This window comes from Bradyrhizobium sp. AUGA SZCCT0283, from assembly GCF_018130385.1.
In the GTDB taxonomy this organism is placed as follows: domain Bacteria; phylum Pseudomonadota; class Alphaproteobacteria; order Rhizobiales; family Xanthobacteraceae; genus Bradyrhizobium.
In genome coordinates this window covers 57,672-112,655 of record NZ_JAFCLU010000017.1, presented here as the reverse complement: position 1 = coordinate 112,655, position 54,984 = coordinate 57,672, and the positions used below count along the sequence as shown (strand labels likewise).

Here is a 54,984-nt window from a genome sequence, read left to right as displayed (position 1 = left end):
GGGATGGCTTCGTCACCTCCAGGGACGTCGTGCTGTGCCTGCGCGATGCCGGGCTCGACATCGCCGAGACCGTCACCTCCAAGCGCGATCTCGCCAAGGTGCAGGCGCAGTTCAACGCATGGGCCGAGGAGACCGGGCTTTCCTACGTGCAGCTCTCGCGGATTTGCGCGTTGTCGATCGGCGAGAATTATGCGGCGGAGAAGCTCGAGAGCATGATGGGCGGTGATTGATGGGTATCGCTGCGCTCCACCCGTCCTACGCATCGTCACCGGCCAATCAGATCACGAAGAATCCATGCGTGGCGTCGCGGCGGAGTTGCTCGACGAGGCCGTACTCCCAGTCGAGATAGGCCTGCATCGCGCTTTCCTTGATATCGGTGCCCTCATAGGGACGACGGTAGCGATGTGACGGATCGGGCTTTGGGATCACAAGCGGCGGGCCGATCTCGAGCGTGCCGTCATAGCCGCCTTCGAGCACATAGGTTTCCCATCCCATCTGCGCGAGCCAGGACGCGGTCATGTCGGCGCGGACTTTCAAATTGTCCGTCAGCACGATGCGCGCGCCGCGCACCGGGGCGGCCATGTCGATCTCCTGCACCAGTTGCCCGCCGGGGTAATGGCGGAAGCCCGCGAGATGGCCGGCGGCATATTCCTCCTCCGAGCGCACATCGAAGCGATACAGCGTGCGGTCGGCCTGCGCCTGCAGTGCCGCGATTTCCTTAAACCCGATACGCCGGACGCCGGCGCGATAGGCGACGTCGCGCGCGTTGGCCTCGCCGCCTGCGATGGCGCCGATCTCGCCGCGCCTGCCCGCACCATGTTCGAGGTTCTGTTTGGCCAACGTCCAGCCGATCGTGCCGTTGCGCAGCGCCCGCACCTTGTTGGTGACGCCGGCATTGATCAGCGATTGCGTCCCGATGATCGAGCGGGTACGGCCGGCGCAATTGACGATAATGGTGGTTTCGGGGTCCGGCGCGGCGCGGCCCGCGCGCAGCACCAGCTCCGCGCCGGGCACGCTGATCGAGCCCGGGATATTCATGGTCGCGTACTCGTCGAACCGGCGGACATCGAGGATTTGAATGTTGGCGCCATTCGCCATCAGGGCGCTGACTTCCTCGGCAGCCAGTGAAGGCGTGTGGCGGCGATGCTCCACCAGTTCGCCGAAGGCCTTGGCATAGGAATTGACGTCCTGGAACAGCTCAAAGCCCGCCTGCTTCCAGCCCTGCAGCCCGCCATCGAGCTGGTGGATGTTGCTGTAGCCCAGGGCTTTCAGGCGATCCGCCGCTACGCCGACGAGGTCTTCGCCGTCATCATAGAGGACGACCGGAACGTCCTTGCGCGGCAACCGCGCTTCGGCTTCCAGCGCGATCCGGTCGGCCGCCATGTTGGCGGCGAACAGGGGATGGCCGGTGGCGAAGACGGCCTCGTGCCTGACATCGAGCAGTGCGATTTCATCGCGCAGCAGCAGCGCGGTGCGGACTTGCTGGGGAGTGACGGAGGCACCCGTCATGGACGGGGATTTTGAAAACGGCATATGATGGCTTCCAGAATGGGCACCTTGGGAAGGCTATGGATCTCAAACAATTGCGGACTTTCCGGGCCGTAGCCGAACTCGGAAGCCTCAGCAAGGCCGCCGACCGGCTGCGCGCCGCCCAGCCCGCGCTCAGCCGGCACATCAAGCTGCTCGAGCATGAATTGCGCGTCGAGCTGTTCGTCCGCAACGGGCGCGGCATGCTCTTGACCAGCGCAGGCCGGATGCTGCTCGACCGCACCACCGGGCTGATCCGCCAGATCGAACAGGTCAGCGACGACCTCAAATCGGCCAACGGCAATCCGTCGGGCCGCGTCATCCTCGGGCTGGTGCCGACGGTGAGCGCGGTGCTGTCCGGACGGTTCGCCCGCCGCGTCATCAACGAATTTCCCGACGTCTCGCTGCGCATCGTGGAGAGCTATGGCGGGCATCTGGTCGAGTGGCTGCACCGCGGTGAAATGGATCTCGCGATCATCTACGGCCCCGCGGTGGATCTGCATCTTCAGGTCCAGTCGATCGGCCGCGAGGATATCGTCGCCGTCGGACCGCCGGGGTCGGGGCTGAACAAGCGAAAGCAGGTCGACCTCAAATGGCTGGTGAAGCAGAAGCTGATCCTGCCGAGTATCTCGCATGGCTTGCGGGCGCTCTTGGAGAAGGCGCTGGCGCGCGAGAAATTGAAGCTCGACGCGATGATCGAGGTCGATTCTTATCGGGCGCAGATCAGCCTGATGGAGGAAGGGCTCGGCTACACGCTGCTGCCGCCGTCGGCCATCCGCACCGAGGTCGCGGCGAAACGGCTGGAGATGGCGGCCGTCAGCCCCTCGGTGTCGCGCGAACTGATCCTGGCCTCGCCGATCGCCCATCCGCCGTCGATCGCGACGACGACGATTGCGACGCTGATTGTGTCGGAGATTCAGCATCTCTCCAGGGAAGGGCTGTGGAAGATCAACATGACGGCGTAGCGCCACTCCTCAATTAAACAGCGCCTCGTCTCCCAGCACCGATTGCCGGAAACGCGTCGTCAGAATCACGCCATCCGCCGGCGGCATCACGAAGACCAGCGCCTCGGGATTGATCTTGATCTGCGCGAAGGCCGTTCCCCTTCTCTCATGGGCGAGGTCGCGCAGTTCGGTGACTTCGGCCATCGTGCGGACGATACGCGAGGTGCGGATGCCGCAGGCGGTGGCGATGGCGGCGAGGTCGACACCGGAAGCAGTGGGCGTTTTCTGCATGCCGGTTTCGCCAAAACGCTCATTGTCGAGGACGGCGATCGTCAGATTCTTCGGCGCTTCCACCGCGATTGACGCGAGCGAGCCGACATTCATCAGCATCTCGCCGTCGCCGGTGACGACGAGCACCTTGCGCTTCGGCTGCGCCAGCGCCAGCCCGAGCCCGATCATGGAGGCGCCGCCCATCGCGCCCCAGAGCGGGAAATTGTTGGGATGATCGCCGGCGGCGGAGACATCCCAGTTCGGCGCGCCGAGGCCGGCGATGACGAGGAGATCGGCGCGATCGCGCAACAATTCGTTGACGACGTCCCGGCGGTGCAGAAGCGCGTTGGGATTGGTCATTTGCGGGCAAGCTCCTTGAAATTCTTGGCGCCGAGCACGCGCTGTCCGATCAGGACCGCCACCGGCTTCCAGGTATTGAAAGCGAGGTGCGCCGCGCCCTGCACGGTGGAGGCGACGAGATCAGGCTCGTCCACCTTTTTCACGATCACGCCCATCGCCTCCAGCGAGGGCCGCGTCCCCTGCCCCATCGGGATCTGCCACGGATTGAACTCGCCCCAATCGCCCCGCATGGTGACGATCATCAACAGCGGCATGTGGCAAATGACGGGCAGCGACAGCATGTTGATGCAGTTGCCGACACCGCTCGATTGCAGCAGCAGAACGCCGCGCTCGCCGCCGAGCCACGCGCCCGCCAGCATCGCCACGCCTTCCTCTTCCGTCGTCAGCGTTACGACGCGTGTTTCGGGATCGGCCTCGAAGGAGCGGATCAGGCGGCTGTGGCCGGCATCCGGCACCATCGCGACCTGACGAATGCCGGCGTCCTTAAGCACACGATAGATCTCGTCCGGCCACGTCGGCAGCGCCGGCACCGCCTCGCTCCGTGATTTTGCTGCTTCCGCCATCGGGCTCAATTTCCTCTGCGCTTCCGGGGGTAATTGGCATGGACAATAGGTCGCGGCACAGGGACAAGGAATTTGAATGTGAGCATGGCTTCTATCGCGAAATTGAAAGGCTGGGGTGAGCGGCCGGCGACGTGGGTGAAAGCTAAAGCACGCCGTGTGCGGTGGGACGATGGCGCGGTCCGAAACTCAGGGATCACTTCCCGTCATTGCCAGCGGAGCGAAGCAACCCATGGCGCGGCAAGCGGAGAGGTGGATTGCTTGGCTGCTCTCGCAATCACGGCTGGATATGACTTCGCCGTACGCTTCATGTGCGGTCGTCTTGCGCACATTTCGTGTCCATCGCTCCCCCGCACCCACGTCCGTACATTGAAATCGTTTGAGAAAATAGCGTGGAAGCGCGGGCCTTTGACGGCATCAAAGCCGTGCGGATCACCGCAACCTTGGCGGGCAGTCCGACAACTTTGTTCTTGATTTGTTCGATTGCATCCGGCAGCTTTGCTTCAGTTCATTTTCGGGAGTTTTCCATGAACGGCGTTGAAGCTGGTTACGTTCGGCTCGTTATTCATGACGACAAAGATACCCCGCAGGAATTTGTCATCGGCCTTCTACGCTCGGTCTTCAACCAATCGGTGAGCGACGCCATCGAACTGATGGCGACGATCGAGATCAGGGGCAAGGCCGTCTGTGGAACGTATCCGCGTGCCGTCGCACAGGCGCTGCTGCAGGCCTCACAAGAACGCATCCTGGCGTCGGGCCATCGGCTGGTGATGACAGCCGAAGCCGGCGAGAATGTCGAAGCGGATCGTTGCAAGCTATGCGGCAATTTCGCCGGTGATAAAATCCGTTTGGTGCGCATGACGACGCTGATCTGCGACGACTGCACCTTGGCTGTCACGGATAATTTGATCGACGTCACGCGAACAAAGCAGTTCCACTTTGCCAGCGCGGCCATCGAGTGGCATTTCGCCGGAATTCCCCAAGATCAATTGATCGCGACGTCGCGACAGTTTCCCGGGCATATGCGGCCTGACGTTCAGGCTGCAGTGGACAAGCTGTTTTCGGCCTCGCCGCTCCGTTTTTTCGGCATTCACGAGCGTCACCGCTACGAAACGCTCACATTCGCTTCGCTGAGCCGGTTTGGGGACGTCGCGCATGCCATTGCGCCGGCGCAATATCAGGAAGTCGAGATCGGCGAGGCCGAGCCGGTGAAATGCCTCGACAATGGATTGTGGCTGTGCGTCGCCGATGACCTGCGCTATGCGGTGTTACTCTCGGCTCACCGCGAGCATGGCGAAGAAGCGGGCGTTCGCATCGAAATCCTGGCTCCTGCCGGTTCGGCAAGTGCGGAGTTTGTGAGGCGCTCATTTTCCGATATCGAGAAAGCGGTCGACGCCGCCCATTGTTACCGCGGTAAGGTTCTCTCCTTTGACGCGGGCGCAAATTATCGGGGAAGCTCGCGAGGACTTATGGTCCACAGGCTCCCTCCCGTTGAACGCGCGAACGTGATTCTGCCCGAGGCGACGTTGAAGTTGCTTGACCGCAATGTCCTGAACTTTGTGGAAGACCGCACACAACTGCGCCGACTCGGACAGTCTACCCGCAAGGGCATCCTGCTGTATGGACCGCCCGGCACCGGAAAGACGCATACCATCCGTTATCTCGCCAGCAACCTCCCCGGCCACACAACATTGATCATCACGGCGGGCCAGATCGCGTTGCTCGGGGCCTACATGAACCTTGCCCGCCTGCTGCAGCCGACCATGGTCGTGATCGAGGACGTCGATCTCATCGCGCGCAATCGCGAGACGATGGGACCTTGCGAGGAGACACTGCTGAACAGGCTTCTCAATGAAATGGACGGTTTGAAAGAGGATGCCGACATTCTTTTTATCCTCACCACCAATCGACCCGAACAACTCGAGGGTGCGCTGGCCAATCGACCGGGCCGGATCGATCAGGCGATCGAAATCCCGCTACCTGACGACGCCAGCCGCAAGAAGCTGATCCAGCTCTACGGCAAGGGGTTGGCGCTCGATGAGGCCCTCGTCAGCGAGGCCGCCGGGCGCACCAAGGGCGTCAGCGCCGCCTTCATCAAGGAATTGATGCGGCGCACCGCGCAGGCCAGCATCGGCCGGGATGTCGGGACAACGATCCGATTGGCCGACATCGGCGAAGCACTCGATGACATGCTGTTCGCGAGTGGCAAGCTTAACGTCAAGCTGCTCGGAGGGGCGCAGGAAGCGCACCAGGAGATGATCAATGGATGAATGGACTGAGACACCGATGTAGATCGAAGCGACGCCAAGTCGCTGGCGCTACTTCGGCTTCGAGTCCGGCGGGCAATCCGGGCTGACCTTCATCGGCTTGCCACCGCTCTGCACCGTCGGTGCAGCGGAATTCGCGCCGCCGGCATCGGGCAGCACCGCGCTCTTTTCGACGGCCATCGAATTCGCGGTCTTCTCCTCGCCGCTTCCCGTCGTTGCCGACGGCGACGTCGTACAGGCCGTCTCCGGCTTTGCGCCTGATGTCCCGGTGGACTGGGCGGCTGCGGCGCTCACGCTCAACAACCCAGCGACGATCGCTGCCGCGACGCGCGTCATTGTGGTCTCCAATCGTTGAAATGGCTTGCGAGAGGCAAACGTCCTGCCGCAATGATGGTTCCGGAGGAAGCGACGGGGGGCTCTTGCACATCAGCTCCTTTTGGCATATGTCTACGGCATATGCCGTCTTTCCAGTGAGATGCAGCAATGACCGACCAGCGGCACGTCAGGCTCTTTCGCAATGGCCGTAACCAAGCGGTTCGTATTCCCGTCGAATTCGAACTTCCGGGTAACGAGGCGATCATGCATCGCGACGGCGAGCGTCTGGTGATCGAGCCCGTGCGCAAGCGCGGACTTGTCGCCCTGCTCAAGACAATGAAGCCGATCGAGTCTGGCATCCCCGACATCGACGATCCGTTGCCTAAGCCGGAGAACGTGTTTTGACCCGCTACATGCTGGATACAAATATAATCTCCGACCTGATCAGGAACCCTCAAGGCAAGGCAGCAAAGCGGATCGCCAAGGTGGGAGAAAACAACGTATTTACGAGCATCATTGTCGCAGCGGAGTTGCGCTATGGATGCGCGAGGAGCGGTTCGGAGCGGTTGCTCAAAGCGGTTGAAGATCTGCTCGGCGAAATCGACGTGCTCCCGCTGGACATACCTGCCGACACCGAATACGGCAGACTCCGCGCGGAGCTCGAAGCGGCCGGCAAACCGATTGGAGGAAACGATCTGCTGATCGCTGCACATGCTTACGCGACCGGCACCACGATCGTGACCGCCAATACAGATGAGTTCAAACGCATTCGCGGCTTGAAGGTAGAGAATTGGCTCGCCTGAGAGCATCGCGGGCGGATAAGAGAGAAACCAACATGGCCATCGACCTCACCCGCCGTACACTGCTGCATCTTGCGGGCGCTTCTTCGCTGAACGCGGCAGCCGTTGCCGCAGCCCAGGCGGAGGGCACGGCGGGCGGCGGCGGCCCGACCTTCGCCAACCGGACGCCGATGCGGATCGGCATGGTGACGTTGCGCGTGCGCGATCTCGACAAGGTCGCCGACTATTATCGTGACGCGATCGGCCTGACGGTGATGCAGCGCACGCCCACGAGCGCGCGTCTCGGCTCCGGCGGCGTGGCGCTACTCGACCTCGAACGGCGCGAAGGCGCCGCACGCGAGGCGCGGAATGCGGCGGGGCTCTATCACACCGCGTTCCTGATGCCGACGCGCAAGGATCTCGCGCGCTGGCTGGTGCACGCGGCGAAAAACAGGATCCCGCTGTCCGGCTTCGCCGATCACCTCGTCAGCGAATCCGTCTATCTCGACGACCCCGAAGGCAACGGCATCGAGGTCTATGCCGATCGCGCGCCCGAAACCTGGAAATGGGACGCCGGCTCGGTGGCGATGGCAACCGACCAGCTCGACATTGACGACCTGCTGGCGCTGACGGATACGCACACGACCAACTATGCCAAGGCCCCCGATAACTTACGCATCGGCCACATGCACCTGCGCGTCGGCGACCTCGAACGGGCCGACCGCTTCTATGGCGGCGCCATCGGCTTCGACCCGACCCGCAAGCGAAGCGGCGCCGCGTTTCTTTCCTCGGGGCGCTATCACCACCACCTCGGGATCAACGTCTGGCAGAGCGCCGGCGCCGGCCCGCGCGACGACACAGCCACCGGGCTCGCGTGGTTTTCGCTGGAGGTCGCGACGCAGGAAATCCTGCAGGCCCAAACGCTGCGCCTGCGGCAGGCGGGCGCGCCGGCTACGACGATCGCTGATGGCATCGAGACCGCCGATCCCTGGGGCACGAAGCTGCGGCTAATCAAAGTCTGACGCGGTTCGCCCCGGCCAAGGGCATCCGTCCTTATTTCTTCTTGCCGGAACCGAAGGTCGGCTGCCAGCCAGCGGTCTTCTGGCTTGGCGCTGCGGCAATTACCTTGATCTTCTCTTTCTTGGGTTTCTTGGCCTCCCGATTGCCTTTTTGCTCGCCTTTGGCCATGTCGATCTCCCTGGGTTGGTGGTGACGTCGGAACTAAATGCAGATCTGGCTGGATATCGTCGTCGACTAGATATGAGGCGCGTCCAGATCATAACTGACCTTCAACGTCCTGATCAGATCGAGCGTCCGGGCGCGATAGAAATCGTCGGCCTCCGATATTGGCCGGCTGATGCTGGCGCTCCATCCGTAAGCATCGTCAAAAACAAACATCGTCATCCCAGAAGGCCAAGGCCCATGGAGAATCCTTATCTGCTCGACAATCATACCCTGGAGTTCGTCGGCGGTCTTGAAGGCCTTGACGCTCATGGCTTGCCTCCCGGACCTTTTGTCGGCTCTCCGCTATCCTTCAAGCTGATCGAACTCATCTGGCAGCAGGATCCGGCCGCGGGGCGTGGATATCCTCACGTCCAAATAACCTTCCCGCAAAAGCTCCTTTGCCTTCTTGACGGCCGCCCCCGCCGCCAGACGGCTAAGATTGATCCGGCCGAATTGATTGTTGCCGCTGATCAGGTAGTGCAGTTCGCTCGTCCTATCCATGCAGGAATGCCACGGCCACCACCGACAAGGGAAGAAACTGCGGAACGATTAGCGGCGGGACGATCCAGCCGGCCGAGCAAAACTGGGACAACAGAAGCTCCGTCCGTCGCGGCGGCGAGCGTTCCTACACCCTCAGTCACCGATAGGTGCCGTGGGAAACGCGGTGACGGTCAACCCTAGGCTCGCGTCGCGGGAATAGCGAGCGCTAAAACGCCGCGGAGACTGTCGCGAGCGCCATTCCGGCGGCAATGCTCACTTGACCTATCCCAACCTCAATCGCGACTACGGAAGGGTCGCTGACGCAATCCCGCCGCTTCCAACCGAAGCAAATCGAAACGTTCGGTTCCGAAGCCAGACCCGATCCGCGGAAAGTTGCCGGGCCTATCTCAATCGAAGGCCGATGGCAGCTCTCCCTTGCGGAAGATGACCGTCGGCTCGTCATCATAGTCGCCCATCTCCGCGTCGCCGGTGGAGGAGAAGGCAACGACCCCGAGCTTGCTCAAGGCCAGCCGCTCCGCAGTGCGAAGCGCGCCCGTTTCCGTCTTGCAGGCAATCGGGGCATCGGCTTTCAGGTTCCCTCCCCGGCCGGCATTGAATGCCTGAACGAAGTAACTTGTTTCGCGAGCCATGGCGCTCTCCTTTGAGGATGCAAGCCGCACCGCGCGATTTCGGATTCAGGACATCGACCGCAGCAGCGCAGAAATCCCGATCGTTGCAAAGTTGGAGTACGTATCTGATACGGCGTAGGGCAAAATGAGCTGATCGTTGTGCGTCATCGCCCCGCAGGTATAGACCACATTGGGAACGTAGCCCTCGCGTTCGGATGGTTCGGGCCGCAACAACGGCTCACGCGAACGCGCCAGTACCCTGGACGGATCGCGCTTGTCGAGCAACGCCGCTCCGATCGAATATTTCCGGACCGGGCCGACGCCGTGCGTCAGCAGCAGCCAGCCCTCCTCCAGTTCGACCGGCGATCCGCAGTTGCCGATCTGCACGAACTCCCACGGGAATTGCGGCTTCAGGATCGCCTGGCCGCCTTCCCATCGGTAGAGGTCGTCGGAATAAATCAGGTAAAGATTCTCGTTGTCCTGTCGCGCGATCATGGCGTACTTGCCGTCGATTTTGCGCGGGAACAGCGCCATGCCCTTGTTGCGCGCGGCTGCGCCGTGCAGCGGCGTCATCCGAAACGAGAGGAAGTCGCTCGTTTCGATCAATTCCGACCGGATCGCCGTGCCCTTGTAGGCGGTATAGGTGGCGTAATAGGTCATCCGGCCGCCATCGCTGAACTGGACGAAGCGCGCGTCCTCGATGCCGTTCGACTGCGAGTCCGTGACCGGAAAGATCACGCGTTCGCTGATATCCTGCTCCGGCTGGAAGACGACTTCGACTTCGTCGCCGATCGGTCCGGCTGTCTGATGCCTGATCCGGGGGCTCGTCGCGAGCCGGGCGGTCGGATCGACTGCAATACTGCCGTCCGCCGTGATAATGCCGGCGCGAAACGTCAGCGACGACACGTGCCCTTCGCCGACGGCACGGAGGCTCAGAATGAAGCGCAGGCTGCCCTTTGCGATTCCTGATTGGTCCGGGTGCGGCACGATGCTGGGATTGAACAGCGCCGACGCTTCAAACGAATATTCGTGCATGAAGTAGGCGCCAATCAGCTGGCGCTGCACTTCGGAAAACGTGCAGTGCGCCAGCAGTGCTTCCTCCATTTCGTCGGCCCGGCGCTCGAACGTCTCCAACAGGTTGCGGTGCCGGCCCTGGAAATTCTCCAGAACATCGGCCAGTTGGCCCGCCGCGGTCTGTGGATCGAGATTGAGAACGCGCTCGACGATATGGTTGGCGCGCGTCTTGTCGGTCGGGTTGAGATCGCGCGGCTCGGTCGCCGGCTTGAACGGACGCACGATCACGCGCGCGGGATCAGGCCGCAGATAGAGCGCCCGCCGATTGATAAAAGTGGTTTGTAACATGTTGCCCTCGTTTCGCGTTTGCGGGAGTGAACGCTTAACTCAAGCGCCGATGGCGCGAAGCGCCACGGGGTTCGTCGGATTGATATTGGCGCGCGCAAGTTGGCGCATCTCGGCCAGCGCCAGCAGATAGGACACGACCGACTCGCCGCCGCGATTTTCATTGGCACGGTCGGGATGCAGCCCATCGCGACAACTGCCGGTCTCGGAATCGACGAGCGCAACCGACAGGTCGTTGCCGCCGAAGAACCAGAAGAAGACCCCGGCCGCGATGACCTTCCATTCGGCATCGCCGTCCGCGCGCCACGCGGTCAGGCACGCCGCAATGGTTGCGGTGGCTTCCACCGGCTGCTGATCGAATACCTCGGGAGGCTTTCGAAGTTCGCCGAAGCTCGTCGTCCCCACAGGACGGAAATGGCCGGTCGACGTCGTTTGCAGCGTCATCAACCAGCGCAGGGTTCTCAAACCGGCATCGACATAGGCCGGCGTTTGCGTTGCGAGGCCTGTCGCAATCAGGGCCTGCGGCAGGCGCGCATTGTCATATGCCAAAACTTCCTCGAACCACACCCAGTCCGGCGTCTCGACCAAAGCCAGCGCGGATACCAGCGTGTCGGCAAGCGAATGCCTGATCTCGCGGGCGCGCTGATCCTCCGGAGCTGCGGCGCAATAGGCGTCCAGACCGAGCAGCGTGAAGGCCATGGCGCGAGGCGAACGAAAGGCCGCGGCGGTCGACAGGGCTTCGGCAAACAAGGCCACCGCCCACCGGCGCCGTGACCGGCTGGCATCCTTCCGCGCGCATTCGCCGAGCGCCCACAGGGTTCGCCCGTGACTGTCCTCGGAGCCTTCATCTTCGAGCCAGGTCCGGTTGAAACCCATGAAGTTGCGGAAGCGCCTGGTATCGGGATTCCAGGCATGCTGCACAAAGGCGGCAAAGCGGCCGGTCTGGCTTTCCGAAAGCGGGCGCTCGCCCGGCTCATTGAGCGCGCAAGCCAGCAGCAACGCGCGGGCGTTGTCGTCCACGCAGTAACCGTGCGCGCGATCAGGCACCGAATGCACGGCGTGCTGGAACAGTCCGGTATCGTCGCACATCGACAGGAAATGGCCCAATTGCATGTCGGGCACCGCGGGGCCGTGCGGCGCGATCGCGTCCGGCGCGGCACGCGCGATCACCTTCAGCCGGTGGCCCTGCCGTGCATTTTCGAAGGCGGTCATGTAACGCTCGGCCGTGCGCGCCCATGTCATCGACCGGCTGGCGGCGTAGGCGCGCTCGCGCATTGCCTGCCGGCGAGGACCGTCGGTCAGCAGTCCTGCAATTTCGTTGCCGGTCTCTGTCGGGTCGCCAAAGGCAACGAGAACGCCGCGGCCGTCGGCCAGCAGTTCGCGCGCATGCCAGTAAGGCGTCGAGACCACCGGCTTGCCGAGGCCGAAGCTGTAGGCCAGCGTGCCGGACGTCATCTGCGCCTCGTTGAGATAGGGCGTGACATACACGTCGCACATTGAAATGAATTCGAGCAGCGTGGCCTGATCCACGAACTGGTCGAGGAATACGACATGATCCTCGACGCCAAGTTTGCGCACCCGTGCCATCAGGCTGCCGCGATAGGCTTCGCCCTGGTCGCGAACCAGATTGGGATGCGTCGCACCGAGCACCACATAGACCGCGTCCGGCCGCCTTTGCAGGATCGAGGGCATGGCGTCGATCATGACCTCGATGCCCTTGCTGGGGGACAGCAGGCCGAACGTCAGAATCACCGACCGGTTGCTGAATCCGAGCTTCGCCTTTGCCGCATCCGGCGCAACAAACGGAAAGTCGGGGATGCCATGGGCGATGACCTCGATCTTGTCGTCCGGTACGCGATAGACGTTGCGCAGCAGTTCACGGCCCTTGCTGGCCATCACGACGACTTTCGAGGACATCTCGACGATGCGCTCCATCACCGCGCGCTGAGCCGCCGTCGGCGCGGCCAGCACCGTGTGCAGCGTCGTGACGACCGGCATGGTCAAGCGCGACAGCAGCTCCAGGATATGGGCCCCGGCCTCGCCGCCGAAAATTCCGAATTCGTGCTGCAGGCAGACGATGTCGAACCGGCCGGCGTTGAGAAACGCAGCGGCGCCGACATACTCCTCGATGCTGCCGTCCTTGATCTGAAAGGCTACCGAGGCAGGATAGTCATAGGTCTGATCGTGGTCGGTCATTGCCACGATGCAGGTTTGCAGGCTTGGCCGTGAATGCGAGATCGCGCGTTGCAGGTCGGTCGAAAATGTTGCGATGCCGCAGCGGCGCGGCAACGAATTGCCGATCACTGCGATCCTGCGGAGCGGCGTCATGTGCGCGCCTCGGCCAGGCCGGAGAGTCTCGCCAGGTCGGCCGCAACGGGCTGAACAGGTCTGGCCGATTGGCCGGAAAGCCCGTGCAAAAGGGAGTCGATCGGACCGCTTGCGGGATACGCGACCAGGGCGGTCAGCCCGTCGGCACCGACGTCGATGCTGGCGCGACCGCCGCCGACGAAGATCGCCTGCCCGATGGATAGCGCGGCCGATCCGATCGCCGCATGGCCATCGAGCGCGAGAACCCAGGTCTCCGGGTCGGCGAGCAGCGCCCAGCTTGAATCCGCGGGCAGCTCAAGCCGCTCGAGCACAAAATGCCGGCTCGCGACCAGAACCGTCCGCTCGGGAGTCATGCGGGTGGGAAGACCCGGCGGCCGAAGCGGGAAGACGTTCGCAACGGCTACGCCATTGTCGATGTGCAGTTCACGCTCCCTGCCGTAGTCGAACAGGCGAAATGTCGCATCGCTGCGCTGCTGAATCTCGGCGAGCACGATGCCCGCGCCGAGCGCGTGGATGGTGCCGGCCGGAATGAAGATGACATCGCCTTTCGCAGCCGGACGCCATTGAACCAGATCAACGATCGAGCCATTCGTGATCGCCGCATACAATTCCTGTGGCGTGATCCGTCGGTTCAAACCGACGCCGATCTGCGCGCCCGGTTCCGCCGAGATGATGTACCACGCTTCGCTCTTGCCATTCGGCATCCCCATCGCGCGCGCAAACGTATCGTCCGGATGAACCTGGATCGACAGCGGCGCGCTGGTGAACAGCAACTTGAGCAGCAAGGCAGGAGTCGGCGCATGGCTGTCGGCGCGCTCGAACCAGAGCTCTCCCACCGCATCTCCGGTACCGTCCACGCTGCTCCATGGCTGGAGATCGCTGACGCCCCAGGGCTTGTGCACGGCCTGCACGGAGGCGTGTTCGATGGACATAGCGTCTCCTGACCCGTGACGCGCATGCCGAAGCGGCATGCCGTTGGTCGATATCATCTGCAGGATTGTGTGGCTAAGCGTCGCGTCTGCCGGACACGCCTTGTTGCGAAACCGAGTACGCTGTTGCTCATATGGATACTGCCGTACCCAATAGCAACCATCACGTTGCTATCGCGATCGGATCAGATGCGGCATGAACGCTGACCCTTGTCCTCGCTTTTGGGATTTCCCTCGACATCGGGACCAAAAGAGCGTCTGTTGTTCGCGTCATCGCGCTTCATAGGCTGCTATCGCTGACTGAGAGTCTGGCACTGCCGTCGCACGACGGGCGGCCGATAGGTCTACCCAGCCAAGCGTTCCATTTGTGAGAGCGGCTGGCACCGGCAATGCTGGCGCCAATTGTTCCTGGTCTCCTGATCGCTGCAGCAATTGTCGTCCGGCGGTAACACCGCAGTGACGGAGGACGCGCATCACGATGCGTCAGTCGCGGCTTTTGAAGCCAGCTTCCACGCAGATCGAACAATCGCGGTGAACGCGAAAGGAATGACGATGAAGAAACCCCTGTTTTCCATTGAAGAGCCGGAGCCGAAGAAGGCGGTGCGGGCCGACAGGCCTCCGACCGAAGGGTTCGCGACGATCGTCGACGGCCATTTCAAGTCGGAGTTTGACACGGCCGAGGCTGCCGAAGTCTCCGGCCGAAAACTGAAGACCGCTTATCCGATGCTTCAGGTCCAGGTCTACGATGCCGCCATGAAGGTGCGCACCTTGTTGAGCTAGCTGGCAAGGCTGGTTGTCGACCGGGCGTAGAAACGCCCCTGCCAGCCGGGCGCCTCCATCTCAGCAACCGCGGCAGATATTCTTCAGCTTGGCGCTGGTCCTGGCGTCTTCTGCGCTGAAAGGATCCTTGTAGGCGTCTCGCGACGGGTCCTTTTCGGAGACTGCGGACTTTTCCATTTTTGGAGGGTACACGGCGTCGTAGCACGACAGCCGCGCATTGGCGTTTTCGATCACGCGGCACTCAGGCCCTGCGGCGAGAGCGCCCGTCGCACACACGCACAGTGCCAGCACGGCGAGAGTCGTCTTCATCCGAGTTCCTTCCCGATGGGCCGCAGTTTCAAATCAAGCAGGTGACGCGAGACGATTACGCCGTCACGCAATCTCGTCGGTCCAGACCTTGAAGCCGGCCAATGTGTTTGGCCCGAAGGTCTGGGTGATCGGCACATCGGAAGCGTCGCGCCCCTGCGCGATCAGGATGCGGCCGATCCTCGGCACGTTGTTGCGCGGATCGAAGGTGCGCCAGTGCCCGCCGATATAGGCTTCGAACCAGCCGGCGAAATCGCCTGCGGCCCAGGGTTTCGGCGTGCCGATGTCGCTGAGATAGCCCGTGCAATAGCGCGCGGGAATGTTCATGCAGCGGCAGAACGCGACGGCGAGATGGGCGTAATCGCGGCAGACGCCCTTGCCTTCCTCATAAGCCTCCCACGCCGTCCGCGTGGCGCGGGCGTGCTCGTATCCGAAGGCGATGTGACGGTGGACGAAATCGCAGATCGCCTGGACCCGCGCCCAGCCCGGCGGCGTTTTCTCGAACAATTGCCAGGCGATTTCCGAAAGCCGGTCGGTCTCGCAATAGCGGCTGCCGAGCAGATAGACCAGAGTGTCCGCAGGCAGATCCTCGACCGCGTGCTGGACGGCGGAAGCAAACACCGGATCGGGCAGGCCGCTGTCGCGAACGACGCCATCGGCCGCAAGACGCACGCGGCCGGCGGGCGCAACCATGCGGCTGCACCAATTGCCGAACATGTCGCGATAGGGGGAGATCTCGACGACCGGGTCGGTGGTGAGGAAGTCCGGCACGATGACATCGGACGCACGGCTGAAGTGTGTGCCCAGCACCATGATCATCGGCGTCGGCTGCGGGAAATCGTAGAGCATTTCGAATCCGACGCGAATCTTCACTCGAAAGCCCTTCTCCATCCACTGACTGTTCGAAGTGGCTACGAAACCGGCGAATACAAGGCGCTGGCCGCCTCATTCGACCAAATGCGGCGGGTGCCAAAGAAAACGATAGCTAATTGCCGCGAAAGCGCGCACGTTGCCACGATGTCCGCAAAACATGATGACTTCGTGCGCAGCTTCGCCGAGCTGCCGGCATGACCACGCGTACGCGACGGGAAACGGTTCATTTCAGGCATCCGTTCCGCATCAGGGGTATCGACCGGCAGCTCGCACCGGGGGCTTACGAAATCGTCACCGACGAGGAGATGATCGAGGGCCTTTCGTTTCCGTGCTTTCGGCGGGTCGCCACCATGATCATGGTGCCCGGCGCGCCGCCGCAGCGTTCCGCGATGGAGATGATCTCGATCAGTTCGGTCGATCTGTCCGACGCGCAACGCATCGATGCGAGCGCACCGCGTGACTGATACCCCGATCGAGCTCGACAAACATCGCGGCATGGCGGCGCAGAAGGCCACCGATATCCGTCGCGTGATCGCCGACGTCGAGGCCAACGCGAAGCTGTTGCGTGACAAGCAGGGCGTCGTCGAAATCGAGATCCTCACCGCGCCAGCCACCTCGTGGTCCGAGGCGGTGGCCAAGGCGCGTTATGTGCTCAATCTGTATTCCGCCGGCCTGCCGGCGACCGACACCCACCACCGCGACCTCGTGTCCGCGGTGCTTGCGGATCTCACCCGGCTCGCGGGTGAAGCGACCTGAACAAGACGATGTTCGGCCTAAAAGAACTGTACACTTCCTCCAGCCGTCCCGACCAGGATCGAACGGCGCAAACCGAAAGCACCTGATGCAAAATCTCTCGCCACGTCACGTCATGACGGAAGAATCGCTTCGCCTCGGGGTGGAGTCCGGCTGGTATTCGACCAAGGTCAGTGGAACCTTCGTCTCCGGCCCGCATTCTTCCGAAGCGGACTGCCTGCGCAGGATCCTGGAAATCAACCCGCCGCCGGTAACAAAAAAGAGGGTAGCCGGATGAGAGGATCGTTTCGCTCCGGGAGAAATGCCTGATGACGTTCGCGCGCGGCAACATCCGAGGCTATGACGACGACCGGATGGTCCTGCTGTTCTCCATGATGGACGGCGCCAGGGAAGTGCCCTGCGCCGTCAGCGCTTCGGCCATGGACGATCTGGATCACGTGCCGCGGACGCCGGCAGACCGGCGCGAGGAACAGTTCGAGCGGTGGCGGGACCGGATCGAGGCATGCGCGTCCCGCAAATTCCAGGCGCGAGAGTTCGAAGGCACTCCCCCCGGTATCATCGTGCGCAGCATCGATTTCCGGTCCTGAAGACACGGCCGCTCAGCGGCCGTCGCTGATGTCACGATGAACCGGTCTGCGGACCGGTGAAAAAAGTTCCGCCTTTTCCCCGATCATGTTTTAAGGTCCCGAGCTATGTTTCGAAGGGGCCGCTTGCATGAACTTGCCGATGAGCTGGGACGAATGGGCTGACCACGACGGCGTTGCGCTGGCCGCGCGCGTCGCCAAGGGTGAACTGACGGCCGCGGAACTGGCCGCGCAGGCAGCCGCCGGCATCGCCAAGGTCGATCCCGCGCTTTCAGCCGTCGTCGAAATCTTCGAGGATGCGGTCACCGACCCCGGCACCGACGGCACCAATCTCGACGGTCCGTTTGCCGGACTTCCGTTCCTGATGAAGGACCTTGGTCCGACGATGCGGGGCCGGCTGCAGGAAATGGGCTCGCTCTACATGCGCGGCAACCGCGCCTCGGCCGACACCTTCATGACGACGAAGATGCGCGGGGCCGGGCTCAATCTGATCGGCCGCACCACCACGCCGGAATTCGGCGTCTGCAGCTCGGCGGACAATCCCGCCGTCTACGTCACGCGCAATCCCTGGAATACCGACTACACCACCTGCGGCTCGTCGGCCGGCAGCGCCGCGATGGTCGCCGCCGGCTGTGTGCCGATCGCGCATGCCACCGATGGCGGCGGCTCGATCCGGATTCCCGCCGGCGTCAACGGCAATATCGGGCTAAAAGTCTCGCGCGGCGTGTTCTCGCTGTCGCCGCTTTTGTCCGACCTCAGCGGGCTGGTCTCGATTCAAGGCTGCCAGTCGCGCACGGTGCGCGACACCGCGGCTTTCGTCGATGCCTGCCGCGGTCCGGCGCCGGGCGAATTCATGCCGTTCTGGAGTCCGCCCGAGCCCTATACGCGGATGATCGCGCGCGATCCGGCGCCGCTGAAAATCGCGCTGTCGTACCAGTGGGGCGAATACCGCGCGACGCCGCATATCGCGGCCGAGCTGCAGAAAGTCGGGCGCTTCCTCGAAGGCCTCGGCCATCACGTCGACTACGCCTTGCCGGAGCTGGACTATCGCGAAGCCTTTGCGGCGCAGACCACCTGCTACATCAGCAATTTTGCCGTCGTCATCTCCAACATGCTGGCGGCGCGCGGCCTGGAGAAACCGCCGGAAGATCTGATCGAGCCCATCAACATCCGGATCTGGGAGCATGGCCGGAACACGAGCTATGCCGACCGGGCACGAATGCAGGCGGTGTTCAACACGACGTCGCGCGGCTTCGGCGCGTTCTTCGAGGACTGGGACATCATCCTGACGCCGATCACGGCGCTGCCGACGCCGAAGGTTGGCACCACGGAGTATCTGACCATCAGCGACAATCCTGACGTGCTGGACTGGTTCGGCAATCTCTGGCGCAATTTTGCCTTTACGCCGCTCGCCAATCTCTGCGGCATCCCCGCGATCTCGCTGCCGCTCGCCACCCACGAGCACGGCCTGCCGCTCGGCATCCAGGCGATCGCCAAGCAGGCCAATGACGGGCTGCTGTTGCAACTGGCGGCGCAGATCGAGCGCGCCATCGGCGGCAAGTGGAATGCGGGGCAGAGGCCCGGCGTGCATGTGACGAGCGGTTGAACTCAACCGTCATTGCGAGCGCAGCGAAGCAATTCACCTTCCCCACGCCGCGGCATGGATTGCTTCGCTGCGCTCGCAATGACGGCGGGGGATGCGGCACCGAATCCGCGCCTCACGGTGGCGGGCTCGCCAAATTTTTAGGGCACCGTGTACCAATAGTCCGGCCGTCGTCCACGGGCGTGGTATTTCGGAGGCCCTAGGATCTTCGTGAGGTTGAGACCCCCGCGACTTCGCCTCCCCTGCCAAGCAGAGCGTCACGGGCTTCCTTCAGGCGTTTCAAACTCGCCACATTGGTTTCGCGTCTTTCGTCCAGACGATTCAGATAGGACAGTTCGGCCTTGACCTGGGCAAGGTTCAGGGCGTCGTCCATGCTGTTCGATCCTTGCTCTGCGGGCTGATCGGCTACTTCCAAGGCCTGGTCGTGGGTGGGCTGAATTGATTTTAGCATGAGGATGCCGATCCGATTGTGAAATTTACCACACATAGCGCACGAACTCCGCCCTCAGTACGCCTGCACCACGCCGAGGCGCGAGACGTAGGTCGTGGTCTGGTTCGGGGAAATGGCGAGCATGGTCAGCGCCACGGTCGCAAACACCACGGCGCGCGTTCGCCGGACGCCGTACCACCCCGGCCCGCAGGATGCTGCACAGACACCTTTGATCTCACTCGGAATTCCCCCGTCCCCGGCCTCAGCGGCATCGGCAACATCGCCTTGGGCGGCGGCGGTGTCCTGAAACCGCTGTTGAGACATTCTGAAATTTTTCTGATATTCGGCGCACCTGTACGCTTGGGCACATTTTTGCGGTCGATCCGGGGACTAAATGGGCACAGTTGCCGGTGGGAGGGGAACGGTGCTGCGCTTTTCTGGCTTTGAGCTCGATTCTGAGCGCGCCGAACTGCGCGCACCCGATGGCGGGACGATCAGGCTCCGGCCCAAGACCCTGGAGATACTGCGGCTGCTCGCCGGGAATGCCGGCCGCGTCTTAAGCAAGCAGCAGTTGATGGAAGCGGTCTGGCCGAACGTCCATGTCGGCGAGGACAGCCTGTTCCAATGCATCCGTGAAATCTGCGCAGCACTCGGCGACGACAAGCGCGAGGTGGTCCGGGTCATTTCAGGACGCGGCTATCTGTTCCAGGCCGAGGTGACCGAGGTCCCCGCGCCAGCTGCGCCGGAAGCAGCCTCAACGGTCCAGCCGCCCGCCGCATCAGACACGACGCCGACAGTCGAAACGAACAATGAACCCGCGAAACGGTTTTTCGACTTCAGCCGGCGTCGCAACGCAGCCTTCGCTGCCGTCGCGGGGCTCGCCATTCTGGGCGCCGCCATCGCCGTGTGGATGCTGCGCCCCGGCCTGATCTTTGCGCGTGGGCCCGCGACCGTCGCCGTGATGCCGATCGCGGACGCGAGCAACGATCCCCTCGTCGCCCAGATGGCTGCCAATGTAAGCGGACGCCTCACCGACGGGCTGGCGAAGATCGAAAACATCCGCGTCCTGATTCCCGAGTCGACCACAACGAGGGCCGACTTCGTGGTGAAAGGCGAACTGCAGAAGAGCGAGCAAGCCTGGACGATACGGACGCGCATGACAGAGGCGGCAACCGGCGAGGTCACGTGGACCGCGTCATATCAGGTCAACCCGGCGGACACGGACCTGCAGATGCAGCAGTCCCGGCTCGCAGCGGGCGTCGGTCACGCCCTGGCGCTGCGCATCAACGAATTGCTGGATGCCGACACGCGATCCGCAGCGAAGAACAAGGTCGTGATCGAGCAGGCGACCGCCCATATCAACCAGACCTCGCCGGAACGTTTTCAGGCGGCGCAGGCCATGCTGGAGAAGGCGCTGGCCGAAGATCCCGACAATGTCGAGGTACAGGTGGCGCTCGCCGCGCTCCTGATGCGCGGCGTGCAGATGGTCTGGCTGAGCGCGGCCGAGCGCGAGACGGCGGAGACCAAGGCCGAAGCGCTGCTGCAGCAGACGCTGCGCGCAAAACCCAATCATGTCCCGGCGCACGAGGCCTATTGCCGTTTCCTCAGCGCCACCAACCAGTTCCGCTCGAGTCTCGTGGCCTGCGCGCGAGCCCTCAGCTTCGATCCGTGGAACGGGATCGCGCTGTATCATGTCGGTCTTGCACAGATCCGGACGGGTCGCTTCGAGGATGCGCTGGCGACGTTCAAGCAGGCCGACCGCTTCGACACGCCGCAGGTCTCGCGCTGGACCTGGATGATCGGCGCAGGCTGGGCCAACATGCTGATGGGCCGTGCCGAAGAAGCCGTGCCGTGGCTGCTGAAGTCGATCGCGATCACGTCAGCCAGCGGACGCACGCATATGCTTCTGGCGGCCGCCTATCAGCAACTCGGCAAGACCGAGGAAGCCAGAGAGGCAATGGAAAAGGCGCGCGAATTGCGCCCCGGCTCGACCTATAGCAACGTCCCGCCGCCGCGGAAGAATTCCAGCCAGGCTTATCTCGAGGCTTCCGAGCGGATCATGCAGCTGATGGTCGCGGCGGGGCTGCCAGAAAGCTGACGTACCGCGCGCCCCGTGATTATTCTGTCAGCTGGGCCGGCAAGGTGCCGGCCTGACTGCGGCCGGCTTCAGTCGCATCCCACCAGCTGCCGAGAGCGTCAAGCAACGGCACGAGCTTGAGACCAGCCGGCGTCAGATCGTATTCCACGCGCAACGGATATCCCGCGAATTCAGTGCGCGCGACAATGCCGGCGTCCTCCAGCTTGCGAAGCTCCAAGGTGAGCATCCTGTGCGAGATGGTGGGGTTGTCCCTGCGCAGGTCGCTGAAGCGTTTGGTGCCCTGCTTCAGATAGTAGATCAGCAGGCCGGGCCAGCGGCCGCTGATGACCTGCATCACTTCTTCGATGGGACAGCGCGAGACGAGATCTTTCATCCGATTACTCGTGGTTACAAAAAGGTGCGTAATTTACTTGGCGACTGCGATCCGTAGATTCCAGCCACGCTGCGCAGCGTGATCAGCAGAAATCACGGAGAACATACCAATGGAACCGATTCTTCTTTATGGCTTCCCGGCCGGAAGCTCGATGGGGCTTGTCGCCGCCCTCGAATGGCTTGGCAAACCCTATTCGCTTTGCCGTGTCGATATGCTCGGCGAGATGCGCGACCCCTCCTACGCCCGCATCAATGCGCGGCATGAAACGCCGGTCTTGATCACGGATGCAGGGCGGGTGCTGACCGAGACGATGGCGATCGCCGCATGGCTCGAGGCAAGGGACAGCGAGCGGCGCATCAGCTTTGCACCGCTTTCGCCGGAAGCAGACCGGATGCACCAGCTGACGGGCTTTATTAACACGGGCTTCACCGGCGCGTTCTCGCCGCTATGGGTCGCGATGGAGATGGCGAAACCGAACCCGCAAATGCAGGCATCGCTGCGCGAGTTCGGCGCCGCGCGCGTGATCGAGCGGCATGACAAGCTTGAGGCCATGGTCGGGGAGCATCGCTTTCTCATGGGTGAACGCCCGACGCTGGCCGACGGCATTTTCGTCGGCGTCGCGCGATGGCTCGACTTCCATCAGGTCGCCGATCCCTCACGCTGGCCAAAACTCGCCGCCATACGCCGGCGCATCGAGGCCGACCCCGCCGTCATCTATGCAACGGCGCTGGAGAGCGGCGACATTGGTTCGGGAACCGGCGCCTGCGTCGGCCATATTCGGCTCGCGGATGCGATCGAGCGGTTCGGCGACTGAGGTCACGAATACGGCCCGGCAGCATCAGCCTGGGTGGCGCTCGATCGCGGCACACGGGACGCGGTGCTCGCCGGGCTAGTCGAATGCAACGCCGACCCTGTACTCCCTGCGCCAAACGACATGGCAAAGCAGCTTCAATCCGTCCTCGGGGAGGATCAATGTGAATTCGTTGGGAATACGGATCAGGTCCGGAAAATCCAGCGCTGCGCCCGTGGCGGATAGATCGCGAACGGTACAGGCATACTTGTCGCCGCCATACTCGATTTTGGCGGCTTTCATGACGCGGACACGTGGTGCAATCCGGGTTTCGACCATCGCGAAAAATTCCGGCGGATATTAAGGGAGACAGTATCCAAAAAGGGTACTATGCAGCCGAAAGATTAAATATTCGGGAATTTTCGGCATGCCGGGAGAGGTGAGCCCCACAGCATTCGGTCGCGCGGGGCCGAAGCCCCGCGCAGTGCACGTGATGAACGACCGCAAGTGACGTGCGGCTTTACTTCCACTTCGCCAGATAGAAGCGCGGCAGCTCGTCCGGATACGGCGTGAAATCGAGCTGCTTGGAATGACCGTAGGTCGTCACATAGGTGTGCAGCGGCGCCCAGTAGGCCTGCTCGGTGATCTTCTTGATCGCCGCCGAATAGGCCTCCTTGCGCACCTCGGGGTTGATGGATGATCCGCCTTGCAGCAGCCATTTCTGCACGTCCGGATCGCGCGCGTAGTCGTCGGCGCCGCCGTCGAAGTAGTTGGGCAGGATCGCCGAGACGTCGTTGATCGAATAGCTGCCCCAGCTTCCGAGATACATCCGCAATTCGCCCGCCTTGGCGCGCTGGATCAGGGCTGCCACCTGGAGCTGGTTGAGCTTGGCGCGAATGCCGACCGCATGCAGGTAATTCTGGACCGCCGAGCCCCATTGCGGCAGCACGTAGCTTGCAAGCTCGACATCGAAGCCGTCGGGATAGCCGGCTTCAGTGAGAAGCTGCTTCGCCTTTGCCGGATCGTAGTCGTAGGTCACTGCGGCTTCGGCATCGCAGCCGAACTGCGACGGGAAACACGGCGCTGCAGGAACGCGGCTGCCGCCGGTGACGAGCTTGTCGGCGATCGCCTTGCGATCGATCGCATGCCAGATCGCCTGACGCACCTTGAGCTTGGTCAGGGGGTTGTCGGCGCCGGTGCGGCCGGCGGCATCGAGCGAGAGAAAGCCGATCCGCATCGACTCTTTCCGCACCGCCTGCAGATGCGGCATCCGGTTGACGGGCTCGAGCTGGTCCGGATTCATGTTCCAGATCCAGTCGGCGCGGCCGGCGAGCAACTCGGTCATCTCGGTCGTGGCATCCGGCACGAAGCGCACGCTCATCTTCTTGATCGCGGGCTTGCCCTTCGGGCTCCCGGCCCAGTAATCCTCGAACCGCTCGAAGTCGATGGAGACGCCGGGCTCGACCTTGGTGATCTTGTAGGGGCCCGCGCCAACCGGCGCCTTGGCGTAGCCTTCGGCTCCGACCTTCTCGCGATAGGCCTTGGGATAGATCGGCAGCACCAGCGCGAAATACTCCAGCGCGGCCGGATTCGGCCGCTTCAGCTTGACGCGCACCGAAAGATCGCCGGTCTTCTCCGCCTTTTCGATCCAGTTGTAATTGGACGGCGTCGACACGCGGCTCGCCGGATCGGCCACGAGGTTGATGGTGTAGACCACGTCATCGGCCGTGAACGCGCTGCCGTCGTGGAATTTGACGCCCGGGCGCAGCGTGAATTCGATGGTGGTCGGATCCGGCAACTTCCACTCGGTGGCGAGCAACGGCTCGAGCTTGAAGGTGTCGGGATTGCGGTAGACCAGCGCGTCCCAGCCCTGATGGTGCATCACCACGCCGGTGCGCAGATTGTTGAAAAAGGGATCGATGTTGGGAAGCGCATCGCGCATCACGATCCGCAGCGTATCGGCGGACTTCTGCGCTGTCGCGGGCAGCGCACCGGCGCCCAATAGAACCGCGGCCAGAATTGCCGCACCGAGCTTGTTTTGCATACGCATATCGCCCTCCATTATCAGTGTTTTGTGAAGCGGCGTGAAGCACGCCTTATGCCAGATGACATTCTACCATTCCCTGGGGAGGCCGGACCATGCGCGTTGGTGCCTCATGGCGGCAGCGCTCGACCGCGATGCGGCAGCGCGGGTTGAACCGGCAGCCCGGCGGAATATTGGCCGGATCCGGCATGGCGTCGCCGAGGCCGATGTCGGGCACGCCCTTGCCCGGCTCCGGCGTCAGCACGCTTTCCAGCAGCGCCTTGGTATAGGGATGGCCGGGCTCGCGAAACAGCGCGTCGGTTTCGTTGCGCTCGACGATCCGGCCGAGATACATCACCGCGACTTCGCTCGCCACGTGCTCCACGACGGCAAGATTGTGGCTGATGAAGAGATAGGTCAGCCCGAGGTCGCGGCGCAGGTCGGCAAGCAGGTTGAGGATTTGCGCCTGCACCGAAACGTCGAGCGCGCTGGTCGGCTCGTCGCAGATCACGATCCTGGGCTCCAGCACCAGTGCGCGTGCAATCGCCGCGCGCTGGCGTTGCCCGCCGGAGAGTTGCGCCGGCATGCGCTCGCCCATCGCGGCCGAGAGGCCGACGCGCTCGAGAATCCTAGCGACCCGGCGCTCGATCTCGGCGCGCGAGAATGTGCCCTGGGCCGCCAGCGGCAGGGCGACGATGTCCTTGATGCGACGGCGCGGATTGAGCGAGGCGAACGGATCCTGGAACACCGGCTGGATCAGCCGGGCGCGCGCCTTGCGGTCGAGGTCGAACAGGCGCTTGCCGTCGACCAGCACGGTCCCTGCCGTCGGCTTGAGCAATCCGAGGATCATGCGCGCGAGCGTGGATTTGCCGCAGCCGGACTCGCCGACGACGCCGAGCACGCTGCCGGCCGGTACGCTGAACGTGACATCGTCGACCGCGACCACGCGCTTTTCCGCCGACATCAACCCGGTGTGGACGCGGAATTCGCACCGCAGGTTCTCAACCTCGATCGCGGCGGTCATGCGGGTTGCAGCTCCGCCCAGTCCGGCTCGAGCCGGCAAAGATAGTCGTGCGCGTCGCCCGCCTGCCGCCGCGGAATTGCGCGCGCGCATGTCTCGTCGGCGTGGGCGCAGCGCGAACGAAAGGCGCAGCCGGCAAAGCCCGAGCCGATCGCCGGCACGACGCCCGGGATCGAGCCAAGCGGCCTGTCGCGCTGCACGCGGCCCGGCACCGGCACGCAGGACAGCAGGCCGCGTGTATAAGGATGTTGCGGCGAACGGAACAATTGCGCGGTCGTCGCACGCTCCACCACCTCGCCGGCATACATCACAGACACATGGTCGGCGACGCGCGCGACGATGCCGAGGTCGTGGGTAATCAAAAGGATGGACAGGCCGAACTCGCGCTTGAGGTTGGCGAGCAGCCGCAGGATCTGCGCCTGCACGGTGACGTCGAGCGCGGTGGTCGGCTCATCGGCGATCAACAGTTCGGGATCGCACATCAGTGCCATCGCGATCATCACGCGCTGGCGCAAGCCGCCCGAGAGCTGGTGCGGGAACTGGCCAAGCCGCATGCCCGGCGCGGTGATGCCGACGCGGCCCATCAGTTCGGCGGCCCGGTCCAGCGCGGCTGCGCGCGAGCCTCCCTTGTGGCGCGTCAGCACCTCCGCCATCTGCGAGCCGATCGTGAAAGCGGGGTTGAGACTGGTCATCGGCTCCTGGAAGATCATCGCCATGCGATTGCCGCGCAGCCGCGCCATTTCGCGATCCGACAGCGAGGTGAGATCGGTGCCGGCAAAGCTCATCTTTTTCGCCGAACGCTGGCCGCCGCGCGCGAGCAGGCTCATGACCGCCAGCGCGGTGACCGACTTGCCGCAACCGGATTCGCCGACCAGGCAATGGGTCTCGCCCTTCTCGACCCGGAACGAGGCGCTGCGCACCGCCGCGGTGCGGCCGCCGAACGTCACCTGAAGCTCCTCGACCTCCAATAGTGCGCTCATCGCAGCCGCTCCGCGCCGAGCAGATTGCGCAATCCGTCGCCGACCAGATTGATGCCGAGCACCAAAACGGCCAGCGCGACGCCGGGGATCATGATCACCCAGGGCGAAAAGAACATGTAGTCCTTGCCCTCGGCGATCATCAGCCCCCACGACGGCAGCGGCGGCGGCACGCCGAGACCGAGGAACGACAGGGCGGCTTCGAGCAGGATCGCCAGCGCCATCTCCAGCGTTGCCACCACGGCGAGATGGCTCGCGATGTTCGGCAGGATCTCCCTGATCAGGATATGCGACGTCGAGGCGCCGGCGCACCAGGCCGCGCTGACATAGTCATGGTTGCGGACCTGCATGGTGGTGGCGCGCGCCACCACCGCGAAGCGATCCCATAACAACAGCCCAAGGGTAGCGACGACGAGCCCGAGGCCCGAGCCCATCAGCCCGACCACCGCGAGCGCGACCAGCACGACGGGTATAGACAACCGCGTCGTTATGGCGAACAGCACGACGTCGTCGACGCGGCCGCCGAAGAACCCGCCGAGCACACCGAGCGTGATGCCGATCAAGCCCGACGTGATTACCGTCATGATGCCGATCAGCAATGAAATGCGCGCGCCATAGACCAGCCGCGCCAGGTAGTCTCGCCCGAGCTGATCGGTGCCGAGCAGGTGCCCGGCCTGGGTGCCTTCCATCCAGAACGGCGGCTTGAGACGGTTGCCGAGATCCTGAATGAACGGATCCTGCGGCACCAGCGCATTGCCGACGACCGCGGCGGCGACGATCAGCGCGACGATGGCGATCCCGATCGCAAAACCGGCGGTGCCGAGGCGCGAGCTACCTGTGCTCGAAGGCTGGGGCACCTGAATGGCAATCGGCTCGCTCATCCCGCGCGCAGCCTCGGATCGAGCAGTGCGTTGAGGATGTCGGCCAGGAGCGTGAGGCCGATGTAGAACACGGCGAGCACCAGCACCACCGCCTGCACGACGGGAAAATCATTCTTGGCGATGCTCTCCCAGCCGAGATAGCCGACGCCATGCAGCGCGAACACCGTTTCGATGACGATAGAGCCGCCCAGCATGAAGCCGAGCTGGACCGCGGCAATCGAAACGACGGGAATGGCGGCGTTGCGCAACGCGTGCTTGAAGATGATGCGCGCCCGCGACAGGCCTTTGGCGCGCGCGGTGCGGATGTAGTCCGAGGCCATCGCCTCGATCATCCCCGAGCGCGTCAGCCGCGTCAGCGCCGGGATCGCCGTGAAGGCGAGCACGATCCCCGGCATCACGAAATGCTGCCAGGTGCCGGTGCCCGAGATCGGCAGCACGCCGAGCTGCAGGCCGAGCACGATCATCAGGATCAATGCGAGCCAGAAGCTCGGCACTGCCTGCCCCACCATCGTGAACAGGGTGACGCCGCGGTCGATCCAGGTGTTTTCGCGCAGCGCCGCTAGGATGCCGAGCGGAATCGAGATGACCAACGCAAGGCTCAACCCTACCAGGCCGAGCGTGACCGTGATCGGCAAACGCTTCTGGATCAGGTTAGCCACGCTGTCCTTGAAGAAATAGCTCTGGCCGAAATCGCCGACCATGGCGCGGCCGGTCCAGGCGAAGAACTGGACATAGAGCGGGCGATCGAGGCCGTAGGCTTTGCGTATGATTTCGACGTCGGCCTGCGTCGCCGCTGGGCCTGCGATCGAAACGGCGAGGTCACCCGACAGGCGCGTCAGCAGGAATGCGAGCGTCATCACGGTGAGCGCGACCAGCACACCGATGGCAAGACGCCGGGCAATCAGACGCAACATGTACAAAACCCCAAGACCGACAAACGCGCACCCATGTTCTCAAGCCGGTCAAGCGAGTGCAACGGTGTCACCAAACTGTCGTCCCATGCAAGAGAGAGTTGGCGATTGCCACGATTGCCCACCGCGACGACGGCCTGTCGAGATGATTGCAATGTGCGTGCCAACGCAGAATGCAATCTCCCGACCCTCCTTGATTGTGAATTTGGGCCATTCCCGGACCAAATTGGGAGTCCGCCGCTCAAGACGCCGCATGGCTTCGGCGCCCTCCTCCTGGCCTTTTGCAAAGCTCGACGCCCATTTTTCGAGCGACCTGAGCTGGCAACCTCCAGCCTACCGCAGCATCCTGTTGCGGTGCTTAGATCATGAAATGTAGCGCCGCGGCGCGAATGGCGCGACGTCAAAAGGAGGCGGCGCGCCGCCGATCATGGCGGCGATGGCGGCGCCGGTCCCGGGACCGGTCGTGAAGCCGATGTGCTGGTTGCCGAAAGCAAGCCACAGGCCGGCATGCCGGGGCGCCGCACCGATCATCGGCAGGCCATCGGGCAGTGTCGGCCGCGACCCTCGCCATGCATCGCCGACGGCGTCGCCGAATTCGGCCACGCCGCGCGCGAGCGGAACCACCTGGTCGAGCTGGGCGAACGAAGAAGGCGCATCGCGGCCGGTCAGTTCGACGCCCGAAGTGACACGGATGCCCTGCTCCATCGGAGTCATAATGAAACCGCCGTCGATGTCATAGATCGGACGCTGCAACGGACGTGCGGGGTTCGGCTTGAATTCGCGATGGTAGCCACGCTCGAAGGCAAGCGGAACGTGGTAGCCGAGCGGCCGCAAGATTTCCGCTGACCACGGTCCCAGCGCGACCACGACATGGCGTGCCGAAATCTCGCCAGCGGCCAGCACTACGCGCCAGCGATCACCGTCAGGCATGATCGCCTTGACGTCCGCCTGCCTGACATCGCCATCGGCGCCCGCGAACATCCGCGCATAGGCCTTGACCACCGCGCCGGGCGAGTCGACCGAGGCGGTCTCTGTGTGCAGCAGACCCACCTTGTAGACGGGCACGATATCAGTCTCGAGCGCGGAGATGGCCTGGCGGTCGAGCAATTCGCTGGCGATGCCGTATTCGGCCAAGAAGGCCTGCTCCTGCTTCGCCGCCGCGACCGCATCGCTTCGCCACGCTTTCAGCCAGCCGGTCTCGCGAATGCGATGCCCCGCCTGCGCCTTCACGATCCATTCCCGGTGCAGTTTTGCCGACGCGCCGATCAATCCATGCAGGGCGGTCGCGCGCGGCCGAAGACGCGACGCGGCCGAATCGGCCAGAAAGCGCGCGACCCATCCCGCGTTCTGAACCGCCCAGACCGGGTTCCAGCGCAATGCGGCGTGGCGGTTGGTCAGGTATTTCGGCAGCGCCTTCCACAGCGACGGATTGTTGAGCGGCGTGATCGAGCCGCTGCTGATGATGCCGGCATTGCCGTATGAGGTTTCGCTACCAGGCTCGCGCCGGTCGACAAGAACGACCGACATCCCGCGCTGTCGCGCGGCACAGGCTGTTGACACGCCGACGATGCCCGCGCCGAGCACCACGACATCCGTTTTTTCTTCCGACATCGACTTTCCAAAACACTTCCCAAGAAGATTTCATATCATGGTCGGCCCGCCGCTGACCGGCAACGCCGAGAAGGGTTCCGCTCCCAACAAATGATCACCAAAAGGCCGCATGTGAGTCCGCAACCTTTCTGACTCCCGTGGCTTTGTGCAGCGCGACGTTCGTCGCATTCCAGCCAACCTTCATAGGAGTTGACTAAATGGCTGCACTACTCGGAAACCTGCTTGGTACCGTCGATGGCCTGCTCGGAACCGCCACCGGCGTCCTTGGCGGCGCAAGCGCCAGCGGCGGCGCTTCTGCAAGCGCCGGCGGCACGGTGGATCTGTCGCACACGCTCGATCTCGGCGCGGTAATTGAAACCGGCCCGAGCATCGACCTCTCCGCCGGGCTTAGCGGTGTCGACGCCTCGGTTTCCGCGCCGACCATGATCGGTGCCAGCGCCGATGTCGGTCACCTCGATGTCGGCGGCCTACTCCACGGTCTCGCCTAACTTCAGTTGAGTTCCAGACATTTCAAAAACGCGTGGCGTGGGGAGCGCAGCCCCACGCCGCGTCTCGACCGCCTGCACTGCACGAGTAGATCGCGCAGCGTCATATCAACTCTCCTAAGGTGATCGCCGAATGCCGGCAGGCTCGTTGACCGTTTCCGACGACTCCGTCGCGCCGTCGCGCCGGATCGATGACGTCCGCCAGGCGCTGATCGCGCTGTGGCCGCACTTCCTCTGGGCCGGACTGTTCTCCAGCGCCATCAACCTGCTCTATCTGAGTTCGCCGCTCTATCTGATGCAGGTCTATAACCGGGTGCTGTTGAACGAAAACGTTTCCACGCTCGTCCTGCTCACGCTGATTCTCGCGATCGCGCTGCTTACCATGGCGGCGCTGGACGCTGTGCGCTCCTGCATCCTGATCCGCTGCGGCATCCGCCTCGACATGGAATTGTCGGCGCGCGTGTTCGAGGCGCTGGTGGTGCACTCGGCGCAGCGCGGCGCCTCGCGCGGCGCGCAGCAATTACGCAATCTCGATCAGTTCCGCACCTTCGTGACCGGTCCGGGCATCTATTTCGCGTTCGACCTGCCATGGATACCGATCTATCTCCTCCTGCTGTTCTTCATCCACCCGCTGCTCGGCATCGTCGCGACCATCGGCGCCGTCCTGCTGCTCGGGCTGGCCGGCCTCAACGAGATGATGACCCGCGAGCCGATGAAGGAAGCGGAAGCCGCCGGCAACCAATCCTACGTGTTCACCGAAAACATCCTGCGCCACGCCGACGTCATCCGTGCGATGGGCATGCAGCCGGCGGTGGAGCGCAACTGGCAGAGCCAGCGCTCGTCGATGCTGGTGCAGCAGGCGCAGGCCAGCGACAAGAACGCGGTGATGACCTCCTCGATCCGCTTCTTCCGCCTGCTGCTGCAGTCGCTGATGCTCGGCACCGGCGCCTGGCTTGCCATCGACCACGCCATCGCGCCGGCAACCATCTTCGCCGCCAGCATCGTGATGGGCCGGGCGCTGGTGCCGGTGGAACAGGCGGTCGGCACCTGGAAGCAGTTCATCGGCGCGCGCGAGGCCTATGTGGAAGTGCGCGAGCTGCTGGGCGAGATCGACCTGACGCCGCCGCACACCATCGTGCCGCGGGCGCGCAATACGATCGAGGTGCGTGAACTGCGCTGCGTGCTGCCGGCGCGCAAGGAGCCCGTGATCAAGGACCTGACGTTCGAGCTTGGCGCCGGCCAGGCGCTCGGCATCGTCGGCCCGAGCGGCTCCGGCAAAAGCACGTTGGCCCGCCTTCTCGTTGGCGCCATCGCGCCGGCCGACGGGCGGTTGCGTTTCGGCGGGCTCGACTACAGCCATTGGGATCCGCTCGAGTTCGGCCGCCATGTCGGCTATTTGCCGCAGGACGTCGGCCTGTTCGCCGGCACCGTGCGCGAGAACATCGCCCGTTTCGGCGACGCCTCAACGGAGGAGATCATCGACGCCGCCAAACGGGCCGGCATTCATGAGATGGTGCTCGACCTGCCGAAGCAATACGACACCCGATTAGGTCCCGGCGGCGTCGGCCTGTCCGGCGGGCAGCGCCAGCGTCTGGCGCTGGCGCGAGCGCTGCTCGGCCGGCCGCCGCTGCTCGTGCTCGACGAGCCCAACGCCAATCTCGATGCCCCCGGGGAAGAGGCGCTCAAGATCGCGCTGCTACAGGCCAAGAGCGAGGGCGCCACCGTCATCGTGATCACCCACCGCACCACCATTCTCGACATCGTCGACGTCATGATGGTGCTGCGGGGCGGCATGCTCGACATGCTCGGGCCGCCGGGCGAGGTCTATCACGCCTTGCAGCAGGCCGCCGCGGGGCGCGCGTCATGACCGCGATCGACGACACTTTCGCCCCGATGCGCGCCCGCGCGCGCTACGCGCGCCCCGGGCGGCCGGCGCTCATCGGCGGCAGCGTGGTCGCGGCGTTCGCGGCCGCTATGACGATGTGGGGAACACTCGCACCGATCTCCGGCGCGGCGATTGCCAGCGGCAACCTCCAGGTCGAAGGCCGGCGGCAGAGCGTGCAGCATCCTTATGGCGGCGTCGTGCGCCAGCTTACGATTCGCGACGGCGCGCGCGTCGAAAAAGGCCAGCTCCTGATCCGGCTCGACGACAGTGACCCGCGCGCCAAGCTCGACGTTCTCACCGCCGATCGCGACGCCGCGCTCGCCGCCCGCGCGCGGCTGATGGCGGAACGCGACAAAAGCGATGCGCCTGACTTCGACGAAGGTCTCCGCGCGCGCGGCGAACTGTCCGCCGTTCGCCAGGCCATGGCCAACGAGACCGCGATGATGGCGGCACGCAAACACCAGTTCGCGGCCGAGACGGCGGTGCTGCGCGGCAAGATCAAGGAGCTGGAGTCGCAAATAACAGGAACGCAGGCGCAGCTGGCTGGCACCGAGAAGCAGCGCGAGCTGCTGACGGACGAGATGAACGGCGCTCAGCATCTGTTCGCGCAAGGCTATACACCGAAAACCCGCATCCTCGCTTTGCAGCGCGAGGACGCAAAACTGCAGGCCGATATCGGCGCACAGCAGGCCAGCATCGCCGGCATGCAGCAGCAGATCGCGCAGAACGATCTCGAAATCGCCAGGGTGGAGCGCGCGCGCATGAGCGAGATCACCGACCAGTTGCGTGCGACCGAAAACAAGCTCGCGGAACTCGCGCCCAAGATCGACGCCGCCACTGACGTGATGGCTCGCACGCGGATTACCGCGCCGGCGACCGGCTCGGTGGTCGGCCTCGACGTTTTCACCGAGGGCGGCGTGATCCAGCCCGGCGCGCGGCTGATGGACATCGTGCCCACGGACAATCCGTTGATCGCCGCCGCGAAGCTGAAGCTGTCCGACATCAACGACGTCGCCGTCGGCCACCGCGCCGAAGTACAACTCGTCGGCGTCAACTATATCGAGCGCCCCCGGCTCTATGGCACCGTGCACACGGTGTCCGCCGACCGCCTGACCGACGACAAGTCCGGACAGGGCTATTACGCCGTCGAGGTCGCGCTTGATCCGAACGACGTCAAGAAGTCGCGCATCGACCTGCAGGCCGGCATGCCGGCCGAGGTGGTCGTGCCGACGCGTCCGCGCACGCTGTTCGAATATCTGCTCGGTCCGCTGCGCGACGAGATCACCCGCGCATTCCGCGAACGCTGACGAGGAGGTGGCCATGGCCGAATCCGAAAAGAACGCCCGCCGCTCCGACGAAGCCGAACGCAGCCGTCACATCTCGGCAACCGAGTCGGTTGCCTTCGCCACCATGCTGCTCGGCCTTCTCAACGACGCCGACACGGCGCTGCATCGCCTGGAGCACGAGGGGGAAGAACACGCGGCGGAGCCACCGCCCCCGCATCCGGCAGAGATCGCCCCGGCAGCGCTGGTACCGGCCGAGCCCGAGCCGAACCATCAGGACCATGCCGGTACGATCGAAGCTCCGGCCGCCAGCCTCTCACCTGCGCTCCACACCGATGCCACGGCAACGATCTCGCCACAGGATGCGGTCGCGACGCTGGACCACACGTCATCGGGCGAAGTGCTGGCGACACAGGTTATTGCATCGTCGTCCGCGCTACCGAGCCTTGGCGCATCGGTGGACCACGCGCCAACGGCGACCGGAGGCAGCATCACATCACCCGCGTTCGATCTTGGCGCCTCCGTTCACACGCTTGCAGACACCGTCACCGGCATCGTCGACACCGCGCTTGCAACGGTGTCGAGCACGATCGCAAGCCTGAGCACCACGGTCAGCCAACTGACCTCGTCCCTCTCCGACACCGTCGGTCATCTCACCGACGGCCTGCTCGGCACAATCACGGGCGCCACCCATGACACGCCGGTCACGGGCCTGCTCGAGCCGCTGGTGGCAGACATTCTCAGTCCGGCGCTCAGCCCGGCGGATTTCTCCGGCGACACCCATCATGGCGCGTCGCTGCTCGACAGCGCGGGCGCGATACCGACGTCGCTGTTGCATCCGATGCCGCTGCAGCTCGGCTTTCTCGGCCAGCCCACCATGGACGGCCATGAGCCGCATGACGGCGCATTTTCCGCGCTTGGGATACATCATTTCTGAGCAGCAGCCTTAGCCTGGGGATTTCGGAACTCATTGTAAAGGCACGCTGGGATGCGTCAATGCCAGCGTCGGCTCGTTCGCCCACACGCGACGGTCCGCGTTGGCGTTGATCGTCTATGCCGAGGCGCGCCACGACCGATGAAGATGGGCACTATTGCTTCGCCGTTGTGCTATGATGCCATAGCCGATTACGCGCCCCAACCGACTAACCTGCGATGGCCTGCAACCTTTCGCTACGTCTCATGGGCCGCAGTCTTCCCGATTTTCGGTTGCCCGTCGATAGCGCCCCTTTAGATCAATCCCGGGAATGGCGTGATAAGCCGAGAGCGGAGAAAACTCGGTCGCGTTTCACTTGATGCCCATCACCATCGAATCCGGGCCAACCAGCGGCTCGACGCCCGTTTCGACAAAGCCCGCCTTCTTGAGCCAGCCGATGCAATCGGCTCCGGTAAAATCGAAACCTTCGCGGGTTTCGATCAGCATGTTCAGGCTCATCAGGAGCCCGAACGCGTTCTTCCTGCGCTCGTCATCGATGATCGGATCGTAGACGATGAGCGCGCCACCGTAAGGAAGCGCCTCGTAGGCCTTGCGGATCAGCATTCGCTTCTTCTCGAGGCTCCAGTCATGCAGGATGTGCCCCATGATCAGCACGTCGGCCGAGGGCATCGGGTCGGCGAAGAAGTCGCCTGCTTGGAACGAGAGTCGCGAGGAGAGGCCGTGCTGCGCCGCGTAGGCCTCGAAATGCGGCTTCACCACTGGGAGATCGAATCCGATGCCCTTGAGATGGGTGTGCGCGCGGGTGAGTTCGACCGCAAGGCCGCCTTGGGCGGTACCGATATCGGCGAAAGTCTTGTGGTCGGCCCAGGGGAATTTGTCCACGATCGCGTGTGCAGCGCCAAGGCTCAGTCCCGTCATCGCCTTAAGGAAGTCGGCGAGGATCGCCGGGCTCCGGTAAATCTCATCGAACAGGTCGCGGCCCTGCTTGGCCTCGTTCTGCGGCTCGCCGGTCCGCAGCCCCTCAGTTAGCGAGCCCCAGAATGGATAGAGCCGCGCGTTTGCCATTTCGAGCATGCCGCCCACATAGGTCGGCTTGCGGCGATCGAGAAACAGCGCGCCCGCCGGCGTATTGGAATAGAGCGCGTCGTGGCGCTCGAGTTGGCCGAGCGCGACCAGTGCATCGAGGAAATCGCGGACGCTGCGCGGATGCAGCTTGAGCCGCGTGGTCAACGCCTCGGCGTTCATCGGCCCGTCGGCAAGCAATGTGAATAGTCCGAGCTCTATCGCGCTCAACAGCGTTTTCGAGCCCCAAAATGCAAAACCAAGCTGCATGATGGCGTCTGGCGTCAGCGTGGCGACGGGCGTGGCAATGTTCGGCTGGACCTGCTGGTTCATGGCCGCACCTTTGCATATTCGCGTGAGAGCAAGCCTAGGCAAGCCGGCAGAGATCCGCATGGAGACGATATTGATTTTTCATGCTCATTCCGTTGACATACCAATCGGAGCGGCAAGTTAGAGAGCGGCAGCATGCGCCTTTACTTCGATCAGTGCGTCCTGGACACGGAGCGTCGGGAGCTCCGCCGTGGACAGGCTCCGGTGCCGCTGCAGCCTCAGGTCTTCGATCTGTTGGTCTATCTGATTGAGAACCGCGGTCGCGTCGTTAGCAAGGATGACCTCCTCATCGCGGTCTGGAATGGACGGATCGTGTCCGAATCGACCCTCATCAGCCGCATCAATGCGGCACGCCGCGCAATCGGCGACGACGGCGATCAGCAACGCCTGATCCGGACGGTCGCGCGCAAGGGTGTGCGGTTCGTCGGCGAGGTACGGGGGCAATTGGACAGCGTTGCGTCATCGGACCTGGCGCCGGAGACGCCGATTGTCAGCCTCGCGCCGCCAGACCGGCCCTCGATTGCGGTCCTGCCTTTCGTTAACATGTCGAACGATCCCGACCAGGATTTCTTCGCCGACGGAATCACCGAGGACCTCACGGCGGCGCTCAGCCGCATCCGTCAGTTCTTCGTGATCGCGCGCAACGCGACACAGCGATACAAGCAAGCGCCGCCGGATTTGCGTGAGATCGCCGCGACGCTCGGTGTGCGCTATGTGGTGGAAGGCAGCGTGCGCAACGCCGAAGGGCGCGTCAGAGTTTCGGCTCAACTCCTCGACGGCCTAAGTGGGAACCATATCTGGACGGAGCGCTTCGACCGCAAGCTGGACGATATATTCGCTGTCCAGGATGAGATCGCCTTGGGGATCGCCGGGCAGATCGAGCCCGAGCTCGGCCGCGCCGAGTATGAGCGGACCAAGGCAACGCCACCGGAGAATCTTGGTGCCTGGGAGCTCTTTCATCGTGGAATGGCGCTGATCGCGAAGCGCACCCGGGAGGGCAACGTCGAAGCCCGCCAGTTGCTCGAAAGATCGTTAAGCCTCGACCCCAACTTCGCACCAGCCCATGCGGCGATCGCCTGGAGCCAGGCAGAGGACCTCTTCTTTTGTTTTGCTGTTCACGATTCAAGGGACATTTTCGACCGAGCACGCCGCGCCGCAGCCCTCGATGATCGCGATCCCCTGTCGCATCTTGCGCTCGCCTGGGCGCTGACCTTCATGCGTCAGCCGGATTCCGCGATCGACGCGGTGAAACGGGCGATCGCCCTTAGTCCAAGCTTTGCCCATGCCCATGCGATCCTGGGTCGGCTGCTGATTCAGTCCGGCCGATGTCTTGAGGGCCTCGCGGAGGCCGAACAGGCAATCCGTCTGAGCCCCTTCGCGCCAAACGCACGGCAATATCTCAACGTTCTTGCAGTCGGGCATTTCTACCTCGGTGAGTACGCCAAAGCCATCGAGATCGCCCGTCAGGCTATCCAGACTTTTGATACTTGGGTGCCACGGATGCTCATTACGTCGTCGCTAGGTCATCTCGGCGATCGCGCGAACGCCGAGCAGGCGCGCGTCGAACTGGAGAAGCACCACCCTCGATTTTCCATTGCTCAGGCGCGGCGTGACTACGTGGTCTTCGACGAACGATGTCTCGAACGCCTGCTAACCGGTCTGCGCAGGGCCGGCGTACCGGAAAGCTAACGGGCACCGTCCGCCTCGCGTCGCGCATTGCCGAGGTGCTGAACCGAAAACGCGGGCTTTCGATTGCAATGATCCGCCGCCTGCGTAAACGGCTTGGAATTTCCGCAGAGGTGTTGATCCGGCCAAGTCGAAGGAAGGCGGCCTGACCCGACAGCAAGTTCCCCGTGTGGCTATCGGCGGCTTGATACGGCACCTGCGTGCCGACCGGCAACGGCGTCGTGCAAAATCATAAACTGGCGCGCCACGGCCGATGAAGATGGGCACTATTCGTTCGCCGTGGTGCTATGATTCTGCGGCCTGCCACCCGCGCTGATCCGCAAGCGTTCGACGCCCCACGAAATCTTAGTACGCGGGCTAGGCTGCCTTCGGCTTGTTTACGGTCTCGATCCGGTCGAGAATCTTGCCGAGATCGCGCTTTGCGACTTGAACATCATAGTCAGTCTGCAGATTGAGCCAAAGCTGCGCCGTCGTGCCGAGCGCCTTGCCGAGCCGCAGCGCAGTATCGGCCGTAATACCGGTCTGCTCGCCGGCAATCCGCTCGATCCTAGTCCGAGGCAAGCCGCAGACCTTGGCAAGAGCGCCCGCCGACATCTTGAGTGGAACGAGAAATTCCTCCCGCAGAACCTCACCGGGGTGCATGGGTTTGAGCTTCTTGGTCATTGCGGCTTCCCTTCTAGTGGTAGTCCACGACTTCGACCTCCGCCGGACCTTCCGCCGTCCAAACGAAGCACACCCGGAATTGGTCGTTAATGCGGATCGAGTGCTGTCCCTGACGATTCCCCGCGAGCGCCTCAAGGCGGTTGCCGGGCGGCGATCTCAAATCGCCAAGATCGCCCGCGGCGTTGAGGTAGCGCAATTTCCGGCGCGCCACCTTGACCAAATCGGCCGGAAAGCCCTTCGGGCTTTCGCCGTTGAACACGGCTTCAGTGATTTTGTCCCGAAAGCTCCTGATCACAAGGCTGCATGTATCATTTTATGATACATGCGTCAAGCAGGCGCGTATCAGCCACTGATACAGTCTGATCTCCGCCGTTCCCTTGCTTGCAGCCGATCCGCTGGCTCAGGGTAGCGTCCCTGAGCGGTCTAACCGATGGGAGTTTGTGTGGTTATTGGCGGCTCGTTGCTGCGCCTGCGTGCCAACCGGCGACAATATCGTACAAAATCGTGAAGTGGCGCGCCTTTCGGAATAAAACTGCGAACTCATATAGGATTGAAATCTCGTTATAATTCCGGCCAAGGCTTCGCGCGACCGCTGACGGGCCGGCGTTTGTAAAGTGCAAAAATGCCGTTGCGGACTGGCCCTTCCAGATTTTCCCACAAGGTTCTCTTAACATGCTTGCAATTCGCCGTGCTGTCGCGAGAGATTTCCAAGTTGCCGGCCCACCTTTTGGAGCAGGGTACCAGCCGGCCGGCACGCAGGCTCTTGTGCCTGGTGGAGCCTGCGACGTCGGAAATGTCTGTGCAGCCGTTGGAGGAAACGGATGCCACGGGAATAAGCGGAAAGGGGCCCGCTCTTGGGGACAAATGGAATTGATAGCGATCAGTTGTCGAAAGTCATCGATCGATTTGGGGAAGCTGCGGTGGATCCCGCCGCTTGGCCCGCCATCATGGACGACATCTGCAGGGCGGTCGGCGCATCGGCGGCCGTCCTTCTCCAGAGCGACGTTCGGACGCCGGATGTGCCGCGGACGCAATCGATGGATGAGGGTACTCGCCTCTACTTCAAGGAAGGTTGGCACCTGACTGATCCGCGAGCCGCTGGATTTCCGCGCATGATGTCCGGCGAGATCGTCACCGACCACGATATCCTGACGCCGGAGCAGATTCGCTCAAACCCCATGTATAACGAGGTCCTTTATCCGTTCGGGTTGCGATGGTTCGCCGGTGTCGGCTTCTGGGCCGGGTCCGCCGCCTGGGCGCTGGCCATCCAGCGGACCGGGCGCGAGGGTCCGTTCGAGGCGCAGGACAAACGCTTGCTTGCACGGCTTGCGCCGCGATTGACGGAGACCGCCACCCTTTCGACCGCAATAGGCCGGATCGCCCTCACCTCCATGACCGACGTGCTGAGCCGCGTCCGCCAGCCTGCACTGGTTATCAACCGGCAGGGCATGGTGCTGAGCGCGAACGCGGCGGCCGATGCCGGATTTGACGAGGAGATTCGGATTAGAGATCGACAACTGGTCGTGCGTGACAAGAAGGCGGCGACCGAGCTTGATCAGCTCATCGACATGATCCGATCGACGCCTGATATCGCCGCACTGCCTGCCGCGCCGATCGTGATCCGCCGCACGGCAAAGCCTCCGGTCGTCGTCCGCGTGTTGCCCGTCGGTGGTGCGGCCCGCAGCGTCTTTCTCGGAGCGCGGGCGATGCTTGTCTTGTCCAACCTGGCTCCGCGCCCTGCGCCCGAGCCCGGGTTGATTTCGCAGGCGTTCGGTCTCACCTCGGCTGAATCCCGGCTGGTATCGCTGTTGGCGGGTGGCAGGTCTTTGGAGGAAGCGGCACAAACTCTGCGGATTGCGCGAGAGACGGCACGCAATCAGTTGAAATCAGCGTTCTCCAAGACGGGTACGCATCGCCAGGCGGAATTGATCAGCCTGGTATCGCAGTTGGCATGACCAAAGCGGACTCGCGCCGGCACGCGTGCCAATCTCAGTGCTTGGCACGAACTGCAGGGGAATCGAAAGCAACGTTCACACCGATCTGCCCGCCGTAGGTGGTCACATTGTTCTGGGCGAATTGAGAATAGAATGCCGCGAATGCGGTGGCGTTGGGCGCGAACTTGATGCGCGTGCCGACTGTCCCCGAGCCCCAATCCTTTCCGAGCAACACCGCCGGCAGTGAATAGCTCGGGGCTGTGATGCTGAGAAGCGAGGCCGTGACGAGCCGGCCGCTGCCGGCGAGTTCGTGATTCCACACAGCCCTGGCGTAGGGCTCCCAGATACCGAGGTTGAGGCTCGCCTGATAGCCGAGCTCGCTGACTGCCGAATTGCGAAGCTGGCTTGCGAATGCCAGGTTGGTCGGCGCGCCGCTCGCATTGGTTTCCGCAAATGGATTGAGGTGCACCTGCTGGGCGATGATTCCAAAGATGGGCCCGTGCGTAAGATAGATCGGCATGGCCGCCGGTGCCTTGAGCGCCCCACCGGCTGCAGCAGGAAGGGATCCAACAGCGGTCCGGAAATTATAACCCGTCTCTGCCGCAACCGAGATGTTGGTGCCATCGGTACTCCCGCGATTGGATTGCATCGTGATGCCGAGCGGGACCATGCGGTTGATGTCGTCGTTCAACGTTCCCCAGGTCGCGATTCCATGCAGCCAGAAAGCATCTTTGCGGTAGGCGCTGTAGAGGCTGACCGCGTATTCGGTCTGCCTATAGTCGCCGCCAAGGCTGAAGCTCTGCTTGGTGGTGCCGCCGGAGAAAGCCGCGCCGACCAGCCAGTCACGCGTGATCGCGTAATCGAAGCCGGCGGTCGCCGCAACCGGCGTCCCTGGATCGTCCGGAAAACCTGGATAGCTATTCCTGACCTTCAACCAGGAGACGTCGCCGCTGACCCAGCCGTGGAACGCGCCCGGCGTGCTGAAGGAAAGCGGGATCTGGTTTGTGATCGCGTTAACGACCCCCAGTCGCGTCTTTACCGGCGCTTCCGCGAGGAACGAAATCTGGCTCGGCGCAACGATCAGGCTATAGAAATAGTCGGCCTCGATCTTCTGTCCGGCCGGCGAAACATGCTGATCGTCCGAGAACAGACTGGTCTGCAGGGAATTTTGCGAACTGAGATACGCCGTCCCGTTTGCGCCGGCACCGGCGGGCGTAGTCGAGGGAACGCAAATGAGTCCGTAGCCCTGGGCGCCGGGGAAGCCGATTTGGGGGTTGCACGCGGAAACGCCGCCGCTTGCTGGTGGCAAAACCGATGTGAAGCCGAACGCCGCCGGGTTCGCGGCGACGTATTGTCTAAGTGAGCTGGAATCCGCGGGAATGAATTTGACACCCGCGGCAGACAGGTCGCCCCAAAGCTGCTGCTGGTAGGCTATGAAATCGGAATTGGTGGTGAAGTAGGTCGGCAAGATCATATAGCGCGCGCCGGCTGCGCTCAGTTGTCTGATAGATGCCTCCAGCGCGGCCAGGCTGGGCTGCACGGCCACGTTGAACAGACCGGGTGGCGGCGAGGCGCCGCCATTGGCCGCCTGATAAGCGGCCACGAAGGCGGCGCGGTCATTGCCGCCGGAGCGGATGATATAGAGCGCGTCCGGATTGGCCTGCCCGCCCGTCGAAGCAAGGTAATTGTTGATCTGCTGCACCGTGGATGGGCTGGGGCCTCCTCCGATGTTGGGCGAATTGTTCTCGGCCCCGGCGACCGCAAAATTGGTTCCTCCGCCCGGCGCGCTGCTCGGCGCGAGGGTCAATCCGAACGATGCCGCCAGGAAATCGGTATTCATCAGGCCGGCGGACCCCGTGATCGAGGCGCCGTTGGCGCGCGCGGTTACAAACCGGGCTTCATTGTTCCAGCCGGTGCTGGTGTATCGAAAGTATCCGCTGTCGAGCGAACTATCGCCAAATCCAACGAGCTGATTGAAGGTTTGTGCCGACGCCGAACCGGCGACGACCAATCCCAGGCTCAAGATCCCCAGGCCGCGCAACATCATTTCGAACCCCAAGAGTATGCTTTGTCCCCAATTCCTGCCGGTCATAATCTTTCGGCTCTGATCGGGCATGACCCAATTGGGTAAAAAGAACGCGGCGCCCCTATTCCAGGCAACCAAATCCCCTCATCGCGGTGCGCAATTGGGTTGAGGTATGCACCCCGCCGGCGGAACGCGGGCGCGCTTCAGGGCTGCATGGGACAATGTGGTAGAAAATCGCGAATGGCGCGCCCGAAGAGATTCGAACTCCTGACCCCCAGATTCGTAGTATGAATTCGGAGCTTTTCGACCGCACTCGCCAACACGTCGCCATACTCTCGCCCTCCCAATAAGCTACTGATCGATCATGAATTTTCGCGCCGGGGCGTAGCCTGGCGTAACGCGACCTCGATGATTCTCATCGAGGTACTTCCCCAGACTAAACCCAGACTAAAAATGGTGAAGGCACCCATGGCTGATCAGCGCAAGATTCTCACCGACAGGAGCATTGCGCGTCTGTGCGCGGGGGAGAAGCAATACAAGGTGCGCGATAGTGAGCTGCCGGGATTTTTCGTGCTCGTCGGCAAGCGCCGGAAGACTTTCATGGCGCAAGGTGAGTTCTGGCGTGATGGCGTTCGTGAATTCACTGCCCAGGTAAAGCTCGGCGATTTTGGTGAGATGACCACGCGCCAAGCGCGAGGCAAAGCCAAGGACGCACTCGGGTCGATAGCCAAAGGCCAACGTCCTGGTGAAGCTCCGACGATCAAGCCAGGCTCAATAACGCTTCGGCAGGCCTGGGAGCGCTATCGGGATGCGCACATGAAACGTAAGGGTCGAAACTCAGGGACGATTGAAAACTATCGAGATCACATGGAGCGGCTATTCAAGGACTGGCTCGACAATCCGCTTGCTCGGCTTGGCCGACAGCCGATTCTTGTTGTTGAACGCCACGACAAGATTACGCAGGAAAACGGCCCCTACATTGCAAATGGGGCTATGCGCAGTCTGCGGGCCGTCTACAACCACGCCCGAAGAAGCAATACCGATCTGCCTGCTGCGAACCCGGTCTCCGCAATCGACTGGAACAAGGAGCATCGACGCAACACGGGGATGGGACCAAACGACATCAGCGGTTGGCTTAAGGAGCTTTACGCACTGGACAACCCGCTAAGGCGAGAATTTCACCTTTTGACACTTCTCAGTGGATCACGACCAACAGCGCTTAAAAAGGTCCGCATAGAGCACATCGATCTACGAGGAAGGCTCATCCATATCCCGAAGCCCAAGGGTGGAGAGGAGAAGGCATTCGACATCCCACTATCGCGGCCGATGTTCCGCTGTATCATCCGCGCAGTCAGGTGGGGGCGGATTATGTTTTCCGAGCAAGGGAAATCGTGGTTGTTTCCAGCCGACAGCGAACCAGGACATCTCGTGGAGCACAAGGAAGAGCGAGATGTCCTTTCCAAATGGGGCAACGATCTGCGGCAGAGCTATCGCACGCTCGCACAAGCGGCAGGTGTTTCGGAACTCGACATTCATCTCTTGATGAACCATTCGCTCCCCGGCGTGAACGCAGGGTACATCACGCGCGATCGATTGCTAAGGGATCACCTACGTCAACAGCAGCAAAGAATTTCAGAGTTGGTTGTCCATAGCCTCGAAGTAAAGCGAGATCCTCCGTTAGTGCGGTGGCTCGGAAGCGCGAAGGTCGAGGAGACTGCCGATCAGGCCGAACCAGGGGTCAGATCTGAGACGATGTCGATGGCTGCGTAGAGTGCAAGCTGTGGCTTGTCGTTGAACCTTGCCCGCGAAGTGTTCTTCATCGCGAAATTCGTCCTCCGACCCCACGCTCCGAAGCTACGGTTTGCGCGGTGACTAGGGGTAACATCGCGGAACTAAACGACCTGATCGGGGGTCGCATGTTCCTAATGGCAAATATGGATGGAAGAACGTGCCTCTACATCGCGGAGGGCTCTTCGGTGCATGCCGTTGGCCGGGCCACTGTGGATGGTCACACCTATTACCGCGTCGAGGTCAAGATGGAGCCGGAATTGTGGTGGGTGCCTCATTCTTGGGACAGCCAATAGACGCTTGCCCCGCTGCAGGCTGTCATGTGCCGGTCGCTCGGCGCCAGCGCATGGGCCGGTCTGCGCTCGCTAGTAACGGATCAACCTGATCCCCCCAGCCCGCGGCGACTTGTCCACATCATTGAAGAGCGGTGCATAGCGGAGGAGTTTTACTCCATTCCCGACGAGTCGCGTGTCAGGCTTCGCACGCTCGGTGAAAAAACAGAAGGCCGGCGTCGTTACCGCCGGCCCTCCAGGCTCACTGAGATGGCTCCCTGCGAGGTGGGCTCGGGTTTGCGCCCCGGGTCCACCTTCGGAGTGTGCATCAAGCCCGGGCGCCCGGCAACGGCCCTCGATCGTGTATGAGTGTGGATAGCGACTCCGATCGGAAGGGACAGCAAACTGGCGACCTTACGGTCTCGCGTATCGGTCCAATCCATACCGGGCGATCCGCCTGTCGATTTTCTGTAGTCGGGTCCGCCAGGCCACGATCTCGTGCAGGTGCCCCTGCTGGCGCGCCTCGGTCTCGTTGCGATTGGCGTCTGCCCAGGACGCTGCGGCGGCTCGCGCCAACAGCTCACGAACAAATTCCACGTTCATAAATCACCTCAAATATACGGCCCTACAGTATGACGGAGCCTTAGGCTTGCGCTCGCAGCCGTCAAGGATGAGCGTGGAGCCGAGCCCCGCGCGTGAAGTCCGCGGCTAAAGATTGGACCGCGACTAGCACCCAGTGAACTGAGGATCTTGCCCCTCGTGCAGTTCTGTCAAATAGGCCAAGCCGTATATCGTGAGCTGCTCGGTATCGCGCTGGCCAGCAGACGCCAAGGTTTCAATGTATCGGCAAATTTTTTGCCTTGAATCGGCAGCTCGCTCGGTATCAAGGGGGCGCATTGACTGGAAGGTATTCAAAATGAGTTCAACCACGTCATTCATCGCAAACTCCAAAATAAACACACTGCAATGGTCGCAGTGCACCATTTCGGATTTCGGCCGTCAATCCCCTAGAAAGGAGCGCGGGACGAAGCCCCGCGACTCTAAAGCGGCAGGGATCCTTGTCCCTCAGCCCAATCGATGACCTCGAACAGCATGCCCCGTCTAAGCATTTCGGATTCCAAGTCTGCTGCGTGCTTCTTCCACTCTGGCGTATCGCGGACCTTGAACTTGGGTTCGCCGCCCTGGCGTTCGGCCGCGTCATCGGCAGCCAAAGCACCACGGACGGCCTCGTACATCATGGTGAGGCTTTCGTTCGTGAAAGGCCTGATAGTTCATTGAGCCCCTCCTACGAAAAAGCCGCCGCTGAATCTCCCGGTGTGGTCACTCTGCGGCCCCGCTGTATTTATCGTTGTAGATCAAGAGGTACAGACTGTGGAGCAAGATGCTAGCACCGCTAGCTGACGTCCCGGCGCGACGACCTGATCGCCACGGTCGCCGACGTTGAGAAACGCTTCCACACTATCACTCAGGTAATCCCCGCTCCGATCTCCGAGGCGGCCTGATCAATAATGGGTGCGGGACGACGGCTCCGTTCGCCTCCGACCCCCGTAAGAATCCAGGGTCACGGCAATACAAACGAATCCTGTTGAAACAGACGTCCCCCCTCTTCACAGTCAAGCATTGATATTAGTTAGTAAGAGGTTTTCGAAATGCCTTCTCTTCAGCCCCGCATTGATTTCCAGAAATGCATTGAAGCTTACGCTACCCTATCCTCGAATCTTCTGACGGAACTCGAGGACTTGAATTTACTACGCGAGCTCGTCAGGCAAGCAGAGGTGGCGGCCGAGGTCCGCGGCTCGGTCCAAACACGAAGGCCCGCCAGCGTTCCTAGCCTCGAGGAGAGGGTATCCTGATTAGACACCGCCCCGGTGCGCGAAATGCCGTTCGGGCTCTTAGGGCTTTTTCTTCTTGTCGCCCGGTTTGAGGAAAAAGACGCCAACCTGATCGCCATTCACCCAGGCCAGTTGGCAGCGCCGGTATGCTTTTCCCATAGTCGAAAGCAGCAGGAAAAATTCCTTTAGGTTAAGACCTTCGATCGAGCCGTCGATAGTTAGTTTAGCGCCGGTGTCCGATACATCCTCCATAGTGCAGGGGCGTCGCCAAGTACCGTCAATGGCCATCATGTTAGCGGCATAGCCCCGCTCAAATACGACACGATGTGCCTTGCGCTGCTCCATCCAAATCAATCGTCAAACTGAAAAAATGAAAATTGAATGGAAAGCCCGCCGCAGACCCGGCGGGTTTTCCCTTACGCAACAATCTCGCAGGACCTTGGGGACTTCCGCGATTGCCTCGAACATAACGGTCGGCAGTTAAGGAATTCCCCTACCCGCCGGCGCTTCATGACGGCCCAAAGTCGACACCGTTGGTCATGGCTACGAATCCTTTCCTGGTTTGGGATCGAGTTCGCCGGCCATCTTCCGCAGGCCTGCCGCGAGGCTGTGCAGGAATGCCGCGAACCACGGACGATCATTGATTTTTTCCGGCCGATAGATGGTTTCGCACGCCCCTCGTCCCAGCCAACATGTTCGCTGAACTGCCCGGCGAGATATCGCGCTTGATGGATCAGGCGGCGGCGCGTGGTCGGGCGTTGGAGGATCACGCAGCGTGCAAAAAAGCATCATCTGTTCAAAGGCGGCGCGCGTATTGCGCTGAAGATAGAAAAATTCGCCGTGGGAAACCTTGCCTTCCGCCACGTTTTCAACGGTGACGCAACGGTCGTAATGGGCTGCCGCCGCTCGGTGCTCAGCGATGAATCGGAAAATCCCGTCCGTTTCTCCGGCCGGATCGATGACCGGTAAGCGGCCCTGATACTCCCTTTCGCGCTGATGTTTATACGGGCCTCGCCTTTTTCCCTTGCGCGGCGGCTGGTGAGGCGCCGGCGCGGCCGTCGGGGTGGATGCTTTGGGGGGGGATATGAATTTATCAACGCCATCCCTCCTTGCTGCCAGTCCTGCGTCCCGATCTGCTCCAGCAGCCCATCATGGTCAGCGATGCCGGATTCGGCGGGGTCGGCCTCGCGGTCGGTTATGTCTCCCATCCACGAAAACAGTTGATTGTCGCGCCCGTCAGCGCCGAGCGAAGGCTCGTCGTTCTCGTCCTCGGCCTCACGATCGTCGCCACCGCTCAAACCGCTGCCGAGCGATGGTTCGAGATCAGGATCCGGCTCGGTGGAGTCGAGGAATGTCAGCAGCCGCTCGATCTCGTCCATGGCCTCTTGGCGGGGGCGGCCGAGGGCGTGGAATAGCTCCTCTGAGGAAATGTCGGTTCGGCGGTACAGCGCGCCAGCGGTGTCCCCAGATGTGTTTGTGGGTGGCGTGCTATGCAACGCGGCAGCCTGGGTCATTTGGATTCCATTCCTTCGTGGCTCGGGTTAGAGCCGAGGCGGAAGTGTCAGCTTCCACTCGGCTCGTTTTTAGGGTACAACCTAAATTATGAAAAAGTCAATAAAGGTTGCACCTAAAAAACGGCGCGGTCGTCCCGCAACCGGGAAAGACCCGCATATCGCCGCGCGGATGCCGACCCCATTGATTGCCGAAGTAGAGGCATGGGCGGCGGCGAATGACACCAATCGTTCGGAAGCGTTCCGCCGGCTCGTCGAACTCGGCCTTACCGTGAAGACGAAATCGGCGCCTTCGGAGCGGCAGCGCGCTGCCCTCGCGGATCTCGCAGCAAAGGCGATTGATAGCTTGACGGTCGGCACAGCTGACAGTGACGAAAAGGCAAGCCGGAAGCGTCGCCTGATCAAGGGACCGGAAGAGTTTCGGGAAGTGCGAGTTGACCGTCCAGGGAAGAAATGATCCTTATGGACGGAAAAATATTCAACAGCGAAGGACAGTACGTCGCTGACATCCGGGCGAATGGAATTTATGACCTAGCCGCCAAAAAAGGCTGTACGACCTTCGTGGCCAAAAGATTTACAAGCCAACGGGCGAACTCGTAGGTCACCTCAACTCGGTAGGTGGAGACAGACGGCTGGACAAATCGACGGACAGATTGTTTCCCAAAGTATAGATCCGCCGGCTTGTCGAACAGGGGCTAAAGGCGAAAGGGAAATGAGCGATATCGATCTTTCCGCGAGCCACATAAATTTCGATGCTCCGGCTAGTTTCGTAAATGGCCTTCACTTAATAATCAGCGTCGTACCGATGCCGTGAGCCCCTATCTGTTGGTCGATGGCACGCTGGATGAGTGCATCCGCGAGTTCATGGCCAAGCCGGATCCCACACGACACCTATATGGGATCCATACTTCACCACAGCCCCCCTGGTGAGTGCTGTTCTATCTGAAGAGATTGTTGCTGAACTCGCGCGGCTTCAGGATTTTCTCTGATCCTCCTGGCTCTCGCCGCTAGGCACCGGGTTAGCCGCGGTCCAGCGCAAAGCGACTGCCAAGGCATCCCGGGCCGGCTTTGGCATCCTCCAGGGCTTGCTCTCCACCGCTGGTTGCGTTTGAATGGCCATCGGCTGGGGAGATTATCCATGAAATCGACGCCGAGATCGGCGCTGGGATTGCTGTGCCCTCGCGTCCTGCTGGCTTTTGGCCTTGGCAACGACGCTGGCAGGCTGCGGCTCAACGCAGCAGGCTGGCCAAGCGATGCAGGCAACTTGGGTCGGCAAGCGGGCCGACGATTTCTTTGTGGCCTATGGAGCTGCTTAACGCGATCAACGGCTTTCGGACGACGGCCGGCGTGTCTATGTTTGGGAGACAAGCTCCAACGCGTCGATGGGTGGCCCGAAGGTTTGGTGCAGCGCTGATATCTTGCCGACCTTATAGGCAAGATCATTGAAATTCGCCCGCGCGAGGATTCTGTCGGCCCCTTTGGAATGCATCTCGATGCAGCGAAATCTTCTAAGGGGGATGATGGGGCTAAAATGGAAACATTTCGACAACTCTGGGATGTTCTATCGAATTTGCCGGATGTTATCCGAGTTATGTTGCCATGGAACGTCGGCGAATCCCAATGGCTGCTCTGGGGCAGCTTTGCGCTATTTGCGGTGGCAGGCCTGGTTTTGAGTCAGGCGTTTGGATGGCTGTGCGGATGGATCGCTGGTCGCTTGGTCCCACCTCGATCATGAGTTTTCAAGTTACCACAAAGCGTCGACCCTTGCGGTCGCCTCCGGTTGCTGAACACTTCCTACAAGAAAAACTATGAGGCGAATCGCCACATGGGAGCATCGTCAGCAGATTCTATTAGAGCGGCCGAGGAACGCCTGAACATCGCGCGTCAAGGTCTGAAAGACATGGATGATCCCAGACGGTCAAGATCCGGCTTGTATAATGCCGTTGTTTTCGCCCGTATGGTCACCTTCGCCCTACAAAATATGAAGAACCAAGCCGACGGTTTCAACGAATGGATGCATCTATAGAGGCCGATTTGAGATCTGACGAACTGGCAAAATTCTTTAGCGATCTGCGCGCACGGAAATCGAGAAAACCGCCAAACAGAACGTTGACAGCTTCTTTCGGATCGACAGCCTATCCAGCAACGAAATTTTCAAGCTTACCAATTCATTGCCGCCGCCGGGCGCAACGAATTTCTTCATGGGAGATAAAAACGGCGGATCGGGTTGGGAGATACAATTGCCGGATGGGACGCGCGAAAGTTACTACGTACCGGCCTCTTAGCAGGTGCAAAGTGGTTTGACGTTGCCAAATGCTCCGGTTCAATTTCGTCAAACCGACGCGCGCGATCTCTTCGAGGGAAGTACCTCGATAAGCTGACGGTCATAGTTGAAGACGCGAAGAAAGGTTCTCATAGAGCTTACTGCGGTTCGAACTGGCTCGCCAAGAGATCAGCGCGACGGAGACAGAGAGATAGTGGCGAACGAGGAATTTCATCGAGTCGGGCGCCTCCCCTTGACGGATTGCATGGTTGGGCTGCTCTGGTCGTCATTCCCTCGCACGTTTTTCAAGTCTGGATGCTCAATCCCGAAGCGATGCAAGGGCGCGGGTTGACCGGGGTCCTCGACTTCGTGAACAGCACCCCCCTTGGCGTCATGATGGACGGAACGCTTGCGGTGCATGTATTCTGTTGCATTAGCGGCGTGGCACTGACTTATCCGATCAGGACATCGGAGCACCGAAGGATGACGGCGATCGTGCTGCTTATGCAGCGCTATCCACGGCTGACCATTCCGATCTTCATGTCTTGCATCGCCGCGTATCTGCTTTGGATTGGCGGCTGCTTCCGAAATGCGGAAGCCGCAGTGGTGAGCAATTCGCATTGGCTCGCGCTTTTCTATCGCTTCGAACGTACGCATACGACGAAGACCGCCTGATTGACGCATGCGCGGGGGCGTGGCTAGCTCTATGATGGCGTTGCGCGAAGGTCAGGCGGCCTGCTGATCGGCGGGCTTGTCGGCTTGGCACAGGAGCTTCCATTCCCAGGGCAGCAGTTCGTGCAGACGCGAAGCCGGAAGATCGGCGATACGGGCGAGGACGTCGGCGAGCCAGGCCTTGGGATCGACGTCATTGAGGCGACAGGTCGTGATCATCGTCAGCATGATGGCGGCACGGTAGGCACCACGCTGGCTGCCAGCGAAGGTCCAGTTGCGCCTTCCCAATGCGATGCCTCTCAATGCGCGCTCAGCGCAATTGTTGGTCAAGCAGATCCTGCCATCGTCGAGGAAGCGGGCGAAGTCGTTCCAGCGCCTGAGCATGTAATTCATAGGCTTCAGGACCTCGGAGGAGCGCGAGAGGGTTTCGCGCTCACGCAGCAACCAGGCGTGCATGTCCTCGAGAAGTGGCTTGCTCTTTTCCTGGCGCACGGCGCGCCGCTCGTCGGCGCCGCGGCCGTTGATGGCGCGCTCGATCTCGAACAACGCATCGAGGCGTCTGACCGCCTCCAGCGCGATCGGAGAGACCGGTTTGCCCTTCTTACCTTCCCGAGCATTCTTCTCGATGTCGGCCAGCTCGAAGAAGCCCCGCCGCGCATGGGCGAAGCAAAACGCCGGCGTAATCGGCAGCACCTTCTTCTGCGGGTCGAACAGCGGCTCGAAGCCGTTGTAGCAATCGGCTTGCAGGATACCGGCGAAGGCGGCCAGATGCTTCTGGGGATGCTCGCCTCGCCGGTCGCTCGAGGCGTAATAGACCGCCGCCGGCGGCGCAGGCCCGGCGAAGGGCCGGTCATCGCGCACATAGGTCCAGATCCGCCCGGTCACGCACTTACCTTTCGCCAGGATGCGGATGGTGGTGTCGTCGCCATGCAGACGCTCGGCAGCGAGCACATGACGCTCGATCAGGTGGAAGAGCGGCATCACGGCGAAGGTCCCGTGGCCAACCTGATCGGCCAGCGTCGACAACGGCAAGTCGATCCCCTCACACTTGAAGCGCGCGCTCTGGCGGTTGAGCGGGATATGCATGCCGAACTTGTCGAACAGGATCGTCGCCAGCAATTGCGGACCGATGAAGCCGCGCGGCGTGGCATGGAAGGGTGCCGGCGGCTGGCTGATCTTCTCGCAATCGCGGCAGGTGAACTTTTCCCGCACCGTCTCGATGACCTTGAAGCGACGCGGGATCTCCTCCAGCGTCTTGGTCACATCCTCACCGATCTTCGCCAGCCGCGATCCGCCGCAGCAGGCGCAGGTCGTCGGAGCCTCGATAACGACGCGCTCGCGTTCGATGTCATCCGGCCATGGTTTGCGCACCGGCCGCTTGCGCATGAAGGGGCGGACGTTCTGCGTCTTCGCCGCTGCGGCCTGCGCGGCAAGCTCATCCTCGCTCGCCGTGGTGACGAGTTCTTCGAGCTCCAACTCCAGCTGCTCGAGCAGCCGTGCCGTGCGCTCGGAGCGCTGCCCGTACAGTTCGCGTTTGAGCTTCTCGATCCGCAGCTCGAGATGCGCGATCAGCGCCTCGTTGTCCGACAGCTCCGCCCGCGCACTGGCAGCCACCGCCTCGGCTCGCAGCCGCGCCTCACGCTCGGCCTGCAGCGCCGCCAGGGCACTCGCAAGGTCCGATGGAAGATCGTCCGGCTTCGATATCATGACGCCATTGAATCAGATCAAGCAGCAGATTCAAACCGTAAAAACGGCTATCCGACCCGCGTCGGACGACGGGTTTCTTGAGGGTTGCGCCAATCGATCCCGGACAACAGATAGCTCAACTGCGCTGGAGAGATCGTTACCGATTCACCGGCAACCGATGGCCAGATGAACTTTCCTCTCTCGAGTCTTTTGGTGAACAGGCATGCTCCCTGGCCATCGTGCCAGATCACCTTCACAAGATCGCTGCGGCGACCGCGAAAGACGAACAGATGACCGCTGAGCGGATCTTTGCGCAGCACCTCCTGCACTTGAAGTGCCAATGACGGAAAGCCTCTGCGCATATCCGTGTAACCTGTCGCGAGCCACACTCGCACGCCGGTCGGAACCGGGATCATCGGCGCACCAGGGCATCGAGAACTCGACGCAGCGCGTCTCCATCAACGTCGCCATCGACCCGGATGCGGTGTCCGCTACCAAGATCGATCTCGATGATGCCCTGGCTCCTCCGTCGACGCGCCGGCGCCGTCGTCAATGGCGCTTCGGCCACATCCCGCGGCGGCACAGACGGCCCAATCTCGACCGGCACTAACGGCGCTATACTCGTCTCACTGTACTTGCAAAGCTCTTTGCGCCACCTGAACAGCTGGCTCACATGAAGGCCGGCCATGCGAGCCACCTCGGAAACAGTGGCTCCGGGCTCGAGCGATGCTGCAACTAGCCGCTCCTTCTCATCCTGCGACCACCGACGCCGCCGCTCGACCGATGTGATCACCTCTGCCCGCGAAATCGTCATAGCGCTTCTCCTAGGATTACCCCTAGGACCTGCAGCGCTCGCGTCCATCAAACAAGGCGGCCCTCAACGGAGGAATACCTTCGAACCCACAATCCAAGACATGCTGCGTTTCTCGCTGGGGGACGTTCACGCCAACTATCCCGGGCCGGCACACTCATGGAATGCTGTTCTTTGGACGATGCCGCCCGAAATGGTCGGGTCTGCAGCGATCTTGTCGGCGCCATTCCACTGGCAGGGCGCGCCCACCTTTTGGCAGCGACCGTCGGAGCGCTGTGGTTCCGACATTCCTACCTGTGCGGTTTTTTCGCTGGCGTGATCATCGCGCAATTATTGCGCTGCGACCGGGGGCACGCGTGACTCTCGGCACTGGCGTCTCACTCCTGATCGGGGCGCCTGCGCTGGCGATCGCGGCGCGCTCACCCGATACAGACTTTGCATTTTCAGAACGACCGAAGGCAGAAATTTGCTGTCGATCATGATCGTTCTCGGCTGCGCGATGACGCCCGTCGCACAAAGCTTTCTCAGTAACCCCGTTTCCCGGTTCTTGGGAAACATATCTTTCAGCCTATACCTCGTTCACCTGCTGGTGATTTGCTCGCTTTCGAGCGCTCTCTTTCTGGCCATGCTAAACCTGCTGCCCTTTGCTGCGACCGTCACCATCGTGGCCATCGCAACGCTCCTGGCCTCGATTGCCGGAGCTTGGGCCTTCCAACTAATCGTGGAACGATGGATGCTCGCACCTATCAAGCGAGTCATCGCCGCCGCTGTCAAACGGACGGTAGTGGTTATATCTGCAAGCACACGTTGGCCATTCGCGCCGCGCCGGCCGCAGTCGTGATCCGAAAGCAGGCGAATTGGCCCAGCGGTATCGGCAACCGAGTTGAAGTCGACACCGATCGCATATTCGCGATAATCGGGGCTCAAGCGGACAACGCCTCTCCGCCGCAGCTCGATTGCAAACCGTGTAATTGGGGCAAACGCAGGCTGAAGGGGGATCAATGAAGACGGTGTTGATCTACGTCGATAAGAGCAAACGGGTTGGCGACAAGGATCACCTCAAGGTGTTCGCAAGTGCGCACGCCACGAAAAGGTGGTTTGAGGAAAATGATCCTGAAGGCGTGGCCTATGAGTATGAAGTATGAAGTTCTAGAGTGAGCCGTAAGCCAGATGATTGATCGTCCCGGAAACTACGCCATCCTCATTTCCAACCACTTCGCGATGGCACCCTTGCGCCCCCTTTTGCTACCTAAGTAGCAATGATTTGCAAAGATTTACAAAGAGAAGTATCACAAACGAAACATGGTGGAACTCGTCGAGCAAGTATCTCACTTAGTTCTTCGACGGGGGCAGGGTGGAGCTTTGTTCGGACAGAAGCGGTGTGATGTCGCGAGCTTCGAATGGCGAAACTTTCATAGCCGTCACAGGACGAAGTTCGACAAAAAAGGCAAGACGCCGATGGTTCTGTATGCTCTGACACCGATCAACGAGCGAGCCCCTAGAACTTGCTGAGACACGATTGCAGGAAGGCAAAACCTATCTTGACGGATCCATTTCGCCGATCTGCTCCTAACATAGATCAACGGGTGCTCAGAAAGTCCGAGCACCGAGACGTCTCAGAAACTCTCCCGAAGAACAGTAGCGCAATCTGGCTGGTCGAATGGCTGAGGCTTCTCTTTCTGGTTTGGAATGGCCCGGAGGCGCCTCGCGCACAACTTGTCCGGATTGGGTTAATCGATTTCTTCATCGTAACCTTAGCTGTTGCGTTTCCCTGGTCGACGACGGCCACAACGGGTCTTGTGCTGGCCATCCTTCTCATGATGTTGATAACGCATGCGCCGCGCGCGATGATCGACGAGCTGAAGCGCCCGGCCTG

General features: G+C 62.1%; 61 protein-coding genes (2 of these 61 running past the window's edge). 27 read left to right on the top strand and 34 right to left on the bottom strand.

The annotated features are described in order from the left end of the window. Positions 1-230, top strand: partial view of a DNA-3-methyladenine glycosylase I gene (locus JQ624_RS22980; protein ID WP_212421179.1) — the 3' end only. Its footprint begins 487 nt before the window's first position; only the last 230 of its 717 coding nucleotides appear in the window; the start codon falls outside the window, past its left edge; it ends in the stop codon at positions 228-230. A gap of 46 nt (positions 231-276) precedes the next feature. Here the strand turns inward: JQ624_RS22980 and JQ624_RS22975 are convergent, their stop codons facing one another. Next, positions 277-1,509, bottom strand: a complete 1,233-nt coding sequence (locus tag JQ624_RS22975) for a rhodanese-like domain-containing protein (protein ID WP_212421234.1) — start codon at positions 1,507-1,509, stop codon at positions 277-279. A gap of 59 nt (positions 1,510-1,568) precedes the next feature. Between JQ624_RS22975 and JQ624_RS22970 the strand changes: the two genes are divergently transcribed. After that, positions 1,569-2,492 (top strand): LysR substrate-binding domain-containing protein, encoded by a 924-nt coding sequence (locus JQ624_RS22970; RefSeq protein ID WP_212421178.1) that lies wholly within the window; start codon positions 1,569-1,571, stop codon positions 2,490-2,492. Positions 2,493-2,501: 9 nt separating this feature from the next. On the opposite strand, the gene JQ624_RS22965 is transcribed toward JQ624_RS22970, so the two are convergent. Both JQ624_RS22965 and JQ624_RS22960 read right to left on the bottom strand, forming a co-directional pair. After that, positions 2,502-3,101 (bottom strand): thiamine pyrophosphate-dependent enzyme, encoded by a 600-nt coding sequence (locus tag JQ624_RS22965; protein ID WP_212421177.1) that lies wholly within the window; start codon positions 3,099-3,101, stop codon positions 2,502-2,504. Further along, complete coding sequence (locus tag JQ624_RS22960) at positions 3,098-3,664, bottom strand: thiamine pyrophosphate-binding protein (protein ID WP_212421176.1); 567 nt, start codon at positions 3,662-3,664, stop codon at positions 3,098-3,100. Before JQ624_RS22960 ends, JQ624_RS22965 begins: the two co-directional genes overlap by 4 nt. Before the next feature lie 389 nt (positions 3,665-4,053). Between JQ624_RS22960 and JQ624_RS22955 the strand changes: the two genes are divergently transcribed. Beyond that, positions 4,054-5,931 carry an ATP-dependent Clp protease adaptor ClpS gene (locus JQ624_RS22955; RefSeq protein ID WP_312014479.1) on the top strand — a complete coding sequence of 626 codons (1,878 nt, stop codon included), beginning with the start codon at positions 4,054-4,056 and terminating at the stop codon, positions 5,929-5,931. 48 nt (positions 5,932-5,979) lie between these two features. On the opposite strand, the gene JQ624_RS22950 is transcribed toward JQ624_RS22955, so the two are convergent. Continuing rightward, positions 5,980-6,264: a hypothetical protein gene (locus JQ624_RS22950; RefSeq protein ID WP_212421175.1), complete on the bottom strand. Its 285-nt coding sequence runs from the start codon at positions 6,262-6,264 to the stop codon at positions 5,980-5,982. A gap of 147 nt (positions 6,265-6,411) precedes the next feature. On the opposite strand from JQ624_RS22950, the gene JQ624_RS22945 reads away from it, so the two are divergent. Genes JQ624_RS22945 through JQ624_RS22935 form a run of 3 tightly spaced genes read left to right on the top strand, consistent with a single transcriptional unit; the run spans position 6,412 to position 8,044 of the window. Then, entirely contained in the window at positions 6,412-6,648 is a 237-nt protein-coding gene (locus JQ624_RS22945) for an antitoxin (RefSeq protein ID WP_212421174.1), read from the top strand. An 8-nt stretch (positions 6,649-6,656) separates the two neighbouring features. Continuing rightward, a complete protein-coding gene (locus JQ624_RS22940) occupies positions 6,657-7,046 on the top strand; it encodes a type II toxin-antitoxin system VapC family toxin (RefSeq protein WP_409334363.1) in 390 nt (129 codons plus the stop codon). 32 nt (positions 7,047-7,078) lie between these two features. Continuing rightward, the gene (locus JQ624_RS22935) at positions 7,079-8,044 is read left to right on the top strand and encodes a VOC family protein (RefSeq protein ID WP_212421172.1); all 966 of its coding nucleotides are present in this window, start codon (positions 7,079-7,081) and stop codon (positions 8,042-8,044) included. 31 nt (positions 8,045-8,075) lie between these two features. On the opposite strand, the gene JQ624_RS39350 is transcribed toward JQ624_RS22935, so the two are convergent. From JQ624_RS39350 to JQ624_RS22905, 7 genes are all read right to left on the bottom strand, one after another. Then, on the bottom strand, positions 8,076-8,210 hold the full coding sequence (locus tag JQ624_RS39350; RefSeq protein ID WP_283816945.1) for a hypothetical protein: 135 nt from the start codon (positions 8,208-8,210) through the stop codon (positions 8,076-8,078). Positions 8,211-8,276: 66 nt separating this feature from the next. Continuing rightward, the gene (locus tag JQ624_RS22930) at positions 8,277-8,516 is read right to left on the bottom strand and encodes a hypothetical protein (protein WP_212421171.1); all 240 of its coding nucleotides are present in this window, start codon (positions 8,514-8,516) and stop codon (positions 8,277-8,279) included. 33 nt (positions 8,517-8,549) lie between these two features. Further along, complete coding sequence (locus JQ624_RS22925; RefSeq protein WP_249130002.1) at positions 8,550-8,747, bottom strand: hypothetical protein; 198 nt, start codon at positions 8,745-8,747, stop codon at positions 8,550-8,552. A gap of 386 nt (positions 8,748-9,133) precedes the next feature. Then, positions 9,134-9,376 (bottom strand): hypothetical protein, encoded by a 243-nt coding sequence (locus JQ624_RS22920; RefSeq protein ID WP_212421170.1) that lies wholly within the window; start codon positions 9,374-9,376, stop codon positions 9,134-9,136. Between the two features lie 45 nt (positions 9,377-9,421). Continuing rightward, positions 9,422-10,717: a glycoside hydrolase family 130 protein gene (locus JQ624_RS22915; RefSeq protein ID WP_212421169.1), complete on the bottom strand. Its 1,296-nt coding sequence runs from the start codon at positions 10,715-10,717 to the stop codon at positions 9,422-9,424. 39 nt (positions 10,718-10,756) lie between these two features. Further along, positions 10,757-13,042 carry a glycosyltransferase family 4 protein gene (locus JQ624_RS22910; RefSeq protein WP_212421168.1) on the bottom strand — a complete coding sequence of 762 codons (2,286 nt, stop codon included), beginning with the start codon at positions 13,040-13,042 and terminating at the stop codon, positions 10,757-10,759. Continuing rightward, positions 13,039-13,953: a class I mannose-6-phosphate isomerase gene (locus tag JQ624_RS22905; protein ID WP_312014478.1), complete on the bottom strand. Its 915-nt coding sequence runs from the start codon at positions 13,951-13,953 to the stop codon at positions 13,039-13,041. The genes JQ624_RS22910 and JQ624_RS22905 overlap by 4 nt, the downstream gene beginning before the upstream one ends. A 474-nt stretch (positions 13,954-14,427) precedes the next feature. On the opposite strand from JQ624_RS22905, the gene JQ624_RS22900 reads away from it, so the two are divergent. Further along, positions 14,428-14,751, top strand: a complete 324-nt coding sequence (locus JQ624_RS22900; RefSeq protein ID WP_249130001.1) for a hypothetical protein — start codon at positions 14,428-14,430, stop codon at positions 14,749-14,751. A gap of 60 nt (positions 14,752-14,811) precedes the next feature. Here JQ624_RS22900 and JQ624_RS22895 read toward each other — a convergent pair whose 3' ends face one another. Both JQ624_RS22895 and JQ624_RS22890 read right to left on the bottom strand, forming a co-directional pair. Then, complete coding sequence (locus JQ624_RS22895) at positions 14,812-15,060, bottom strand: type VI secretion system-associated protein TagO (protein WP_212421166.1); 249 nt, start codon at positions 15,058-15,060, stop codon at positions 14,812-14,814. A gap of 63 nt (positions 15,061-15,123) precedes the next feature. Further along, a complete protein-coding gene (locus tag JQ624_RS22890; protein ID WP_212421165.1) occupies positions 15,124-15,930 on the bottom strand; it encodes a transglutaminase family protein in 807 nt (268 codons plus the stop codon). A gap of 194 nt (positions 15,931-16,124) precedes the next feature. On the opposite strand from JQ624_RS22890, the gene JQ624_RS22885 reads away from it, so the two are divergent. The 5 genes from JQ624_RS22885 (at position 16,125) to JQ624_RS22865 (ending at position 18,873) form a co-directional block, all read left to right on the top strand. Beyond that, positions 16,125-16,394 (top strand): hypothetical protein, encoded by a 270-nt coding sequence (locus JQ624_RS22885; RefSeq protein ID WP_212421164.1) that lies wholly within the window; start codon positions 16,125-16,127, stop codon positions 16,392-16,394. Further along, complete coding sequence (locus JQ624_RS22880; protein WP_212421163.1) at positions 16,387-16,686, top strand: hypothetical protein; 300 nt, start codon at positions 16,387-16,389, stop codon at positions 16,684-16,686. Before JQ624_RS22885 ends, JQ624_RS22880 begins: the two co-directional genes overlap by 8 nt. A gap of 85 nt (positions 16,687-16,771) precedes the next feature. Next, positions 16,772-16,960 carry a hypothetical protein gene (locus JQ624_RS22875; RefSeq protein WP_212421162.1) on the top strand — a complete coding sequence of 63 codons (189 nt, stop codon included), beginning with the start codon at positions 16,772-16,774 and terminating at the stop codon, positions 16,958-16,960. 31 nt (positions 16,961-16,991) lie between these two features. Next, positions 16,992-17,270: a DUF1488 domain-containing protein gene (locus tag JQ624_RS22870; protein WP_212421161.1), complete on the top strand. Its 279-nt coding sequence runs from the start codon at positions 16,992-16,994 to the stop codon at positions 17,268-17,270. Positions 17,271-17,397: 127 nt separating this feature from the next. Further along, positions 17,398-18,873: an amidase gene (locus JQ624_RS22865; protein WP_212421160.1), complete on the top strand. Its 1,476-nt coding sequence runs from the start codon at positions 17,398-17,400 to the stop codon at positions 18,871-18,873. A 196-nt stretch (positions 18,874-19,069) separates the two neighbouring features. Here the strand turns inward: JQ624_RS22865 and JQ624_RS22860 are convergent, their stop codons facing one another. Together JQ624_RS22860 and JQ624_RS22855 are read right to left on the bottom strand one after the other, a co-directional pair. Then, a complete protein-coding gene (locus JQ624_RS22860) occupies positions 19,070-19,243 on the bottom strand; it encodes a hypothetical protein (RefSeq protein WP_212421159.1) in 174 nt (57 codons plus the stop codon). Between the two features lie 132 nt (positions 19,244-19,375). Beyond that, entirely contained in the window at positions 19,376-19,624 is a 249-nt protein-coding gene (locus JQ624_RS22855; protein WP_212421158.1) for a hypothetical protein, read from the bottom strand. Between the two features lie 100 nt (positions 19,625-19,724). On the opposite strand from JQ624_RS22855, the gene JQ624_RS22850 reads away from it, so the two are divergent. Then, entirely contained in the window at positions 19,725-21,398 is a 1,674-nt protein-coding gene (locus JQ624_RS22850; RefSeq protein WP_312014477.1) for a tetratricopeptide repeat protein, read from the top strand. 19 nt (positions 21,399-21,417) lie between these two features. On the opposite strand, the gene JQ624_RS22845 is transcribed toward JQ624_RS22850, so the two are convergent. Then, positions 21,418-21,771, bottom strand: coding sequence for a helix-turn-helix domain-containing protein (locus JQ624_RS22845; protein WP_212421156.1), 354 nt, complete (start codon positions 21,769-21,771; stop codon positions 21,418-21,420). 109 nt (positions 21,772-21,880) lie between these two features. On the opposite strand from JQ624_RS22845, the gene JQ624_RS22840 reads away from it, so the two are divergent. Beyond that, positions 21,881-22,585 (top strand): glutathione S-transferase family protein, encoded by a 705-nt coding sequence (locus JQ624_RS22840; RefSeq protein WP_212421155.1) that lies wholly within the window; start codon positions 21,881-21,883, stop codon positions 22,583-22,585. Between the two features lie 75 nt (positions 22,586-22,660). On the opposite strand, the gene JQ624_RS22835 is transcribed toward JQ624_RS22840, so the two are convergent. The 7 genes from JQ624_RS22835 to JQ624_RS22805 form a co-directional block, all read right to left on the bottom strand. Continuing rightward, positions 22,661-22,900, bottom strand: a complete 240-nt coding sequence (locus tag JQ624_RS22835) for a PilZ domain-containing protein (RefSeq protein ID WP_212421154.1) — start codon at positions 22,898-22,900, stop codon at positions 22,661-22,663. 181 nt (positions 22,901-23,081) lie between these two features. Next, positions 23,082-24,611, bottom strand: coding sequence for an ABC transporter substrate-binding protein (locus tag JQ624_RS22830; RefSeq protein WP_212421153.1), 1,530 nt, complete (start codon positions 24,609-24,611; stop codon positions 23,082-23,084). Between the two features lie 46 nt (positions 24,612-24,657). Continuing rightward, positions 24,658-25,608, bottom strand: coding sequence for an ABC transporter ATP-binding protein (locus tag JQ624_RS22825; RefSeq protein ID WP_212421152.1), 951 nt, complete (start codon positions 25,606-25,608; stop codon positions 24,658-24,660). Continuing rightward, a complete protein-coding gene (locus JQ624_RS22820) occupies positions 25,605-26,585 on the bottom strand; it encodes an ABC transporter ATP-binding protein (RefSeq protein WP_212421151.1) in 981 nt (326 codons plus the stop codon). Before JQ624_RS22820 ends, JQ624_RS22825 begins: the two co-directional genes overlap by 4 nt. After that, positions 26,582-27,463 (bottom strand): ABC transporter permease, encoded by an 882-nt coding sequence (locus tag JQ624_RS22815; protein ID WP_212421150.1) that lies wholly within the window; start codon positions 27,461-27,463, stop codon positions 26,582-26,584. Before JQ624_RS22815 ends, JQ624_RS22820 begins: the two co-directional genes overlap by 4 nt. Further along, complete coding sequence (locus tag JQ624_RS22810) at positions 27,460-28,377, bottom strand: ABC transporter permease (RefSeq protein WP_212421149.1); 918 nt, start codon at positions 28,375-28,377, stop codon at positions 27,460-27,462. The genes JQ624_RS22815 and JQ624_RS22810 overlap by 4 nt, the downstream gene beginning before the upstream one ends. A gap of 360 nt (positions 28,378-28,737) precedes the next feature. Continuing rightward, positions 28,738-29,985: an FAD-binding oxidoreductase gene (locus tag JQ624_RS22805; protein WP_212421148.1), complete on the bottom strand. Its 1,248-nt coding sequence runs from the start codon at positions 29,983-29,985 to the stop codon at positions 28,738-28,740. A 197-nt stretch (positions 29,986-30,182) separates the two neighbouring features. On the opposite strand from JQ624_RS22805, the gene JQ624_RS22800 reads away from it, so the two are divergent. The 4 genes from JQ624_RS22800 to JQ624_RS22785 all read left to right on the top strand — a co-directional run bounded on the left by JQ624_RS22800 (position 30,183) and on the right by JQ624_RS22785 (position 34,575). Continuing rightward, on the top strand, positions 30,183-30,473 hold the full coding sequence (locus JQ624_RS22800) for a hypothetical protein (RefSeq protein ID WP_212421147.1): 291 nt from the start codon (positions 30,183-30,185) through the stop codon (positions 30,471-30,473). A gap of 130 nt (positions 30,474-30,603) precedes the next feature. Continuing rightward, positions 30,604-32,337, top strand: a complete 1,734-nt coding sequence (locus JQ624_RS22795) for a type I secretion system permease/ATPase (protein WP_212421146.1) — start codon at positions 30,604-30,606, stop codon at positions 32,335-32,337. Next, entirely contained in the window at positions 32,334-33,662 is a 1,329-nt protein-coding gene (locus JQ624_RS22790; protein ID WP_212421145.1) for an HlyD family type I secretion periplasmic adaptor subunit, read from the top strand. The genes JQ624_RS22795 and JQ624_RS22790 overlap by 4 nt, the downstream gene beginning before the upstream one ends. 13 nt (positions 33,663-33,675) lie before the next feature. Further along, positions 33,676-34,575 carry a hypothetical protein gene (locus JQ624_RS22785; RefSeq protein WP_212421144.1) on the top strand — a complete coding sequence of 300 codons (900 nt, stop codon included), beginning with the start codon at positions 33,676-33,678 and terminating at the stop codon, positions 34,573-34,575. 348 nt (positions 34,576-34,923) lie between these two features. On the opposite strand, the gene JQ624_RS22780 is transcribed toward JQ624_RS22785, so the two are convergent. Beyond that, on the bottom strand, positions 34,924-35,967 hold the full coding sequence (locus tag JQ624_RS22780) for a methyltransferase (protein WP_212421143.1): 1,044 nt from the start codon (positions 35,965-35,967) through the stop codon (positions 34,924-34,926). A gap of 132 nt (positions 35,968-36,099) precedes the next feature. Here JQ624_RS22780 and JQ624_RS22775 point away from each other — a divergent pair, with 132 nt between their 5' ends. Further along, complete coding sequence (locus JQ624_RS22775) at positions 36,100-37,653, top strand: winged helix-turn-helix domain-containing protein (RefSeq protein ID WP_212421142.1); 1,554 nt, start codon at positions 36,100-36,102, stop codon at positions 37,651-37,653. Between the two features lie 354 nt (positions 37,654-38,007). Here JQ624_RS22775 and JQ624_RS22770 read toward each other — a convergent pair whose 3' ends face one another. Together JQ624_RS22770 and JQ624_RS22765 are read right to left on the bottom strand one after the other, a co-directional pair. Continuing rightward, positions 38,008-38,313, bottom strand: coding sequence for a HigA family addiction module antitoxin (locus JQ624_RS22770; protein WP_212421141.1), 306 nt, complete (start codon positions 38,311-38,313; stop codon positions 38,008-38,010). A gap of 13 nt (positions 38,314-38,326) precedes the next feature. Continuing rightward, positions 38,327-38,608 carry a type II toxin-antitoxin system RelE/ParE family toxin gene (locus JQ624_RS22765; protein WP_212421140.1) on the bottom strand — a complete coding sequence of 94 codons (282 nt, stop codon included), beginning with the start codon at positions 38,606-38,608 and terminating at the stop codon, positions 38,327-38,329. A gap of 589 nt (positions 38,609-39,197) precedes the next feature. Here JQ624_RS22765 and JQ624_RS22760 point away from each other — a divergent pair. Continuing rightward, on the top strand, positions 39,198-40,268 hold the full coding sequence (locus JQ624_RS22760) for a helix-turn-helix transcriptional regulator (RefSeq protein ID WP_212421139.1): 1,071 nt from the start codon (positions 39,198-39,200) through the stop codon (positions 40,266-40,268). Between the two features lie 34 nt (positions 40,269-40,302). Here the strand turns inward: JQ624_RS22760 and JQ624_RS22755 are convergent, their stop codons facing one another. Next, positions 40,303-42,294 carry an autotransporter outer membrane beta-barrel domain-containing protein gene (locus tag JQ624_RS22755; RefSeq protein WP_212421138.1) on the bottom strand — a complete coding sequence of 664 codons (1,992 nt, stop codon included), beginning with the start codon at positions 42,292-42,294 and terminating at the stop codon, positions 40,303-40,305. Between the two features lie 447 nt (positions 42,295-42,741). Between JQ624_RS22755 and JQ624_RS22750 the strand changes: the two genes are divergently transcribed. Further along, on the top strand, positions 42,742-44,043 hold the full coding sequence (locus JQ624_RS22750; RefSeq protein ID WP_249129998.1) for an integrase family protein: 1,302 nt from the start codon (positions 42,742-42,744) through the stop codon (positions 44,041-44,043). Between the two features lie 1,016 nt (positions 44,044-45,059). On the opposite strand, the gene JQ624_RS22745 is transcribed toward JQ624_RS22750, so the two are convergent. From JQ624_RS22745 to JQ624_RS22730, 4 genes are all read right to left on the bottom strand, one after another. Beyond that, a complete protein-coding gene (locus JQ624_RS22745; protein WP_212421137.1) occupies positions 45,060-45,272 on the bottom strand; it encodes a hypothetical protein in 213 nt (70 codons plus the stop codon). Between the two features lie 101 nt (positions 45,273-45,373). Continuing rightward, entirely contained in the window at positions 45,374-45,571 is a 198-nt protein-coding gene (locus JQ624_RS22740) for a hypothetical protein (RefSeq protein WP_212421136.1), read from the bottom strand. A 654-nt stretch (positions 45,572-46,225) separates the two neighbouring features. Next, positions 46,226-46,510: a PilZ domain-containing protein gene (locus tag JQ624_RS22735; RefSeq protein WP_212421135.1), complete on the bottom strand. Its 285-nt coding sequence runs from the start codon at positions 46,508-46,510 to the stop codon at positions 46,226-46,228. A gap of 198 nt (positions 46,511-46,708) precedes the next feature. Further along, positions 46,709-47,029 carry a hypothetical protein gene (locus JQ624_RS22730; RefSeq protein ID WP_212421134.1) on the bottom strand — a complete coding sequence of 107 codons (321 nt, stop codon included), beginning with the start codon at positions 47,027-47,029 and terminating at the stop codon, positions 46,709-46,711. Positions 47,030-47,316: 287 nt separating this feature from the next. On the opposite strand from JQ624_RS22730, the gene JQ624_RS22725 reads away from it, so the two are divergent. The 3 genes from JQ624_RS22725 (at position 47,317) to JQ624_RS39740 (ending at position 50,614) form a co-directional block, all read left to right on the top strand. Further along, entirely contained in the window at positions 47,317-47,580 is a 264-nt protein-coding gene (locus JQ624_RS22725) for a hypothetical protein (RefSeq protein WP_212421133.1), read from the top strand. 187 nt (positions 47,581-47,767) lie between these two features. After that, positions 47,768-48,133: a hypothetical protein gene (locus JQ624_RS22720; RefSeq protein ID WP_212421132.1), complete on the top strand. Its 366-nt coding sequence runs from the start codon at positions 47,768-47,770 to the stop codon at positions 48,131-48,133. Between the two features lie 2,121 nt (positions 48,134-50,254). Then, positions 50,255-50,614 carry a hypothetical protein gene (locus JQ624_RS39740; protein ID WP_409334361.1) on the top strand — a complete coding sequence of 120 codons (360 nt, stop codon included), beginning with the start codon at positions 50,255-50,257 and terminating at the stop codon, positions 50,612-50,614. A gap of 51 nt (positions 50,615-50,665) precedes the next feature. Here JQ624_RS39740 and tnpC read toward each other — a convergent pair whose 3' ends face one another. Genes tnpC through tnpA form a run of 3 tightly spaced genes read right to left on the bottom strand, consistent with a single transcriptional unit; the run spans position 50,666 to position 53,111 of the window. Then, the gene (gene tnpC / locus JQ624_RS22710; RefSeq protein ID WP_212421130.1) at positions 50,666-52,318 is read right to left on the bottom strand and encodes an IS66 family transposase; all 1,653 of its coding nucleotides are present in this window, start codon (positions 52,316-52,318) and stop codon (positions 50,666-50,668) included. 47 nt (positions 52,319-52,365) lie between these two features. Continuing rightward, positions 52,366-52,713 (bottom strand): IS66 family insertion sequence element accessory protein TnpB, encoded by a 348-nt coding sequence (tnpB, locus tag JQ624_RS22705; protein ID WP_212421129.1) that lies wholly within the window; start codon positions 52,711-52,713, stop codon positions 52,366-52,368. After that, positions 52,710-53,111 carry an IS66-like element accessory protein TnpA gene (gene tnpA / locus JQ624_RS22700; RefSeq protein WP_212421128.1) on the bottom strand — a complete coding sequence of 134 codons (402 nt, stop codon included), beginning with the start codon at positions 53,109-53,111 and terminating at the stop codon, positions 52,710-52,712. Before tnpA ends, tnpB begins: the two co-directional genes overlap by 4 nt. Positions 53,112-53,574: 463 nt before the next feature. Here tnpA and JQ624_RS22695 point away from each other — a divergent pair, with 463 nt between their 5' ends. The 3 genes from JQ624_RS22695 to JQ624_RS39345 form a co-directional block, all read left to right on the top strand. Then, entirely contained in the window at positions 53,575-53,949 is a 375-nt protein-coding gene (locus tag JQ624_RS22695; RefSeq protein WP_212421127.1) for an acyltransferase, read from the top strand. Between the two features lie 160 nt (positions 53,950-54,109). Beyond that, the gene (locus JQ624_RS22690; protein WP_212421126.1) at positions 54,110-54,253 is read left to right on the top strand and encodes a hypothetical protein; all 144 of its coding nucleotides are present in this window, start codon (positions 54,110-54,112) and stop codon (positions 54,251-54,253) included. A gap of 441 nt (positions 54,254-54,694) precedes the next feature. Next, positions 54,695-54,984: the 5' end (the start) of an O-antigen ligase family protein gene (locus JQ624_RS39345; RefSeq protein WP_212421125.1), read on the top strand. 1,105 nt of this gene lie beyond the right edge of the window; only the first 290 of its 1,395 coding nucleotides appear in the window; its start codon is at positions 54,695-54,697; its stop codon lies off the right edge, out of view.

Bases quoted from the DNA above. Each gene is read 5' to 3' on its own strand.
- JQ624_RS22920 (WP_212421170.1), bottom strand. From the start codon at position 9,376: ATGGCTCGCGAAACAAGTTACTTCGTTCAGGCATTCAATGCCGGCCGG.
- JQ624_RS39350 (WP_283816945.1), bottom strand. From the start codon at position 8,210: ATGGCCAAAGGCGAGCAAAAAGGCAATCGGGAGGCCAAGAAACCCAAG.
- JQ624_RS22950 (WP_212421175.1), bottom strand. From the start codon at position 6,264: ATGACGCGCGTCGCGGCAGCGATCGTCGCTGGGTTGTTGAGCGTGAGC.
- JQ624_RS22805 (WP_212421148.1), bottom strand. From the start codon at position 29,985: ATGTCGGAAGAAAAAACGGATGTCGTGGTGCTCGGCGCGGGCATCGTC.
- JQ624_RS22820 (WP_212421151.1), bottom strand. From the start codon at position 26,585: ATGAGCGCACTATTGGAGGTCGAGGAGCTTCAGGTGACGTTCGGCGGC.
- JQ624_RS22945 (WP_212421174.1), top strand. From the start codon at position 6,412: ATGACCGACCAGCGGCACGTCAGGCTCTTTCGCAATGGCCGTAACCAA.
- JQ624_RS22770 (WP_212421141.1), bottom strand. From the start codon at position 38,313: ATGACCAAGAAGCTCAAACCCATGCACCCCGGTGAGGTTCTGCGGGAG.
- JQ624_RS22755 (WP_212421138.1), bottom strand. From the start codon at position 42,294: ATGATGTTGCGCGGCCTGGGGATCTTGAGCCTGGGATTGGTCGTCGCC.
- JQ624_RS22750 (WP_249129998.1), top strand. From the start codon at position 42,742: ATGGCTGATCAGCGCAAGATTCTCACCGACAGGAGCATTGCGCGTCTG.
- JQ624_RS22800 (WP_212421147.1), top strand. From the start codon at position 30,183: ATGGCTGCACTACTCGGAAACCTGCTTGGTACCGTCGATGGCCTGCTC.
- JQ624_RS22930 (WP_212421171.1), bottom strand. From the start codon at position 8,516: ATGAGCGTCAAGGCCTTCAAGACCGCCGACGAACTCCAGGGTATGATT.
- JQ624_RS22845 (WP_212421156.1), bottom strand. From the start codon at position 21,771: ATGAAAGATCTCGTCTCGCGCTGTCCCATCGAAGAAGTGATGCAGGTC.
- JQ624_RS22895 (WP_212421166.1), bottom strand. From the start codon at position 15,060: ATGAAGACGACTCTCGCCGTGCTGGCACTGTGCGTGTGTGCGACGGGC.
- tnpB (WP_212421129.1), bottom strand. From the start codon at position 52,713: ATGATCCCGGTTCCGACCGGCGTGCGAGTGTGGCTCGCGACAGGTTAC.
- JQ624_RS22740 (WP_212421136.1), bottom strand. From the start codon at position 45,571: ATGATGTACGAGGCCGTCCGTGGTGCTTTGGCTGCCGATGACGCGGCC.
- JQ624_RS22815 (WP_212421150.1), bottom strand. From the start codon at position 27,463: ATGAGCGAGCCGATTGCCATTCAGGTGCCCCAGCCTTCGAGCACAGGT.
- JQ624_RS22970 (WP_212421178.1), top strand. From the start codon at position 1,569: ATGGATCTCAAACAATTGCGGACTTTCCGGGCCGTAGCCGAACTCGGA.
- JQ624_RS22690 (WP_212421126.1), top strand. From the start codon at position 54,110: ATGAAGACGGTGTTGATCTACGTCGATAAGAGCAAACGGGTTGGCGAC.
- JQ624_RS22835 (WP_212421154.1), bottom strand. From the start codon at position 22,900: ATGGTCGAAACCCGGATTGCACCACGTGTCCGCGTCATGAAAGCCGCC.
- JQ624_RS22860 (WP_212421159.1), bottom strand. From the start codon at position 19,243: ATGGACGACGCCCTGAACCTTGCCCAGGTCAAGGCCGAACTGTCCTAT.
- JQ624_RS22780 (WP_212421143.1), bottom strand. From the start codon at position 35,967: ATGAACCAGCAGGTCCAGCCGAACATTGCCACGCCCGTCGCCACGCTG.
- JQ624_RS22960 (WP_212421176.1), bottom strand. From the start codon at position 3,664: ATGGCGGAAGCAGCAAAATCACGGAGCGAGGCGGTGCCGGCGCTGCCG.
- JQ624_RS39740 (WP_409334361.1), top strand. From the start codon at position 50,255: ATGCTCAATCCCGAAGCGATGCAAGGGCGCGGGTTGACCGGGGTCCTC.
- JQ624_RS22840 (WP_212421155.1), top strand. From the start codon at position 21,881: ATGGAACCGATTCTTCTTTATGGCTTCCCGGCCGGAAGCTCGATGGGG.
- JQ624_RS22910 (WP_212421168.1), bottom strand. From the start codon at position 13,042: ATGACGCCGCTCCGCAGGATCGCAGTGATCGGCAATTCGTTGCCGCGC.
- JQ624_RS22775 (WP_212421142.1), top strand. From the start codon at position 36,100: ATGCGCCTTTACTTCGATCAGTGCGTCCTGGACACGGAGCGTCGGGAG.
- tnpA (WP_212421128.1), bottom strand. From the start codon at position 53,111: ATGACGATTTCGCGGGCAGAGGTGATCACATCGGTCGAGCGGCGGCGT.
- JQ624_RS22935 (WP_212421172.1), top strand. From the start codon at position 7,079: ATGGCCATCGACCTCACCCGCCGTACACTGCTGCATCTTGCGGGCGCT.
- JQ624_RS22735 (WP_212421135.1), bottom strand. From the start codon at position 46,510: ATGGAGCAGCGCAAGGCACATCGTGTCGTATTTGAGCGGGGCTATGCC.
- JQ624_RS22885 (WP_212421164.1), top strand. From the start codon at position 16,125: ATGACCACGCGTACGCGACGGGAAACGGTTCATTTCAGGCATCCGTTC.
- JQ624_RS22940 (WP_409334363.1), top strand. From the start codon at position 6,657: ATGCTGGATACAAATATAATCTCCGACCTGATCAGGAACCCTCAAGGC.
- JQ624_RS22720 (WP_212421132.1), top strand. From the start codon at position 47,768: ATGAAAAAGTCAATAAAGGTTGCACCTAAAAAACGGCGCGGTCGTCCC.
- JQ624_RS22870 (WP_212421161.1), top strand. From the start codon at position 16,992: ATGACGTTCGCGCGCGGCAACATCCGAGGCTATGACGACGACCGGATG.
- JQ624_RS22925 (WP_249130002.1), bottom strand. From the start codon at position 8,747: ATGGATAGGACGAGCGAACTGCACTACCTGATCAGCGGCAACAATCAA.
- JQ624_RS22915 (WP_212421169.1), bottom strand. From the start codon at position 10,717: ATGTTACAAACCACTTTTATCAATCGGCGGGCGCTCTATCTGCGGCCT.
- JQ624_RS22810 (WP_212421149.1), bottom strand. From the start codon at position 28,377: ATGTTGCGTCTGATTGCCCGGCGTCTTGCCATCGGTGTGCTGGTCGCG.
- JQ624_RS22975 (WP_212421234.1), bottom strand. From the start codon at position 1,509: ATGACGGGTGCCTCCGTCACTCCCCAGCAAGTCCGCACCGCGCTGCTG.
- tnpC (WP_212421130.1), bottom strand. From the start codon at position 52,318: ATGATATCGAAGCCGGACGATCTTCCATCGGACCTTGCGAGTGCCCTG.
- JQ624_RS22745 (WP_212421137.1), bottom strand. From the start codon at position 45,272: ATGAATGACGTGGTTGAACTCATTTTGAATACCTTCCAGTCAATGCGC.
- JQ624_RS22825 (WP_212421152.1), bottom strand. From the start codon at position 25,608: ATGACCGCCGCGATCGAGGTTGAGAACCTGCGGTGCGAATTCCGCGTC.
- JQ624_RS22830 (WP_212421153.1), bottom strand. From the start codon at position 24,611: ATGCGTATGCAAAACAAGCTCGGTGCGGCAATTCTGGCCGCGGTTCTA.
- JQ624_RS22865 (WP_212421160.1), top strand. From the start codon at position 17,398: ATGAACTTGCCGATGAGCTGGGACGAATGGGCTGACCACGACGGCGTT.
- JQ624_RS22795 (WP_212421146.1), top strand. From the start codon at position 30,604: ATGCCGGCAGGCTCGTTGACCGTTTCCGACGACTCCGTCGCGCCGTCG.
- JQ624_RS22790 (WP_212421145.1), top strand. From the start codon at position 32,334: ATGACCGCGATCGACGACACTTTCGCCCCGATGCGCGCCCGCGCGCGC.
- JQ624_RS22785 (WP_212421144.1), top strand. From the start codon at position 33,676: ATGGCCGAATCCGAAAAGAACGCCCGCCGCTCCGACGAAGCCGAACGC.
- JQ624_RS22855 (WP_212421158.1), bottom strand. From the start codon at position 19,624: ATGTCTCAACAGCGGTTTCAGGACACCGCCGCCGCCCAAGGCGATGTT.
- JQ624_RS22725 (WP_212421133.1), top strand. From the start codon at position 47,317: ATGGTCAGCGATGCCGGATTCGGCGGGGTCGGCCTCGCGGTCGGTTAT.
- JQ624_RS22875 (WP_212421162.1), top strand. From the start codon at position 16,772: ATGCAAAATCTCTCGCCACGTCACGTCATGACGGAAGAATCGCTTCGC.
- JQ624_RS22965 (WP_212421177.1), bottom strand. From the start codon at position 3,101: ATGACCAATCCCAACGCGCTTCTGCACCGCCGGGACGTCGTCAACGAA.